This window comes from Cellulomonas sp. P22 (assembly GCF_044392165.1).
The window spans coordinates 1-55404 of sequence record NZ_JBISBW010000016.1 but is presented as its reverse complement, the minus strand read 5'-3'; the positions used below and the strand labels follow the sequence as shown (position 1 = coordinate 55404).

At 71.9% G+C, this 55404-nt stretch carries 57 protein-coding genes and 1 tRNA gene (1 of these 58 only partly in view); 32 read left to right on the top strand and 26 right to left on the bottom strand.

Annotated features, from left to right (window positions below; all coding sequences use genetic code 11):
* The 6 genes in view from ACGIF2_RS16115 to ACGIF2_RS16090 are tightly spaced (at most 9 nt apart) and all read right to left on the bottom strand, a layout consistent with a single transcriptional unit that may run on beyond the window.
* Positions 1-1084, bottom strand: the 5' portion of a protein-coding gene (locus ACGIF2_RS16115; RefSeq protein ID WP_396048057.1) for a serine/threonine-protein kinase. The gene continues 263 nt to the left of window position 1, outside the view; only the first 1084 of its 1347 coding nucleotides appear in the window; the start codon lies at positions 1082-1084; its stop codon lies off the left edge, out of view.
* Complete coding sequence (locus tag ACGIF2_RS16110) at positions 1081-2544, bottom strand: peptidoglycan D,D-transpeptidase FtsI family protein (protein ID WP_396048055.1); 1464 nt, start codon at positions 2542-2544, stop codon at positions 1081-1083. Before ACGIF2_RS16110 ends, ACGIF2_RS16115 begins: the two co-directional genes overlap by 4 nt.
* Complete coding sequence (locus tag ACGIF2_RS16105; RefSeq protein WP_396048053.1) at positions 2541-4067, bottom strand: FtsW/RodA/SpoVE family cell cycle protein; 1527 nt, start codon at positions 4065-4067, stop codon at positions 2541-2543. Before ACGIF2_RS16105 ends, ACGIF2_RS16110 begins: the two co-directional genes overlap by 4 nt.
* Positions 4067-5389 (bottom strand): Stp1/IreP family PP2C-type Ser/Thr phosphatase, encoded by a 1323-nt coding sequence (locus ACGIF2_RS16100; RefSeq protein WP_396048051.1) that lies wholly within the window; start codon positions 5387-5389, stop codon positions 4067-4069. Before ACGIF2_RS16100 ends, ACGIF2_RS16105 begins: the two co-directional genes overlap by 1 nt.
* Positions 5390-5395: 6 nt before the next feature.
* Positions 5396-5902 (bottom strand): FHA domain-containing protein, encoded by a 507-nt coding sequence (locus ACGIF2_RS16095; RefSeq protein ID WP_396048049.1) that lies wholly within the window; start codon positions 5900-5902, stop codon positions 5396-5398.
* 9 nt (positions 5903-5911) lie between these two features.
* Positions 5912-6625: an FhaA domain-containing protein gene (locus ACGIF2_RS16090; protein ID WP_396048047.1), complete on the bottom strand. Its 714-nt coding sequence runs from the start codon at positions 6623-6625 to the stop codon at positions 5912-5914.
* Between the two features lie 255 nt (positions 6626-6880).
* On the opposite strand from ACGIF2_RS16090, the gene ACGIF2_RS16085 reads away from it, so the two are divergent.
* The 6 genes from ACGIF2_RS16085 (at position 6881) to ACGIF2_RS16060 (ending at position 12164) form a co-directional block, all read left to right on the top strand.
* Positions 6881-6963, top strand: a tRNA-Leu gene (locus ACGIF2_RS16085).
* A gap of 1232 nt (positions 6964-8195) precedes the next feature.
* The gene (locus ACGIF2_RS16080; RefSeq protein ID WP_396048045.1) at positions 8196-8567 is read left to right on the top strand and encodes a hypothetical protein; all 372 of its coding nucleotides are present in this window, start codon (positions 8196-8198) and stop codon (positions 8565-8567) included.
* A 236-nt stretch (positions 8568-8803) separates the two neighbouring features.
* Positions 8804-9229: a hypothetical protein gene (locus ACGIF2_RS16075; protein WP_396048043.1), complete on the top strand. Its 426-nt coding sequence runs from the start codon at positions 8804-8806 to the stop codon at positions 9227-9229.
* Between the two features lie 242 nt (positions 9230-9471).
* Entirely contained in the window at positions 9472-10317 is an 846-nt protein-coding gene (locus ACGIF2_RS16070; RefSeq protein ID WP_396048041.1) for an SDR family oxidoreductase, read from the top strand.
* Positions 10318-10653: 336 nt separating this feature from the next.
* Positions 10654-11208 (top strand): RNA polymerase sigma factor, encoded by a 555-nt coding sequence (locus ACGIF2_RS16065; protein ID WP_396048039.1) that lies wholly within the window; start codon positions 10654-10656, stop codon positions 11206-11208.
* Between the two features lie 2 nt (positions 11209-11210).
* Positions 11211-12164, top strand: a complete 954-nt coding sequence (locus ACGIF2_RS16060) for a CU044_5270 family protein (protein ID WP_396048037.1) — start codon at positions 11211-11213, stop codon at positions 12162-12164.
* Positions 12165-12351: 187 nt separating this feature from the next.
* Here ACGIF2_RS16060 and ACGIF2_RS16055 read toward each other — a convergent pair whose 3' ends face one another.
* The gene (locus ACGIF2_RS16055; RefSeq protein WP_396048035.1) at positions 12352-12585 is read right to left on the bottom strand and encodes a hypothetical protein; all 234 of its coding nucleotides are present in this window, start codon (positions 12583-12585) and stop codon (positions 12352-12354) included.
* 519 nt (positions 12586-13104) lie between these two features.
* On the opposite strand from ACGIF2_RS16055, the gene ACGIF2_RS16050 reads away from it, so the two are divergent.
* Positions 13105-13614, top strand: coding sequence for a GNAT family N-acetyltransferase (locus ACGIF2_RS16050; protein WP_396048033.1), 510 nt, complete (start codon positions 13105-13107; stop codon positions 13612-13614).
* On the opposite strand, the gene ACGIF2_RS16045 is transcribed toward ACGIF2_RS16050, so the two are convergent.
* Positions 13589-14425, bottom strand: coding sequence for an SAM-dependent methyltransferase (locus ACGIF2_RS16045; protein ID WP_396048031.1), 837 nt, complete (start codon positions 14423-14425; stop codon positions 13589-13591). The genes ACGIF2_RS16050 and ACGIF2_RS16045 overlap by 26 nt on opposite strands.
* A 408-nt stretch (positions 14426-14833) precedes the next feature.
* Here ACGIF2_RS16045 and ACGIF2_RS16040 point away from each other — a divergent pair, with 408 nt between their 5' ends.
* The 3 genes from ACGIF2_RS16040 to ACGIF2_RS16030 are packed head-to-tail and all read left to right on the top strand — an operon-like array spanning position 14834 to position 17190.
* Complete coding sequence (locus tag ACGIF2_RS16040) at positions 14834-15763, top strand: NAD(P)-dependent oxidoreductase (protein ID WP_396048029.1); 930 nt, start codon at positions 14834-14836, stop codon at positions 15761-15763.
* A 12-nt stretch (positions 15764-15775) separates the two neighbouring features.
* Entirely contained in the window at positions 15776-16297 is a 522-nt protein-coding gene (locus tag ACGIF2_RS16035) for a GNAT family N-acetyltransferase (RefSeq protein ID WP_396048027.1), read from the top strand.
* 8 nt (positions 16298-16305) lie between these two features.
* Positions 16306-17190: a substrate-binding periplasmic protein gene (locus ACGIF2_RS16030; protein ID WP_396048025.1), complete on the top strand. Its 885-nt coding sequence runs from the start codon at positions 16306-16308 to the stop codon at positions 17188-17190.
* Here the strand turns inward: ACGIF2_RS16030 and ACGIF2_RS16025 are convergent.
* The 4 genes from ACGIF2_RS16025 to ACGIF2_RS16010 all read right to left on the bottom strand — a co-directional run bounded on the left by ACGIF2_RS16025 (position 17174) and on the right by ACGIF2_RS16010 (position 20731).
* Positions 17174-18235 carry a HEAT repeat domain-containing protein gene (locus tag ACGIF2_RS16025; protein WP_396048022.1) on the bottom strand — a complete coding sequence of 354 codons (1062 nt, stop codon included), beginning with the start codon at positions 18233-18235 and terminating at the stop codon, positions 17174-17176. The genes ACGIF2_RS16030 and ACGIF2_RS16025 overlap by 17 nt on opposite strands.
* 3 nt (positions 18236-18238) lie before the next feature.
* Positions 18239-18880 carry a HEAT repeat domain-containing protein gene (locus tag ACGIF2_RS16020; RefSeq protein ID WP_396048020.1) on the bottom strand — a complete coding sequence of 214 codons (642 nt, stop codon included), beginning with the start codon at positions 18878-18880 and terminating at the stop codon, positions 18239-18241.
* Positions 18881-18928: 48 nt separating this feature from the next.
* Positions 18929-19822: a GNAT family N-acetyltransferase gene (locus tag ACGIF2_RS16015; RefSeq protein WP_396048018.1), complete on the bottom strand. Its 894-nt coding sequence runs from the start codon at positions 19820-19822 to the stop codon at positions 18929-18931.
* Between the two features lie 69 nt (positions 19823-19891).
* A complete protein-coding gene (locus ACGIF2_RS16010) occupies positions 19892-20731 on the bottom strand; it encodes a helix-turn-helix transcriptional regulator (RefSeq protein WP_396048016.1) in 840 nt (279 codons plus the stop codon).
* A 101-nt stretch (positions 20732-20832) separates the two neighbouring features.
* On the opposite strand from ACGIF2_RS16010, the gene ACGIF2_RS16005 reads away from it, so the two are divergent.
* The 5 genes from ACGIF2_RS16005 to ACGIF2_RS15985 all read left to right on the top strand — a co-directional run bounded on the left by ACGIF2_RS16005 (position 20833) and on the right by ACGIF2_RS15985 (position 25885).
* Complete coding sequence (locus ACGIF2_RS16005) at positions 20833-21600, top strand: SDR family oxidoreductase (RefSeq protein WP_396048014.1); 768 nt, start codon at positions 20833-20835, stop codon at positions 21598-21600.
* A 217-nt stretch (positions 21601-21817) separates the two neighbouring features.
* The gene (locus ACGIF2_RS16000) at positions 21818-22813 is read left to right on the top strand and encodes a carbohydrate ABC transporter permease (protein ID WP_396048012.1); all 996 of its coding nucleotides are present in this window, start codon (positions 21818-21820) and stop codon (positions 22811-22813) included.
* The gene (locus ACGIF2_RS15995; protein ID WP_396048010.1) at positions 22810-23706 is read left to right on the top strand and encodes a carbohydrate ABC transporter permease; all 897 of its coding nucleotides are present in this window, start codon (positions 22810-22812) and stop codon (positions 23704-23706) included. The genes ACGIF2_RS16000 and ACGIF2_RS15995 overlap by 4 nt, the downstream gene beginning before the upstream one ends.
* A 62-nt stretch (positions 23707-23768) precedes the next feature.
* Positions 23769-25139 (top strand): ABC transporter substrate-binding protein, encoded by a 1371-nt coding sequence (locus ACGIF2_RS15990; protein ID WP_396048008.1) that lies wholly within the window; start codon positions 23769-23771, stop codon positions 25137-25139.
* The gene (locus tag ACGIF2_RS15985) at positions 25136-25885 is read left to right on the top strand and encodes a glycerophosphodiester phosphodiesterase (RefSeq protein ID WP_396048006.1); all 750 of its coding nucleotides are present in this window, start codon (positions 25136-25138) and stop codon (positions 25883-25885) included. Before ACGIF2_RS15990 ends, ACGIF2_RS15985 begins: the two co-directional genes overlap by 4 nt.
* A gap of 88 nt (positions 25886-25973) precedes the next feature.
* Here the strand turns inward: ACGIF2_RS15985 and ACGIF2_RS15980 are convergent, their stop codons facing one another.
* Positions 25974-26468 (bottom strand): FBP domain-containing protein, encoded by a 495-nt coding sequence (locus ACGIF2_RS15980; protein ID WP_396048004.1) that lies wholly within the window; start codon positions 26466-26468, stop codon positions 25974-25976.
* Positions 26469-27027: 559 nt separating this feature from the next.
* Here ACGIF2_RS15980 and ACGIF2_RS15975 point away from each other — a divergent pair.
* From ACGIF2_RS15975 to ACGIF2_RS15955, 5 genes are all read left to right on the top strand, one after another.
* Complete coding sequence (locus ACGIF2_RS15975) at positions 27028-28329, top strand: extracellular solute-binding protein (protein WP_396048002.1); 1302 nt, start codon at positions 27028-27030, stop codon at positions 28327-28329.
* A gap of 9 nt (positions 28330-28338) precedes the next feature.
* Entirely contained in the window at positions 28339-29367 is a 1029-nt protein-coding gene (locus tag ACGIF2_RS15970; protein WP_396048000.1) for a carbohydrate ABC transporter permease, read from the top strand.
* Positions 29367-30245: a carbohydrate ABC transporter permease gene (locus ACGIF2_RS15965; RefSeq protein ID WP_396047998.1), complete on the top strand. Its 879-nt coding sequence runs from the start codon at positions 29367-29369 to the stop codon at positions 30243-30245. Before ACGIF2_RS15970 ends, ACGIF2_RS15965 begins: the two co-directional genes overlap by 1 nt.
* Before the next feature lie 133 nt (positions 30246-30378).
* Positions 30379-32784 carry a glycoside hydrolase family 3 N-terminal domain-containing protein gene (locus ACGIF2_RS15960; protein ID WP_396047996.1) on the top strand — a complete coding sequence of 802 codons (2406 nt, stop codon included), beginning with the start codon at positions 30379-30381 and terminating at the stop codon, positions 32782-32784.
* Positions 32781-34352 carry a family 43 glycosylhydrolase gene (locus ACGIF2_RS15955; RefSeq protein WP_396047994.1) on the top strand — a complete coding sequence of 524 codons (1572 nt, stop codon included), beginning with the start codon at positions 32781-32783 and terminating at the stop codon, positions 34350-34352. The genes ACGIF2_RS15960 and ACGIF2_RS15955 overlap by 4 nt, the downstream gene beginning before the upstream one ends.
* A 132-nt stretch (positions 34353-34484) precedes the next feature.
* Here the strand turns inward: ACGIF2_RS15955 and ACGIF2_RS15950 are convergent, their stop codons facing one another.
* Entirely contained in the window at positions 34485-35036 is a 552-nt protein-coding gene (locus ACGIF2_RS15950) for a hypothetical protein (protein ID WP_396047992.1), read from the bottom strand.
* A gap of 166 nt (positions 35037-35202) precedes the next feature.
* Between ACGIF2_RS15950 and ACGIF2_RS15945 the strand changes: the two genes are divergently transcribed.
* Positions 35203-35838 (top strand): TMEM175 family protein, encoded by a 636-nt coding sequence (locus ACGIF2_RS15945; RefSeq protein ID WP_396047990.1) that lies wholly within the window; start codon positions 35203-35205, stop codon positions 35836-35838.
* Here the strand turns inward: ACGIF2_RS15945 and ACGIF2_RS15940 are convergent.
* The 3 genes from ACGIF2_RS15940 to ACGIF2_RS15930 form a co-directional block, all read right to left on the bottom strand.
* Positions 35797-36792 carry a serine hydrolase domain-containing protein gene (locus tag ACGIF2_RS15940; protein WP_396047988.1) on the bottom strand — a complete coding sequence of 332 codons (996 nt, stop codon included), beginning with the start codon at positions 36790-36792 and terminating at the stop codon, positions 35797-35799. The two genes, ACGIF2_RS15945 and ACGIF2_RS15940, sit on opposite strands and share 42 nt — an antisense overlap.
* Before the next feature lie 150 nt (positions 36793-36942).
* The gene (locus tag ACGIF2_RS15935) at positions 36943-37263 is read right to left on the bottom strand and encodes a type II toxin-antitoxin system PemK/MazF family toxin (RefSeq protein WP_396047986.1); all 321 of its coding nucleotides are present in this window, start codon (positions 37261-37263) and stop codon (positions 36943-36945) included.
* On the bottom strand, positions 37263-37487 hold the full coding sequence (locus ACGIF2_RS15930) for a hypothetical protein (protein WP_396047984.1): 225 nt from the start codon (positions 37485-37487) through the stop codon (positions 37263-37265). The genes ACGIF2_RS15935 and ACGIF2_RS15930 overlap by 1 nt, the downstream gene beginning before the upstream one ends.
* Positions 37488-37612: 125 nt before the next feature.
* On the opposite strand from ACGIF2_RS15930, the gene ACGIF2_RS15925 reads away from it, so the two are divergent.
* Together ACGIF2_RS15925 and ACGIF2_RS15920 are read left to right on the top strand one after the other, a co-directional pair.
* Entirely contained in the window at positions 37613-38920 is a 1308-nt protein-coding gene (locus ACGIF2_RS15925; RefSeq protein ID WP_396047982.1) for an MFS transporter, read from the top strand.
* Positions 38917-40710 (top strand): glycoside hydrolase family 2 protein, encoded by a 1794-nt coding sequence (locus tag ACGIF2_RS15920; protein WP_396047980.1) that lies wholly within the window; start codon positions 38917-38919, stop codon positions 40708-40710. Before ACGIF2_RS15925 ends, ACGIF2_RS15920 begins: the two co-directional genes overlap by 4 nt.
* Positions 40711-40803: 93 nt before the next feature.
* Here ACGIF2_RS15920 and ACGIF2_RS15915 read toward each other — a convergent pair whose 3' ends face one another.
* From ACGIF2_RS15915 to ACGIF2_RS15905, 3 genes are all read right to left on the bottom strand, one after another.
* A complete protein-coding gene (locus ACGIF2_RS15915; RefSeq protein ID WP_396047978.1) occupies positions 40804-41049 on the bottom strand; it encodes a DUF2249 domain-containing protein in 246 nt (81 codons plus the stop codon).
* Positions 41050-41325: 276 nt separating this feature from the next.
* Positions 41326-41961, bottom strand: a complete 636-nt coding sequence (locus tag ACGIF2_RS15910) for an NADPH-dependent F420 reductase (protein WP_396047976.1) — start codon at positions 41959-41961, stop codon at positions 41326-41328.
* Positions 41962-42028: 67 nt separating this feature from the next.
* Positions 42029-42319, bottom strand: a complete 291-nt coding sequence (locus ACGIF2_RS15905) for an SHOCT domain-containing protein (RefSeq protein WP_396047974.1) — start codon at positions 42317-42319, stop codon at positions 42029-42031.
* Between the two features lie 148 nt (positions 42320-42467).
* Between ACGIF2_RS15905 and ACGIF2_RS15900 the strand changes: the two genes are divergently transcribed.
* Together ACGIF2_RS15900 and ACGIF2_RS15895 are read left to right on the top strand one after the other, a co-directional pair.
* The gene (locus ACGIF2_RS15900; protein ID WP_396047972.1) at positions 42468-42926 is read left to right on the top strand and encodes a VOC family protein; all 459 of its coding nucleotides are present in this window, start codon (positions 42468-42470) and stop codon (positions 42924-42926) included.
* A 60-nt stretch (positions 42927-42986) separates the two neighbouring features.
* The gene (locus tag ACGIF2_RS15895) at positions 42987-43268 is read left to right on the top strand and encodes a hypothetical protein (protein ID WP_396047970.1); all 282 of its coding nucleotides are present in this window, start codon (positions 42987-42989) and stop codon (positions 43266-43268) included.
* Between the two features lie 51 nt (positions 43269-43319).
* Here ACGIF2_RS15895 and ACGIF2_RS15890 read toward each other — a convergent pair whose 3' ends face one another.
* Positions 43320-44780 carry a helix-turn-helix domain-containing protein gene (locus tag ACGIF2_RS15890; protein WP_396047968.1) on the bottom strand — a complete coding sequence of 487 codons (1461 nt, stop codon included), beginning with the start codon at positions 44778-44780 and terminating at the stop codon, positions 43320-43322.
* A gap of 137 nt (positions 44781-44917) precedes the next feature.
* Between ACGIF2_RS15890 and aceA the strand changes: the two genes are divergently transcribed.
* The 4 genes from aceA to map all read left to right on the top strand — a co-directional run bounded on the left by aceA (position 44918) and on the right by map (position 49966).
* Complete coding sequence (gene aceA / locus ACGIF2_RS15885) at positions 44918-46243, top strand: isocitrate lyase (RefSeq protein WP_396047966.1); 1326 nt, start codon at positions 44918-44920, stop codon at positions 46241-46243.
* 57 nt (positions 46244-46300) lie between these two features.
* The gene (aceB, locus tag ACGIF2_RS15880; RefSeq protein ID WP_396047964.1) at positions 46301-47938 is read left to right on the top strand and encodes a malate synthase A; all 1638 of its coding nucleotides are present in this window, start codon (positions 46301-46303) and stop codon (positions 47936-47938) included.
* A 66-nt stretch (positions 47939-48004) separates the two neighbouring features.
* Positions 48005-48805: an SDR family oxidoreductase gene (locus tag ACGIF2_RS15875; protein WP_396047962.1), complete on the top strand. Its 801-nt coding sequence runs from the start codon at positions 48005-48007 to the stop codon at positions 48803-48805.
* Between the two features lie 390 nt (positions 48806-49195).
* A complete protein-coding gene (map, locus tag ACGIF2_RS15870) occupies positions 49196-49966 on the top strand; it encodes a type I methionyl aminopeptidase (protein WP_396047960.1) in 771 nt (256 codons plus the stop codon).
* 4 nt (positions 49967-49970) lie between these two features.
* Here the strand turns inward: map and ACGIF2_RS15865 are convergent, their stop codons facing one another.
* On the bottom strand, positions 49971-50312 hold the full coding sequence (locus ACGIF2_RS15865) for a hypothetical protein (RefSeq protein WP_396047958.1): 342 nt from the start codon (positions 50310-50312) through the stop codon (positions 49971-49973).
* A 197-nt stretch (positions 50313-50509) separates the two neighbouring features.
* Here ACGIF2_RS15865 and ACGIF2_RS15860 point away from each other — a divergent pair, with 197 nt between their 5' ends.
* Positions 50510-51415 carry a LysR family transcriptional regulator gene (locus ACGIF2_RS15860; protein WP_396047956.1) on the top strand — a complete coding sequence of 302 codons (906 nt, stop codon included), beginning with the start codon at positions 50510-50512 and terminating at the stop codon, positions 51413-51415.
* A gap of 13 nt (positions 51416-51428) precedes the next feature.
* On the opposite strand, the gene ACGIF2_RS15855 is transcribed toward ACGIF2_RS15860, so the two are convergent.
* The 3 genes from ACGIF2_RS15855 to ACGIF2_RS15845 form a co-directional block, all read right to left on the bottom strand.
* On the bottom strand, positions 51429-51893 hold the full coding sequence (locus tag ACGIF2_RS15855) for a hypothetical protein (RefSeq protein WP_396047954.1): 465 nt from the start codon (positions 51891-51893) through the stop codon (positions 51429-51431).
* Between the two features lie 51 nt (positions 51894-51944).
* Entirely contained in the window at positions 51945-52181 is a 237-nt protein-coding gene (locus ACGIF2_RS15850) for a hypothetical protein (protein ID WP_396047952.1), read from the bottom strand.
* Between the two features lie 77 nt (positions 52182-52258).
* Positions 52259-53143: an SDR family oxidoreductase gene (locus ACGIF2_RS15845; RefSeq protein WP_396047950.1), complete on the bottom strand. Its 885-nt coding sequence runs from the start codon at positions 53141-53143 to the stop codon at positions 52259-52261.
* 119 nt (positions 53144-53262) lie between these two features.
* Here ACGIF2_RS15845 and ACGIF2_RS15840 point away from each other — a divergent pair, with 119 nt between their 5' ends.
* Together ACGIF2_RS15840 and ACGIF2_RS15835 are read left to right on the top strand one after the other, a co-directional pair.
* The gene (locus ACGIF2_RS15840) at positions 53263-53775 is read left to right on the top strand and encodes a low molecular weight protein-tyrosine-phosphatase (protein WP_396048063.1); all 513 of its coding nucleotides are present in this window, start codon (positions 53263-53265) and stop codon (positions 53773-53775) included.
* 48 nt (positions 53776-53823) lie between these two features.
* The gene (locus tag ACGIF2_RS15835) at positions 53824-54984 is read left to right on the top strand and encodes a pyridoxal phosphate-dependent aminotransferase (protein WP_396047948.1); all 1161 of its coding nucleotides are present in this window, start codon (positions 53824-53826) and stop codon (positions 54982-54984) included.
* A 25-nt stretch (positions 54985-55009) separates the two neighbouring features.
* Here the strand turns inward: ACGIF2_RS15835 and ACGIF2_RS15830 are convergent.
* On the bottom strand, positions 55010-55404 hold a 395-nt coding region (locus ACGIF2_RS15830), incomplete at its 5' end, for a PKD domain-containing protein (protein WP_396047946.1).

Sequence of the window (55404 nt, the reverse complement as noted above, 5' to 3'; positions counted from 1 at the left end):
GCCCGATGCGGATGCCGCCCGTCGGGAGCGTGCGGCGCGGACCCTTCGGCGCGGCACGGTGCGAACCCGTGGGTCGGCGGGCGTCGGTGCCGTCGCGCAGCTCGCGGCGCGGCGGGTAGGACGGCGGGGGCGGTTCCTCGCGCGAGGTGCGGGTGGTGTTGCGCGGACGCTCGGCCACCTCGACCTGACGTTCGGCGGCCTTCACGGGCTCGGGGGCACGGCGCTGCACCGGCTCGGGCACCACGAGCGAGACCCCGGTGGGTGGGGTCTGCTCGACCATCGCGTCGAGGGTGCGGGCGAGCGCGGCGGCGGAGCGCGGCCGGTCGGCGGGGTCCTTCGACAGCAGCCGCATGACGATCTCGGCGAGCCGCGTGTCGACCGCCGCGGGCAGCGGCGGCACGGGGGAGTTGACGTGCGCGACGGCGATGTCGACGGCGGTCGGACCCGTGAAGGGCCGGTTCCCCGCGAGCGACTCGTACGCGACGATGCCGAGGGAGTACAGGTCGGACGCGGGTGTCGCTGGCTTGCCGACGGCCTGCTCGGGGGACAGGTACTGCGCGGTGCCCATGACCATGCCGGTCGCGGTCATCGGCACCTGGTTGGTGGCGAGCGAGACGCCGAAGTCGGTGATCTTCACGCGCCCGGCCCGGCCGAGCAGGATGTTGCCGGGCTTGACGTCGCGGTGCACCACCCCGGCCACGTGCGCGGCGTGCAGGGCCCGCGACGTCTGCGCGAGGATCCGCAGCAGCCGCTGCGTGGGCAGCACGGGCTCACGCTCGAGCAGGTCGCTCATGGGTTCACCGAGCACGAGCTCCATGACGAGGAACGCCGAGCCGTCCTGCTCGCCGTAGTCGTACAGCTGGGCGATGTTCTGGTGCGAGAGCGAGGCCGAGTTGCGGGCCTCGGTGCGGAACCGCTTGATGAAGCCCGGGTCGCCCGCGAACTCCTCGCGCAGCACCTTGACGGCGACGTCCCGTGCGAGGGCGTCGTCGTGGCCGACCCACACCTCGCCCATGCCGCCCACCGCGATCTCGCGGACCAGGCGGTAGCGCTCGCCGAGCATCGTCCCCGTGGCGGGTCTCATCGGTTCAGCACCGCCTGCATGACGGCCTTCGCGATGGGCGCGGCGATCTTGCCGCCCGTGGCCTCGCTGCCGACGCTGCCACCGTGCTCGACGATGACCGCGACGGCGACCTGCGGGTCGTTGGCCGGCGCGAAGCCCGTGAACCAGGCGTGCGGTGCGGCCTCGGCCGTCGTCTCGGCGGTGCCCGTCTTGCCGGCGACCTGCACGCCCGAGATCTGCGCGGCCTTGCCCGTGCCGTTCTCGACGACCGAGATCATCATGTCCCGCAGCGTCGAGGCGGTGGACGTGGAGACGGCCGTCGAGAGCACCGACGGCTTGGTCTCGGAGATCACGTCGAGGTCGGCCGTGCGGATGGTCTGCACCGTGTACGGGGTCATGAGCTTGCCGCCGTTGGCGATCGCCGCCGAGACCATGGCCATCTGCATCGGGGTGGCGCGCACGTCCTGCTGGCCGATCGCCGACTTGGCGAGCTTCGCCGCGTCGAGGTCGTCGGACCCGGGGAAGAAGCTCTTCGTGACCGGCATCGGGATCGTCAGGGACGGGTCGTCGAAGCCGAACTTGTCGGCCTGCTCGCGCAGCGCGTCGTCACCCAGGTCGATGCCGAGCTGCGCGAACGCCGTGTTGCAGGAGATGCGCAGGGCGTCGGTGAGCGTCGTCTGGCCGCCCGAGCCGCACGACTCGCCGCCGTAGTTCTTCAGGGTGGTCGACGTCCCGGGCAGGGTGAGCACGTCGGGCGCGGTGAGCACGCTGTCGGCCGTGTACTGCCCGCTCTCGAGCGCCGCCGCGGTCGTGACCAGCTTGAACGTCGACCCCGGCGGGTACGTCTTGCCGTTGATGGCCTTGTTCTCGAGCGGGTCGTTCGGGGCGGCCAGGAGCTCCTGGTAGGCCGCGTTCGCCTCGGTCGAGCTGTGCGTCGCCAGCAGGTTCGGGTCGAAGCCCGGCTTCGAGACGAGCGCGAGGATCGCCCCCGTCTTCGGGTCGATCGCGACGACCGCGCCGACCTGGTCGCCCAGCCCGTCCCACGCGGCCTGCTGCGCGGCGGGGTTGATCGTCAGCTCGACCGAGGACCCCTGCGGCTGCTTGCCCGTGATGAGGTCCTGCAGGCGCGAGAGGAACAGCGAGTCGGACGTGCCCGTGAGCACGTCGTTCTCGTAGCGCTCGATCTCGGTGCGGCCGTTGGCGATCGAGTAGAAGCCCGTGACCGACGAGTAGAGGGCGCCCGGATCGTAGATGCGCTGGTACCCGAACGCGTCGTCGACGGGTTCCGACCAGGCGACCGGGGTGCCCGCCACGATGATCGGCCCACGCGGGTTGCCGAACTCGCGGTACAGGGTGCGCACGTTGCGGGTGTCGTTGTTGAGCGCGTCCGCCTGCACGAACTGCACCCAGGTGGTGCCGACCATGAGCACGAGGAACATCGACACGACGACCAGTGCCAGGCGCCGCAGGGGGGTGTTCACGAGTCGTCACCTCGCCTCTCGTCGATCCGTTCGGTCGGGTGGTCGTCGGTCGCGCCGACCTCGGTGCCCTCGCCGCGACGGGAGGCCGTCGACGGGCGGGCCGGGGCCGAACCCGAGCCACCGCCGACGACGGTCGGCGCGGGCGAACCGTGCGGCGGGGTCGGCAGCAACGGGCCCTGCACCACGCCCGCGGGCCGGCGCGCGTCGTCCGAGATGCGCAGCAGCAGCGCGGCGATGATCCAGTTCGCGAGCAGCGACGAGCCGCCGTACGCGAGGAACGGTGTGGTCAGGCCGGTCAGCGGGATGATGCGGGTGATCCCGCCCACCACCACGAAGCACTGGAACGCGACGACGAACGCGAGGCCGCCCGCGAGCAGCTTGCCGAAGCCGTCACGCACGCCGATCGCTGTGCGCAGCCCCCGCTCGGTGAAGACCAGGTAGATCATGAGGATCGCGAGCAGGCCCGTCAGGCCCAGCTCCTCGCCGAGGGACGCGACGATGAAGTCCGACTCGGCGTACGGGACGAGCTGCGGGCGGCCCGATCCCCAGCCGGCGCCGAACAGCCCACCGCTCGCCAGGCCGAACAGCCCGCGCACGAGCTGGCCCGAGCCGCCCGGGTCCTGCTGGAACACGTCGTTGTCGAGGGCGTGCAGCCACACGTCGAAACGTGCCCCGACGTGCGGGAACGTCGTCGCGACGACCCCCGCACCACCCACGAACAGGACCAGGCCGATGATGACCCAGCTCAGGCGCTCGGTCGCGATGTACAGCATCGCGACGAACAGCCCGAAGAACAGCAGCGACGTGCCCAGGTCCCGCTCGAGCACGAGGACGGCGAGCGACGCGGCCCACACCACGACGATGGGGCCCAGGTCGCGGATGCGCGGCAGCTGCAGGCCCAGCACCTTGGGGCCCGCCAGGGCCAGGGTGTCGCGGTTCGTGACCAGGTACCCCGCGAAGAAGATGGCCAGCGCGATCTTCGCGAGCTCGGCGGGCTGCAGCGAGAACGGCCCGATGCGCATCCAGATGCTCGCGCCGTTGATCTCCGCGCCCAGGCCCGGCACCAGGGGGAGCACGATGAGCACCAGACCGACGATCATCGCGGTGTACGTGTAGCGCCGCAGGGTCCGGTGGTCGCGCAGCAGCACGATCACCGCGCACGCCAGCACCACGGCCACGGCTGTCCACGCGAGTTGGCGGGTCGCGAACGGCGAGTAGTTCTCGCGCGCCGCGCGGGCCAGGTCGATGCGGTAGATCATCGCCAGGCCGATGCCGTTGAGCGCGACCGCCGCCGGCATGATCACCGGGTCCGCGTAGGGCGCCCGCCAGCGCAGCACCGCGTGCAGCCCGAGCCCGATCACCGTCATGCCGGCGCCGTACCCCACCACGTCCGCGGGCAGCTCACCCGTGACGCCGATCCCCACGAGCGCGTAGGCGGCGATCCCGAGGACGAGGGCGAGGGCGAGCAGGCCGAGCTCGATCCCTCTGCCCGGCCGGACGCGGTGCGGCTGGACGGTGGCCATCAGCCGGTCGCCGCCGGGGCTGTCAGCGCGTCGTCCTGGAGCATCCGGACCCGGTCGCGGGCGTCGTCGAGCGACTCGGCGGGGATGGTCTGGTCGAGGCGGGTGCGGACGTAGGCGGGCAGGTCGTCGACGTGCGCGTCGGAGCGCTCGACGACGGTGGACAGCGTGATCGGGCCGATGGTCTGCGGGATGCCGCGGTAGATCGTCACCACGTCGTTCGAGATCCCGACGTAGTACTGCGTCTGGGTCCACCGGTAGCCGAGGTACCCGGCGCCGGCGAGCAGGCCCACGACCAGCACCGTGACCAGGGTGCCGACCACGCGGCGGCGACGGCGGGCGCGCGGGTCCACCGGGTCGTCGAGCTCGTCCAGGTCGTCGACGCCGAGCGCTGCGGCACCGCCGGCGGGGGCCGTCCCGTCCTGCCCCGCATGGGAGTCGGTCCGGGCGGCCGCCGCCGCGGCTGCCGCCTGCTTGCTGAGGGTCGCGGCGCGGGCCGCGGGGCCGTCCGCCGCGGAGGTCGGACGGTGCCGGGTCGAGGCGGCCGACCCGACCACGCTCGCGGCGGTCGACGGGCCCGTGCCGTCGGGCACGTCGTCGAGCTCGACCACGTCCGCGACGATCACCGTCACGTTGTCGCCGCCGCCGGCCCGCAGCGCGAGCTGCACCAGGCGGTCCGCGCACGCGTCGACGTCGGTCAGGGTGCGCATCGTCTCGGCGATCGTCTCGGCGCTGACGAAGCCCGACAGCCCGTCCGAGCAGAGCAGCCAGCGGTCGCCCGGGCGCGCCTCACGGACCGACAGGTCGGGGGCGACGTCCGGCTCGAAGTCACCCAGCACGCGCATCACGACCGATCGCTGCGGGTGGTGCTCGGCCTCCTCGGCCGTGATCTTGCCGGTGTTGACGAGGTGCTGCACGAACGTGTGATCCGTGGTGACCTGCGACAACGCGCCGTCCCGCAGCAGGTAGCCGCGCGAGTCGCCCAGGTGCACCATCGCGAGCTTGTTGCCGGCCCGCAGGATCGCGGTGACGGTGGTGCCCATGCCGCTCAGGTCCGGTTCGGCGTGCGAGCGGGCCACGATCTCGTCGCGCGCCGCCTCGAGGGCCCGCTCGAGCTCGTCGAGCGCGTCGTCGGGCCCGTGCGACTCGCCGTCGAGCGGGGCGAGGGCCGCGATCGCGACCGAGGACGCGACGTCACCGCCCGCGTGGCCACCCATCCCGTCCGCGACCACGAGCAGGTGCGGACCCGCGTACGCGGAGTCCTGGTTGTTGGAACGGACCAGCCCGATGTCGGACCTGGCCGCGTAACGCAGCGCGATGGACACGGGGGGCTACCTCTGCAGCTCGAGCACGCTCTGGCCCACGCGCACCTGCATACCGGGCTGCACGGGTGTCGGACGGTCGACTCGCTGGTCACCGAGGAAGGTGCCGTTGGTCGACCCCAGGTCCTCGACCCACCACTGGTCGGCCTGGGGAAAGATGCGGGCGTGGCGCGACGACGAGTAGTCGTCGTCCAGCACGAGGGTGCACGACGGCGCTCGGCCGATGAGCACGGCCGACGTGCCGAGCGGCAGCGTCGTGCCGCGCAGCGGACCCTCGGTCACGACCAGCCGGGTGGGTGACGTCGAGCCCCGCGGCGCCCGGGCGCCCGACGGCGGCACGCTGCGCGCGGCGTCACCACCGGCCCCCGCGGTCGCGGCCCGCGGGCTGCGCCCCCGACGGTCGACGATCTTGGTCCCGTACAGGTCGCGGCGGAGCACGCCGATGGCCGAGAGCACGAAGACCCACAGCAGGGCCAGGTACCCCAGTCGCAGCAGCGTGACCGTCAGCTCACTCATGCGGACCGATCACTCGTCCTGCTCGTCGGAGGTCTCGCCCGTCCAGAACATGATCCGGGTCCGACCGATCGTCAGGGTGTTCCCGTCCAGCAGCGTCGCCGCCGGGACCTGGTGACCCTCCACGAACAGGCCGTTCGTCGACCCCAGGTCGCTCGCCACCACGCCGTCAGGCGTGACCCTGATCTCCAGGTGACGCCGCGAGACGCCCGGGTCGTCGACGATGATGTCCGCCTCCGAGCCGCGCCCGATGACGGTCACGGGGCCCGTCAGCAGGTAACGCTGCCCGTCGATGTCCACCAGCGGGTGCCGCGGGCTCGGCGCCGACGACGACGTCGCCGGGGCCACCGCGCCGCGCACCGTCGCGCTGCGCACCCGGAACCGACCCGTCTCCAGGTCCTCGTGCTCGAGGAACGTCACCGTCACCGGACCCACGAACGCGTACCGCTGGCCCGACGCGTGCTCCGTGACGTTCGCCGCGAGCTCGTCCGCCAGCGCCTCCGCACCCCACGCCTCGACCTGCTCGTGGTCCACCGGTGACAGCTCGATCGTGAACTCGTTCGGCACCACCGTGCGGTCCCGGTCCACCACCGCGGCCCGGTCGTCCACCTCACGCCGCAGCGCGCTCGCGAGCTCGACGGGCTTGACCTCGGAGCGGAACGCCTTGGCGAAGGCGTTGTTCACCACACGCTCCACGGAGTGCTCGAACTTGTCGAGGATGCCCACGCCTCCACCTCCTTCACGGTGCTCGTCTGCTGGTCGTCGGGCTTGATCGTATCCACGGACTGTACGGACAGCCTTGGTTCAGGCAGCACAGCATGTCCGAGTCGTCGGGCAGATCCCGTACGTGCACGGTGCACGTGCCGTGGAGGTGGTGCGCGCACCCGCTGCCGGGCCGCGCGGACGCCGACACCACCGGCCCGCGGGGGACCAGGATCGCGTGCGAACCTGAGTGCCGACACGTGTTAATGTTCTCAGCGCGCGCGAGTGGCGGAACGGCAGACGCGCTGGCTTCAGGTGCCAGTGTCCGAAAGGGCGTGGGGGTTCAAATCCCCCCTCGCGCACAGTGGCTTGTTCGTCTAGGACAGGCAGAGCAGTTCAGGTAACCCCTGGTCGGAGTGACTCCGGCCGGGGGTTTCCTGTTTGTGGGCCTGACCTGCGGTTGTACTAGCACACTGGCGTGCTCAGGTGCTGACGTGTGGGTCGGATGGCGCTTGCGGGCGCATGTCGATGAGCCCGTTGACCGTGGTGGTCAGCGGGCTGTGCTGGTGGTGCTGTTCAGTTCGTGCGGGTGGTGCCCCCGCCGCTGGTCAGGTCTAGCCGGGCTGGTCGGGCGGAGTATCCGCGGTGGTGTCGCGGTTGGCTGCGGCAGCGTCGGACTCCGCCGGGACGGGGATGTTGATCGCGTCGCGGTGGTGCCTGGCGACGAGCGGGTAGCGGCGTCGGGGTCCGGTACGCCGAGGGATGTCGCCGGTGGTGACGCGCACGTGCAGCGCCTGCTTGCGTGGCGAGGCGGTGCGGCGGGCGTGGATGGCGGAGAAGTCCGGGTCGGTCGTGTCGCCGATGGCGACGTGCGGGTACCGCCTGCGGGATCTTGACAGTCGGGGCCGGGGCAGTGGTCTGTGGCATGGCCGCCGGGGCCCTGTCCGGTGCCGTGAGCAACCTGTGGGCTTCCAAGGTTTCAGCACACCACGAAGTTCTCCGCGAAGTTCCTGGCCCTCGACGCCGGCCTTGGCTTCGCCTCGGGCGCCGCAGGCGCAGTCGTCGGTAGGGGACTCGCGGCTCTAGCACCCAAGCTGAGCGGCGGAGCACCAGCCCTGACAGGGCAACTACGCGCCAAGGTCATCGGCGCGGCGACGGGTGGTGCCAAAGTCGCCGGCGCCGCAACGGGTGGTGCCAAGGCAGCGAGTTCTACTGCGGCGTCCGCTAATGTTGCGGTAAACGCCGGTCTCACGGCTATCGAGGCATCGCCCCGGGTCGCGCCTTGGGCAGGGAACTCGCTCAGTCGTCTGTCCACAGAGGGCGAGACGATGTATCGCGTCTGGGGTGGCGGTGCGGATCAGGCCGGTTCGTGGCTGACCGCCATCAGGCCGGTTTCGTCGGCTGCCGCGCAAGAGGGCCTTGCACTCCCGGCCGAGAACGCGGCGACTTACGTCTCGCGGGTGACCCTCCCGCAAGGCGTTCGCATGCAGGTGGGCACGGCCGCACCAGCCTTCGGTCAGTCGGGCGGTTGGGCGCAAGCCCAGCTTCTGGAACGCATCCCGCTCTCCAGCTTCGGGAAGGGGGGACTCCTCCCATGAGCACCCGTGTCTTCTATTCCGTCAGCGACGGGATCCTCACGGTCTCTCTGGACGATGCGTCGGACGTGTGGGCGGGCCTGCCGGACGGAATGCGCGTTCTCGATCTGCGTATCGCTTCGGATGGTCGTTCAGCCCTTGCGCTGCTCGACCCACCAGCTGGCGGGGGCCGAGTCAGGAACCTCGTGCGAATCACGTCGGCCGCCGAAGTGGCCTGGCGAGGCGAACTCCCGCAGGCTGGCGCGACGGACGCGTTCGTGAGCCTGGACACCGACATCGACGGGGTTGTGCTCGCATCCACGTGGACTGGATACCGCGTCCGACTTGATCCTGCGACGGGGCGCTTGCTCAGCCAGGAGTTCACGAGGTGATCGGCGCGCTGGCTCAGTCTGCCCACCTGAACCGCCCATGGCGCTGGACCGGCGCACTCCTTGCTGCCGTGTTCGCACTCCTGTGGGGGTCACGCGGAGGCAAGCATCCTTGATTACATGAGCACGAACGGAATCCGGCCGCTGACAGTCGGTGCTGGCAGGTCAATCTGTCCTGCGTGTGCCTCACTGCTCGACCGCGCCGGTGTCATTCCCGCGACTGCGCTGAAGGTGCCTCAGTGACCGCGCGTCTCGCCACCGTGGCGCCGGACTTAGTGGAGGTCCTTGGGCGGAAGTCTCCGGCGCAGCTGCGGGCCATCGCGGTGCAGGCCAGCGCGTGGATCGTTGAGGAGGTCGGTCTGGTCGATCCCAGGCTTGATGCGGCCTTCGCCGCCTTGCGGGAGATGAGAGTGGGGCGTTCGCCCGAGCGAGATGCGCTGAAGTTGCTCGTGGACGAGCTCGACGAGCGCGCGTGGGATGTTCAGGACGAGGTTGATGCGGGAAGGGCCCGGCAGGAGGAGTACCTAGTTGCCTTCTCGCTCGCTCGAGCGGCTTCGGCAGTCTGGTTCGCCTTGGACGGTGACACCCTGCAATCCGCCCTGGAAGCCGTCTACGAGGCTCAGGCCGCTACAGGTGATCTCGCCGGCCGAGACCTGCTCGTCTGAGTCTTCGGCGCGTTCGGCTCCGCGGGCGCGACGCAGGAAGTCCGCGAGCTCTCGGTTCAGGTCGGCCATGACGACATCGTGCCGCGCGGGGCGTCCGGCTGCCTGGCCCTGCGCGTCCTACCCACCGGCAACCCAGGCGGGACCGGGCCGGACATGACGCCCCGCGGGCCCTGCTGTCGCCCAAGACTCGAGGAGCACGTACGGGCACCGCGTGCCCGCACCGACAGCCTCAGGAGGGCTCCATGTCCCGCACCCCCACCACCTGGTTCGTCACCGGCACGTCGCGCGGCCTGGGCCTCGCCCTCGTCCGGCACCTGCTGGACCGCGGCGACCGGGTCGCCGCCACCACCCGCTCGACCGACCGGCTGCTGACCGCGCTCGGCGGCGCCGGGACCGATCAGCTGCTGCCGCTCGAGGTCGACCTGACCGACGGTGGCTCCGTCCGCGCCGCCGTCGGGGCGGCCACCGAGCGGTTCGGCGGTATCGACGTCGTGGTGAACAACGCCGGCTACGGCTATCTCGGCGCGGTCGAGGAGACGAGCGACGCCGACGTGCGGCGGATGCTCGACGTCCAGGTCAACGGCACCTGGAACGTGCTGCGCGCCGTCCTGCCCGGCATGCGCACCGCCCGCTCGGGGCACGTCATCACGGTGTCCTCGATCCTGGGCCTGGTGTCGTTCCCCGGCTGGGGGCTGTACTGCGCGGCCAAGTACGCCGTGGAGGGGCTGACCGAGTCCCTGGCCGGCGAGGTCGCCGAGCACGGGATCCGAGTCACCATCGTCGAGCCCGGGTACTTCGACACGAGTTTCCTCACGGCAGACTCCCTGGAGGTCACCACGGGCGCCGGCGACGCCTACCCAGGCATCCGCGCCATGATCGAGGCGCACCGCGCGATGCCCGGCACGCAGCTCGGCGACCCGGCCAAGGCCGCCGCGGCGATCGCCGCCGTGCACGATCGCGGCCAGGGCCCCCTGCGCCAGCAGCTCGGCTCGGACTCCTCGGCCATGGCAGGTGACAAGGCCGCCGCCCTGGCAGCCGACGTCGCGGCGGGCCGGGACCTGGCCCACTCGACCGACCGGGACCGCTGACACCACCGACGCGTGCACGAGGGCGAGTGCCGCTATCCCTGTGGCGCTCGCCCTCCATGGGCGCCCCAACGCTCGCGGCGAAGGTGTCTGACGACGACCCGATGGTCAGCAAGCAGCGAGCCCACCGCCGCCTTGTTGCTGTGCGAGCGCCACCGCCGAGGGCACGATCGAGGACCTGTCGCGCCCGCTCGCCAGGCCCGATGAACCAGCGGTGCCGGACTGCTGGCGATCGCCGTGGTGCCGTGAAGTAGAGCGCCCCCGAAGTCGTCTCGCTCGTGCGATCGTGGCCCAACGTCGTGCTGTCACGCCGACGGGCCGGCGCGCGATAAGAGGGGTATGAACTCGCCACCACCGTCCGACGACGAGGTCCTCTTCCGGCTGCCGCTGCACCCCGACGGCATGGGGCTGCTGTTCCAGCGCCACGCGGGTGCCGTCTACCAGTTCCTGGCCCGACGCGTCGGAACGCAAGTCGCGGAGGACCTTCTCGCCGAGGTGTTCGTCGCCGCCGTCGCGGCCCGCGTCCGGGTCCGCCCGCACGAGTCTGGCTCTGCTCTTCCATGGTTGTACGGCATCGCGCGCAACGTCGCCGCCACGCACTTGCGACGACGGCCCCGACCTGACGGCTGGCCGCCGGACGACGACATCGACTGGGCCGCGGTCGACGAGCGTGTCGACGCCGCAGGTCGCCGGAACGAGTTGCGGCAGGTGCTCGCCGAGCTGACGTCCGACGAACGGGACGTCCTGCTGCTCGTCGCATGGGACGGCTTGTCGCCGTCCGAGTCCGCCGCCGTCCTCGGCATCACAGCCGAAGCCGCGCGTGCGCGACTCTCCCGGGCGCGCCGTCGCGCGCAGTCCGTGCTGGACACCCTCGTCGTGGAACCAAGGAGCTGATCATGGACCTCACCACTCTGCTGCAGGAGACCGCACCCGGGCCCACCTTCCTGTCCGACGACGCTCGAGCGCGGGCAGCCGACCTAGTCGACTCCGAGGTGCTCGCCGCATCTCAGCGCGTGCACGTCGTCCGCCGAGCCAAGCGCCGCCGTCGTGCCGCGCTGGCCTCCTTCGTCTCCGTAGCCGCCGCTGCTGCGTTCGTCATCGCGCCCACCGTCGACCTTGGCGGCGGACGCCCCGACAGCGCGCAGGCTGCGGCCATGCTCGTGTCTGCGGCCGCGGCGGCGGGCGACCAAGCCGGCGGGTGGCCCGATGCCGCCTACTGGCACGTCGTCTCCGCACAGGAGTACGACGGCGTGGCGTACCCGCGCGAGATGTGGCAGGGCCGGGCGGCCGATGGTGCGCTCCAGGACACGGCCTTGTACAACGAGGCAGCTGAACTGAGCGGGCCAGACGGTGTCTACACCGCGGGCCTCGGCCCGGCGCTGTTCGCCGGATACTTCGACTGGGCAGGCCTCTACGCGCTGCCAACCGAACCGACCGAGCTCGAGCGAGTTCTCCGCGAGACAGGCGAAGGCCACGGACCTGATCCGGATAGCCAGCTGTGGTCGGACATCGGCGAACTGCAGCGCGAGACTCCCGCGCCGCCGGCCCTGCGCTCTGCGCTCTGGACGGTCGCGTCGCGAATCCCGGGCGTCGTCCTAGTCGGCGACGCCACGGACTCCACAGGGCGGGTGGGCACCGCCGTCGAGCGGGACGCGACCGCAGACAACTGGTACCGCGAGCGCTACATCATCGACCCCGCGACCGGGGACCTGCTGGAGGAGGTGTCCTATGACCAGCACGGCAAGGTCATCTACCGGATGACGATCCTGTCGCAGGGACCGACCGAGACGGCTCCGGCGATCGACCCGCCTGTCTGCGGTCCGGGGTCGGTACCCGAGCACAGCTGCTGAACGCGATCGACAGTAGCCGCCTCACGAGGCGAGCCGGGGAGATGGGCTCGTCGAGCAACGGCGAGAGAGGGGGGACCCCGGCCGGCTTTCCCCGGCCGAGGTTCCCCCACGCTTCTCGACTTCGAGAACCGACGCCCGTCCGACGATCAACCGGGGCTCCTTGTTGTGCTGCTGGCCTGGAGGTTTGTCAGCTCGGGCGCTCCACGACCCCGCAGTTCGAGACCTGGAACCGAGTGGCGACGTCCCAGAAGCGCTGGGAGACCACAAGCACCGAGCCGGAGTTCAACCAGGCGTCATCGCCGCCGCCCTCGCGGCCGGTCACCGTCATGAGCGACCACGTGCCGATCTGTGTGTCGGGGCGCAGGCCGGCGAACTGCTCGGATGCCACGGCCGGCACCGGCGCGAACGACACCCCACGCACGCCCGGCTTCTTCCAGTGCCGCGCCAAGCCTGGCCGTCACGGCAAACAGCGGATAGGTCTCGATCACGTCGTCGCCGAGCCACCCGTCGAACTCGAGGGACACGTTCGAGAGCCGAGGGGGCCTCACCGATGTGTCCCACACCGTCTCCGGGCCTGCGTGCCCGGGGACCTCCGGTTCCAGCTCGTACACGCTCATGCCACTCCCTGCGGATCTGTGACAGGTGAACATCAGAGTTCACCCGGTTCGGGATGCCCCGCAGTCTCGAACGAGGTGATCTGCGAGCGGGCCACCCGCCCGGGTGCTCTATTAGGACGACGTGCTCGACGCGTGGTGCACCCACATCTTGCCGTGCAGCCGCGGGTGGACGCCGAGGTCGTCGTACCTGGCGTAGCCGGTGATGGGCGGGCGCTCCGCTAGCCTGCGTCTCGCGCAGATCCCACTCGAACGCCCGCAGCCTCGGCCCCCGCGCACCCAGAGGCACGAGCACCCACCGACGGGTGAGGAGGTGACGGTTGATCGTGGCTCTTGAGAACGCTCAGGTGGTGCTGCGCGAGGCTGCCGCCGAGGATCACAGTGCCGTGGCAGAGATATGCCGGGCGAACCGCCGTGCTGTGTGGGGTCCGCAGGCGCTCGTTTCGAAGGTCGACCGTCTGGCCGTCGTGGCGACCGTCGACGGTGAGGTCGTGGGCGTGGCGAAGACGCACCTGTTCGAGGAGCCGGACGGCGACGCACCGGCGGGCCACTACCTCTGCGGCATCGAGGTCGCTCCGCAGTGGCGGCGCCATGGGCTGGGGTCGCGGCTGACGCGATCCCGTCTCGAGTGGATCTGGGAGCGGAGCGACCGCGCCTTCTTCTTCACCAACGAGCACAACAGCGCGTCGATCGGGCTGCACCGAGGGTTCGGGTTCACCCCGATCTCCATCGGCCCGACGGTCCGAGGGGTGTCTGCCGACGACGGCCTCGCGGACCTGATCCTCTACGAGGCCGTCCGACCTGCTCTGGCTAGCTCGGCGCAGTCCGGGAGATGACGGCGAATGTCGGTCCGGTCGGGTCGAACGGGGCGCCGGTGATGTCACCGAACAGCTCCGGCTCGGTCAGACCCGCAGCGACGAGTTCCGCCGTGACCTCGGCCGGTGTCAGGCAGTGCAGCCAGTTGCAGAACTGCCGGACCTCGGTGCCGGTGTCGATCGTGTAGCGGTCGAGCACCAGCCGGAGCTCGGGGTACGTCCACGTCTCGTGGGTCCCGACGTAGGGCGATGGCGCCCAGAACCCGCCCATCAGGTCGTGTTCGCGGACGACGCCCGGGTGTTCGTGGTCGAAGCGCGGAGCTGCGGTCACGTCCATCACGACTGCGCCCCCTTCATTCAGCGCCGCCCGGGTTCTGCGCAGCAGACCTGCTCGCTGGTCGGGGCTGAGCACGCAGAAGTCCTCGTAGACGAAGATCGCGGCGTCGTACCCGTGGCCCAGGTCGTCCTGCAGGTAGTCGGCCCGCCGGAACTCGGCGGGAAGCCCCTCAGCGTCTGCGACCGAGCGCGCATGGGCGATCGACCGGCGGGACACGTCGAGACCCGTGACCGCGATGCCCTGGCGGGCGAGGCGGCAGGCGTACAGCCCGGGGCCGCACCCCAGGTCGAGCACCCGGCTCCCCGGGTGCAGGTCGAGCACGTCGACGAGCCACGCCACCGAGCGGTCGATGACGGCGTGCGGACGGGAGGCCGGGACTGCGTCGGGGTCGAGGTGCAGGGCGAGCATCTGGGCGGAGATGTGCGGGTCGTCCCAGAAGGCGGGCGTGGTGAAGACGCTGAACGGTTCGGGCCGGGACAGGGGTGAGGACGGCATGGGGCTCCTGGTGTGCGAGGGCGTGCGGAGGCGCCGCGCGCGTGTGGCGCGCAGGGTGCCGGTGACATCACCGAACAGCTTCGGCTCCGCCAGGCCGGCAGCGAGCCGCACGGCGACCGGGTGAAAAGGGCCGCTCGATAGTCCGCACTGTCTGGTTGGCGCCGCGTTGTCCGCCGGTGGGCTGCGGCCCCTTGCGGGTGTCACGACTACCTTGGGCCAACGTGGTCGAGCCCTGAGGAGGGCATGTGCGCAGCCCTGTCGTCGCCCTGGCCGTCACCGACCAGTACGTGCACGCGGACGATGACACGCCGGCCGTCGTGTCCGCGCCGGCCGCACACCGGTTCACGCGCGCGCTTCTCGTCGACCTGGTGGTCGGAGCAGGGCGGCCCTGTGCGACGCGCTAGCTCCGTGCCTGACTCGCTCCTGAGGGCGGTGGGCGACCAGCTCTCCGGTCCTCTGATCGTGCAGCTCGGACCGGACATCGACGCCACCACCGAGGCGCTGCTCACTGCGCGCGGCGTGGAGACGACACGCAGCTCGTCGTCCGCCCTCGTCACCGTGACGGGCGATGCCGCAGCCGTCCCGGCGGGGACACGATGGGTGCACACGCCCTCCATGGGCGTCGATCGGCTCCTGGCTCCGGGATGGGACAGCACGCGCCTGCTCACCAGGACCGTGGGGGACATGCCGAGGCGTATCGCGTCGTACACCTCCGCGGTGCTCATGGCAGAACGCTGGCAGCTCGCCCGGTACGTACGGGACCAGGCGGGGGGCCGCTGGGCACCCGCCATGGACCCGGCTCCGCTGGCGCCCGAGCGCTGCCTCGTGATCGGCGTAGGGGAGGTCGGCCAGGCGATCGCTCACCGCCTCGTGCGGGAGGGGCACGACGTGACCGGGACGAGCCTGTCCGGACGCCCGGTGCAGGGCGTCCCGACGGTCGTGCCGTTCGCCGATCTGCCGAAGCACCTCGACGTCTCGGTGCTCGTGATCGCACTGCCCTCGACATCCTCCACCGAGGCGATCATCGACGACTCGTTCATCGGGAGGCTCGTCGGCGCCCATCTGGTCAACGTGGGACGCGGAGCCACGGTGGACGCCGATGCGGTGCTCCGTGGCCTCGACACCGGTCATCTACGGCACGCGACGCTCGATGTCCTGTCGCAGGAACCGCCGCCGCATGCGTCACCGCTGTGGTCCCACCCGCGCGTCGTGATCACGCCGCACATCGCAGGCCGGACCGCGCCCCTGGACACGGTCACGAGCCTGATGGGTGCTTGGGTCGCCTTGCGCGATGGCAACCGGCCCTCGACGCTCGTCGACCCCGTCCTCGGATACTGAGATGAAGGCACCGTGCTGATCCTCCGTGAGCTACCCGTCGAGCAGTGCGCGGAGGTCGTCGCCTGGGTGACGGATCCGCTCGTCCAGTTCTGGTGGACCGCGAACACCTTCGACTCGCCTGTGCGGTCCCACGATCTGGCCGGTCACGTCACGGCAGCGGAGGCGAAGGGCGGGCGTGCCTGTCTCGGGGCGTACGAGGACGGGACCGAGCTCGTCGCCTACCTGGAGATCGGTTCGATCGACGAGGCCAACCGGTCGGGACGCCTCGAGCGCATGATCGTCGCACCCGCAGCACGGGGTCGCGGCGTGGGCCGCACGGTGGTCAGGGCCGCGCAGGACAGGTTCTTCCAGGACGGCCACATGCATCGGCTGGAGCTCGTCGTCGCCTCGGACAACGTGGCGGCTCAACGCTGCTATCGGGCTGCCGCCTTCACGGCCGAGGGTGTGCTGCGCGAGTCCCGCCTCGACGGGACCCGGTGGCGGTCGGTCGACGTCATGGGAATCTTGCGCGCGGAGTGGGAGCGTGCGCGGTGAACGAGGCCGTGACGTGGTTGACGACGATCGTGTCCACCGTCGCCGCCGTCGTGGGTGTCGTGCTCGCGTGGCCCGCGTTCGCTGACTGGCGTCGGGACCGGACCGCAACGGCAGTGGCCGCAGCGCCCACGCCCGACGTGAGCGTGCTCGAGTCGATCCGCGAACGGCGCGTGATCCGGGTGGGCTGCATACCGTTCCCGCCGCTCATGAGCTGCTCCCCGGGAACTGGGTCGGCCGACGGCCTGTACGCGCTCGTGCTCGAAGACGTGGCGGCACGGCTCGGGTTCGCGGTCGAGTACGTCCCGCTCCGGAACGACACGGCCATGGACCGCCTCCTGGACGGGAAGGTCGACCTCGTCGCCTGCCTCCTGGAAACGCCGGAGCGCGTGAAGCTCGCGTCGTTCACCTCGCGGATCCACCAGATGGCCATCTGCGGCGTGGTCCGGCGCGACTCGACCCGGATCTCGTCGCAGACCGACCTGCGGAAGCCGGACGTGCGCGCCGTCGTCGCCGAGGGTGAGATCGGTGCAGAAGTCGCCCGCAGGCACTTCGGGATGTCGACTGACAACGGCCGCCTGCACGAGATCGTGACGAGCGACGTCTCCTCGATCTTCGGCCAGGTGTTGTCCCGGCACGCCGACGTCGCGATCACCGACGGACTGACCTGCCTCGACTACCTCGACGCGAACCCGGACATGTCCGAGCTGCTCATGATCCGCTTCACCGAGGAGCCGTTGTGGCTCGTGCCGTGCGGACTCATGATCCGCCAGGGGCAGGACGACCTCGCGGCGCTGCTCGAGGACGAGGTGCGCCGGTCGCTGTCCGACCCCCGGATCGAGGCCGCGAACGCTGCCATCACGACACGCTCACGGAATGTCATCCGCGAGATGTGACGTCGACCGCGACGTGGCCGACCGGAACTTCTGACATGGAGTCGCCGGCACGTGTCCGCCAGATCGCCGAGGCGGTGAGCGCGACGGCCCGATCAGGGTCGCGGGTGAGGTCGGCGAGCACGCGTGTGGCACCGGCGCCGGGCAGTTCGGCCAGCGCCTGCGCCACGCGCAACCGCACCGCAGCGTCCGCGGCATGGGTGGCGAGCGCGCCGACGAGGGCGTCGAGCACCCGCGATGCCTCCTCGGCCCGGTGCCGGGCCACGGCTCCGAGCGCTTCGGACGCCTCGACGTCCTTCGATCCTGTCATCACCATGTCGACGAGGATCGGTACGGCGGCGGGTTCGCCGCGCCCGCCCAGGGTGAGGGCGGCGTGCCCGCGAACCATCGCATCCGGGTCCTCGAGCGCACGCGCGAGCGCCGCCGTCACCTCGTCGCCCGGGGTGCGGGCGAGGGCGAAGACCGCACGGCGACGCACCGCGACGTCGTCGGATGCCAGACCGGCGACCACCACCGCCATCCCCTCGCCGCCCGCGCGGGCGAGGGCCCACCGCAGCGCCCCGGCGACGTTCTCGTCCGACTCGGTGAGCATCGCCTCGGCGAGCACCTGGGCGGGAGCCGGCTCGGCGTCGGCCGATGCCAGCGCCGTCTGCTGCCGGCGTGCGGGGTTGGGCGAGGCGAGGCCGTGCAGGAGCTCGACGATGCGACGGACGTCGTCCCACACGGCGGGTCCTGAGGAGTCGACCGCGCGCAGTCGGTCGAGGAGCTCCTGCTCGCGCTGCAGACGATCCCGCGAGCGTCGGACGAGATCGGCGACCAGCGCGGTCGGGGTGAACTCGGGGTCGTCGAGCGCGCGCCCGATCTGCCGCAACGACAGCCCGAGCGACCGCAGGCACTCGACGTGGAAGATCCGCCGCAGGTCGTCGGGCGAGTATTCGCGGTAGCCACCCACCGTCCGACCCGTCGGGCAGACCAGCCCGAGCGCGTCGTAGTGCCGCAGCATGCGGGCGCTGACCCCCGAGTCGCGTGCCGCCTCACCGATGAGCATGCGTCAGCCCGTCCGGTCGGGGCCGAGCGCGACGACCCGCCTCGCCTGGTCGACCGCGAGGTCGAAGCTCGCATCGGGGTCGTCGAGCAGGTTCTCGGTCGCGCGCGCGTGGGCGCGGACGTCGGGGTCCGGGTGCGTCAGCGCCGCCTCGACGACGGGGCGGGCAGCGTCTCCGAGGTCGACGAGGGCGCGGCTGAGGCTGAGCCGCACGTCGCGGTCGCCGCGACCCAGCTGCGCCACGAGGTCGGCCGCGAGAGCCTCCTCCGAGCCAGCGGGCACGAGCACGACGGCGGCGCGCCAGGCGGTCCGGGCGACCTCGTTGTCGGGGTCGTGGAGCAAGGACCGTGTCACGGACGGCCACGCGCTCGTGTCCCCGATCTTGGAGAGCGTGTGCAGCGACTGGCTCCTCGCCTGCGGCCGGTCGGACCCGAGCTGGGCGCGCAGCACCGGCACCGTGAGCTCGGCGGGCAGCCGGGTGAGCGCCCACGTGAGCATCTCGCGCACGGAGAAGTCCGGCTCGATCGCGCTGCGTTCCACGAGCACCCCGACAAGGCCCGCGTCGGGATACGTCCCTGCGGCCAGTGCCGCCCTCAGCCGGGCCGACGCGTCGCCGGCCGCCAGCGCCTCGATCAGCTGCGTGCTCATCGCGATCACCTCCTGCAGCCCAGCCAAGACCTTGTCACAGTGGCAAGGTCAAGGCCGTGCGGGCGCCGCCCACCATGTCGCCGAGTACCGCGGGGCGAACCCGAGGGCGTAGTAGAACTGCTGGTCCGACCCGACCAGGGCGCTCTGTGCGCCACGTGCCGCGCAGCGGGTCATCGCCTCGAGCACCGCAGCCCGGGCGCAGCCGCGGCGGCGGTGGTCGGGGTCGGCGCACACCGGTTCGACGTGGGCTGTCCGGTCGCCGTCGCGGTACCAGGCACCGCAGTACGCGGCATAGCTGCCGTCGTCCGCCTCGACCACGATCGACAGCGCCCGGTCGCCCGACGGCGCGGAGATCGAATGTTCACGCCACACGAGCCCCTCCGCGGTCACCGTGTGCTCGCCGGGGTGGTGGAATCCCCGGTGCATCAGGCGGTCGAGCTGCTCGAGGTCCACCCCGTCGGCCAGGCTCGAGATCCGATACCCGGCGGGCACCTCGTAGCGCAGGTCACCGGCAAGGTCGAGCACCGCCAACCGGTCATCGGCCTGGGTGGCGACGAGTCCACGGTCACGGGCCAGGTGCTGCAGCTCGGCGTCGGTGTCGTCGATCAGGACCCGGACGCCCTGCGGACCCCGCAGCCGGTCGAGGGCGTGGTCGAGCATCGCGGGGAGCAGCCGACGATGGCCCGGGTCGACGAGCAGGAACGCGTCGCCGAGCCGGTCCTCGTAGGTCGCGACCCCGACGACCTCGCCGTCGTCCTCCCAGACCCCGATCCGGTGCAGCGAGGACCTGTCCAGGCACGGCAGCGCGAACGCCCACTCCCACCTGACCCAGCCGAAGTGCGGCGCCGAGGTGCTGTCCTGGCTGATCCGGCGCAGCAGGTCGCGCACGGCCGTGAAGTCGCCGTCGTGGTCACTGCCCCGGTATGCGCGTCCGGTCGCCATCGCCCACCTCTCAGGGTCGGGCCGAGGCTAGTGCTGTACGCCCTCGTCAGCGACAGATTTCGGCTGGACTCAGTGCTCGAACCGGTGGGCGCCGACCACGCGGAGCAGCTGGAGCTTCTCCCAGCCCTCCGTGCGCTGCGGGGCGGTCAGGACGAGCAGTGCCTGGGTCTGGTCTTCGGTGAACAGGGCTTGGCAGTCGAGCTCGAGAGGCCCGAGCTCGGGGTGCAGGAGGGTCTTGTGGTCCTCGAAGCGGCGTGCCACCTCGTGCATGGCCCACAGCTCGGTGAACTCCGAGCTCGCGCGCTGGAGCGCCGTCACGAGGGTCCCAGCCGGCGACCGGGGCCCGGAACGTCCGTACGCCACCCGGAGCGAGGCGACAAGGGCGCGCCCCTGTCGGGCGTGATCGTCCTCGGGGTAGATCCGGCGGGCCTCCGGCTCGGTGAACCACCGGTAGATGTCACTGCGAGCCAGGCCCGAGCGCGCGGACGGGTCACCGAAGAGCGCCACCGCCATCTGGTTCGCGGCGAGGGGCTCGCACAGCTCGGAGAGGATCATCGCGGGGCTGTCCTCGAGCTGGTCGAGGACCCGGAGCAGCGCGGGCGCCACGTGCGACGTCGCACTGGTGCGGTCGGGCGCCGAATGACCGGCCATCCGGTACAGGTAGTCCCGCCCGTCCTCGGTCAGGCGCAGCGTGCGGGCCAGGGCACTGAGCATCTGCGTGCTGGGTTGGGGCCCGCGCCCCTGCTCGAGGCGCGCGTAGTAGTCGGGTGACATGCCGGTCAGCGCAGCCACCTCCTCGCGGCGCAGGCCGGGGGCCCGCCGACGAGCGCCGGCCGTCAGGCCGACATCACCCGGTTGCAGCTCTTCACGGCGCGCGCGCAGAAAGGTGGCGAGCTCACGGCGGTCCATGACGCCATCATCCGACGTGCACGCCCGCGCAACCAGGCACTGGCGATCCCTGGATCACCAGGTCTCTTACGGTCCCGGCGCAGCGAACCCACAGTGGCCGCATGAACATCTCCGGAAACACCGTCTTCATCCCCGGCGCCACCAGCGGCATCGGTCTCGCGCTCGCCCTGCGCCTGCAGGCCCAGGGCAACACCGTCGTCATCGGCGGGCGGCGCACCGAGCTGCTCGAGCGCATCGCCACCGAGAACCCCGGGATCGGCACGGTGCAGATCGACACCACCGACCCCGCCAGCGTCCTCTCGGCATCGGCCACCGTCATCGCCGACCACCCCGACCTCAACGTGCTCGTCGCGATGGCCGGCATCATGCGCATCGAAGACTGGCACACGCCCGCAGGCTTCCTCGCCGACGCGGAGGAGGTCGTCACGACCAACCTGCTCGGCCCCATCCGGCTGATCGCCGCGTTCACGGAGCACCTGCAGAGCCGACCCGACTCGACCATCCTCACCGTCTCGAGCGGCCTCGCGCACGCCCCGCTGCGTGTGACCCCGACCTACAACGCCACCAAGGCGGCCATCCACATGCTGAGCGAGTCGATCCGGCTGCAGCTGGCCGACACGACCGTCAAGGTGCTCGAGCTCGTCCCGCCCTCGGTGCGCACCGACCTGCTCCCGGGACAGGCCCAGAGCGGGTTCGCGATGCCCCTCGACGACTTCGCCGACGAGGTCGTCGCCCTCATCGCCGCCGAGCCCGACGCCCCCGAGATCCTCGTCGAGAACGTGAAGTTCCTGCGCTTCGGGGCGGTGCGTGGCGACTACCACGAGGTCGTCGCGGCCCTGAACGGCGCCGACCCCCATGCAGCCGCCTGACGCGGTCGAACCTGCACGTCCTCGGTCCACGCTGCGCCGCCCGTCCCGCTGCCGGGTGTCTCCCGGTGAGCGGGCGGGCGAACGACCTGCACGGCGCGTGAACCTTCCGCCAACGGCGCGGCAACTCTCGTTACATCGGTGTCCAACGTCCCAGGCACGCCTCTAGCTTCGTCTCGGCCGAGCTCCTCGGAGCGCCCGACCCACGAAGAGACGTGTCATGTCTGCGACTGTTCTGCACTCCCCGCCCGGGCTGCTCCCGCCCGGGCACCTCACTCCCGCGGCGACCCCGCCCGCGGCGGTCATGACCGCATCATCGCGCCCGTCGCGCCAGACCAGCCGGCGCCGGAGGCGTGACCTGGTGGCCTTCGCGGTGCTGGCCGGGCCCAACGTCGTGCTGATCCTGCTGTTCGTGTACCGGCCGCTGCTCGAGAGCTTCTACCTGTCGACGATGCAGTGGAACCTCGGTTCGCCGGTGGCCCGGTTCGTCGGGCTGGGCAACTACCGCGAGTGGTTCACCGACCCGGGCACGGGGCAGGTGGTGACCACCACGGCTGTGTTCACGATCGCCACGGTGGGCGGGTCGCTGGTGCTGGGGCTCGGGCTGGCGCTGCTGCTGAACCGGAGGATGGTCGGTCGCGGTCTGGCGAGGACGGTGGCCTTCGCGCCGTACGTGCTCTCCGGCTTCGCCGTGGGGATCCTCTGGCTGTTCATGTTCGACCCGCGCTACGGGCTCGTCGGCGCGCTGCTGCGCATGGTGGGCCTGTCCTCCCCGCAGTGGTACACGGCCGAGCCGTGGCCGATGGTCATGATCACCGTGGTCTACCTGTGGAAGCACGTCGGGTACGTCGCGCTCATCTACCTGGCGGGACTGCAGGCGATCCCGCAGGACCTGCGGGACGCGGCGGCGCTCGACGGTGCCTCGCCGACGCGGACGCTGCGCTCGGTGGTGATCCCGCTGCTCACCCCGACCACGTTCTTCTTGCTCGTGACGATGATGCTCAGCTCGCTGCAGTCCTTCGACGTCATCAAGGCCATGACGCAGGGCGGCCCGCTCGGCAGCACCACGACGCTGATGTACCAGATCTACCAGGAGGGGTTCGTCAACGGCCGGGCCGGGTACGCGTCGGCCGGGGCGACGATCCTGTTCCTCGTCCTGCTCGCCGTCACCGCGGTCCAGATGCGCTACGTCGAGCGGAAGGTGCACTACGCATGACCGCCCTCGCTCCCCGACCGGTCGCAGAAGACGTCGTCGTGCGACCCACGCCGCCGGGCCGGCGCGCCTCGGGCCCCTGGCTGCTCGACGCCGGTGGCTACCTGACGATGATCGCCGCCGCGGTGGTGCTCGGCGCCCCGCTGCTGTGGATGGTGCTCGCCAGCCTCAAGACGCCCGAAGAGCTCTACCGCGTGCCGTTGCAGTGGATGCCCGGGTCGGTCGACCTGGCGAACTACGCGCAGGCCGCCCAGACGATCCCGTTGGGCCGGCTGCTGATCAACAGCATCGGCCTGACGATCGTCGGCGCCGGGCTCAAGGTGCTCCTCGGCCTGTGCTGCGCGTACGCGCTGGTCTTCCTCGACGTCCCGTTCCGCCGAGCCGTGTTCCTGCTGGTGCTGGCGACGCTGATGATCCCGCCGCAGATCACGATCATCCCCAACTACACGTTCGTCGCGAGCCTGGGCTGGCTCAACACCTACCAGGGGATCCTCGTGCCGGGCCTGGCCAGCGCGTTCGGGACCTTCCTGTTCCGGCAGCACTTCCTGACGCTGCCCGCGTCCGTGCTGGAGGCCGCCCAGCTCGACGGGGCCGGGCACCTCCGGCGGCTGTGGCAGCTGGTGATCCCGATGTCCACACCCACCCTGGCGGCCGTCGGACTGGTGTCCGTGGTCACCGAGTGGAACGACTACCTGTGGCCGTTCCTCGTGGTCGACGACGCGCAGAAGATGACGCTGCCCGTCGGCCTGACGCTGCTGCAGAACATCGACGGGATGAGCAACTGGGGCGTGCTGCTGGCGGCCACCGTCGTGGTGACGCTGCCCGTCCTGGTGCTCTTCCTCGTCCTGCAGCGGCGGCTCGTGGCCGGCCTCACCGCGGGCGCCGTCACCGGCTGACCCCTCCCACGTCCGGGCTGCGACCGCAGCACCGTGCGAGCTCCCTACCCTAGGAGAATCCTGTGTCCGAACCCCTCGCGAGCCGGCGTCGTCGGCCTGCTCTCATCCTCGGTGCCCTGGCAGCAGTCGGCGCCCTGACGCTGACCGCAGCCTGCTCCACGCCGACCGTGGGCGCCGAGGCGAAGCCGGCCGGCGCGACCTCGACCCCCGGGGTCGACTGGTCCAGCGTGACCCCCGCCTCCGAGATCACCTGGTGGAGCAACCACCCCGGGTCGTCGCAGAAGGTCGAGGAGGAGCTCATCCGCCGGTTCGAGGCGGAGAACCCCGACATCAAGGTCAAGCTCGTCACCGCGGGCGCCAACTACGACGAGGTGGCGCAGCGCTTCCAGGCCGCCTCGCAGACCGACGAGCTGCCTGACCTGGTGATCTCCTCCGACGTGTGGTGGTTCCGATACCACCTGAACGACCAGATCATGGCGCTCGACGACGTGTTCGAGCACCTCGACGCCGACACGGCCGACTTCGTGCCGACGCTGTACGGCGACTACGAGTACGACGGCTCCCACTGGGCTGCGCCGTACGCGCGCTCCACCCCGCTCTTCTACTACAACAAGGCCATGTGGGCGGCCGCCGGGCTCCCGGACCGCGGCCCGAAGACGTGGGCCGAGCTCGAGGAGTGGAGCCCAGCGCTGCGCGGGCAGATCCCCGCGGACAGCGCGCCGCTGGGGATGCAGACCGGCACCTCGTGGGCCGCGTGGTGGTTCGAGAACATGATCTGGGGTCACGGCGGCCAGTACTCCGACAGCTGGGACACGACCCTGACCTCGCCGGAGGCTCTCGAGGCCGGGGAGTTCCTGCGCGACCTGTTCCACGGGAGCAAGGTCGCCACCGTCTCGACGGACTCCAACGCCGACTTCGCCGGGGGCCTGGTCGCCGCGACGATCGGCTCGACGGGCAGCCTCAAGGGCATCCTCGACGCGGCGTCCTTCGAGGTCGGCACCGCGTACCTGCCTGACGGCCCGGACGGTGGCGGCACGCCCACCGGTGGCACCGGCCTGGCGATCCCGTCCTCCCGCCCGGTGGAGAACCAGCTCGCCGCCGCGATGTTCCTCGAGTTCCTGACCTCGACCGACTCGACCGCGTACTTCTCGCAGAACACCGGGTACATGCCGGTGCGGACGTCGGCGGTCGAGTCCGACGAGATGAAGAAGGTGTACGCCTCGACCCCGCAGTTCCGCACCGCTGTGGACCAGCTCGCCGACCGTGCCCGGTCGCAGGACTGGATCCGCGTCTTCGTCCCGGGTGCCGACAAGATCCTCACCGAGGCGATCGAGCAGATCGTGCTCAAGGGCGAGGACCCGAAGGCCGCCTTCGAGGCCATCACGCCACAGCTGGAGAGGGCGTACAGCGAGAACGTCGAGCCGTACCTGTGACCGTCGTGATCGGGCACCGGGGGAACTCCTCGGTGGCACCGCAGAACACGATCGTCGCCTTCGAGGCGGCGTGGCGGGCCGGCGCGCACGGCATCGAGATCGACGTGCAGCTGACCGCCGACGGTGAGGTCGTGGTGATCCACGACGACACGGTCGACGCGACGACCGACGGCTCGGGGGAGGTGCGGGCGATGACCGTCGCCGAGGTGCGCGACCTCGACGCCGGTTCCTGGTTCTCGCCGACCTTCGCGGGCGAGCGGGTCCCGACCTTCGACGAGGTGCTGGACCTCCTGCTCACCCGGCCCGATCTCGACCTGCTGCTCGAAGTCAAGGGTGAGTGGACGGTCGAGCAGGTGCGCCCGCTGACGCAGGCCGTGGACTCCGCGGGCCTCGGCTCGCGGGTCATCGCGCAGAGCTTCTGGCCTGGCACCGTGGCGGCGCTGCAGGAGGCCGCGCCTGCGCTCCGGCGGGGGCTGCTCGTCGCGGCGGTCCATGACGACCTGATCGGCCTGTGCCGGACGCTCGACGTGGTCACCTGCAACCCGCACGGGCAGCTGCTGCTCGATCACCCGGGCCTCGTGGACGAGCTCCACGCGGCGGGGCTCGCCGTCATGGTGTGGACGCTCGACGAGCCCGAGCAGTGGGCGGCCGCGACGCAGGCCGGTGTCGACGCGATCATCACCGACCGCCCGGACCGGCTCGTGGGATGGCTCGCGGGACGGTCCGTCGGCGCGATGGTGGCGTGAGCCCGTCGTGGTCGGGTCCGTGACCTGACCGACCTGAACGACCCGACCGGCGCGGTCTGGGCACCTGCCCAGGCCGCGCCGGTCGGGCTCACCCGTCCTGCAGCACCTCGCGGACGAACCGCTGCGACCGCTCGCGCAGCCCCTCGATGCGCCGCTGGACGACGCCCTCGGGGTCCTGACCGGCCTCGATGATCGTGGGCCGGCGCCGGACGTTGCGCGAGCACCCGAAGCGCGTGCAGATGAGCGTGCCGATCGAGTTGAGGTTGCGCCCCGCGGCGCCGGCCCGCCGGGCGACGTACAGCGACACGTCGTCCTTCGAGTAGACGTCCTCGCACCACGCGCAGACGGCGCGCCGCCGCTTGGTGCCACCCTCGGGCGAGCGGAGCATCACGCCGACGAGGGTGTCGTCGACGGGCAGCACGACGCACGCGCGCTGGGGGGCCTTGCGGTCGATCCAGCCGAGGTGGTCGAGCCGGTCCCAGGCCAGGTCGGCCAGATCGGCGGGGAGGTTGAGGCGCGAGGCCTCGCCGCGGGAGCAGTTCACGAAGGACGCGCGGATCTGCTGCTCGGTCAGGGGGTCCATGTTCTCAGCTCTCGGGTGACGGGGATCCGTCAGGGCCCGGCGTCGAGCGGCTCGTGGAGCGAGGTCGACGGCACGGCGGGGCGGCGGGCGTGTGACGGCACGGATGGCGGGTCCCGTCGGTCGTCGACGGGAGGGCACGCGCCGCTGAGCACTGCCGATCACCCCGGATCAGCGTGATCCGGGGGTGCGCGCCCTGCGGGCGTCAGGCGTGCTGAGCGGGCGTCCAGGCCTCCGCTGAGCAGGCCAGAACGGCCGCCACGCTTCCTCGCTGCATCGTGATGCGCGCTCCGTCGTCGGGTGGTCGGGGGCTCGTCCCCCGGCACGGCTCGTCGTCGATCGTACCCACCGCCGGGTTCGGCGGAGCCGACGGGGCCGCAGTGTCGCGGCCCGAAAACCCTGTCATATGCCGCGGATACTATCAGTTGTGGTCATACGAACCACCAGGTCAGAGCGTCGATAACGATATCGACAACGTTTGACATCGCGGGGGGGCACCAGTAACACTGACCGGGCGGCAGGCATCTGTCGAGACGTCAAAGATGACAAAAGGGATTCCACGATGACGAGGAAGTTTCGCGGTGCGGTGAGCACCGTCGCGCTCGGCGCGACAGTCGCGCTCCTGGCTGCCGGCTGCGCCGGTGGCGAGAGCAGTGGCTCGGACGATGGTTCGGCCCACCTGACCTTCTGGCACAACTCCACGACCGGTGAGGGCAAGGCCTACTGGGAGGCCACCGTCGCCGACTTCGAGGCGGCCAACCCGGGTGTGACGGTCGAGATCCAGGCGATCCAGAACGAGGACATGGACGGCAAGCTCCAGACCGCCCTCAACTCGGGTGACGCCCCGGACATCTTCCTGGCCCGTGGTGGCGGCAAGCTGGCCGACGTGGTCGAGGCCGGTCAGGCCATGGACATCTCCGACTCCATCGACGAGGCGACCAAGACCGCCCTCGGTGGCGAGGGTGCGTTCAGCGCGTTCACGGTCGACGGCAAGATCTACGGCATGCCGACGTCGGTGCTGCCGGGCGGCATCTACTACAGCAAGGACCTGTTCGCCCAGGCCGGGATCACGTCGGTCCCGAAGACGCTGGACGAGCTCGACGCCGCGGTGACGGCGCTCAAGGCGGCGGGCATCGACCCGATCGCTCTCGGCGCCAAGGACGCGTGGCCCGCCGCGCACTGGTACTACTTCTTCGCGCTGCGCGCCTGCTCGCAGGACACCATCGTCGAGGCCGGCTCCACCAAGACCTTCGACGACCCGTGCTGGACCAAGGCCGGCGAGGACCTCGAGGCGTTCGCCGGGACCGAGCCGTTCAACAACGGCTTCCTCACGACGTCCGCGCAGCAGGGTGCCGGCTCGTCGGCAGGCCTGATCGCCAACCACAAGGCCGCCATGGAGCTCATGGGCGCCTGGAACCCGGGTGTCATCGCGTCCCTCACGCCGGACGAGCAGCCGCTCGCCGACCTGGGCTGGTTCCCGTTCCCTGAGGTCAGCGGTGGCGCAGGCAGCGCCGGCGCGATGATGGGCGGCGTCGACGGTTTCACCTGCTCGGCCACCGCGCCGAAGAAGGAGTGCACCGCGTTCCTCAACTTCTTCATGCAGAAGAAGTACCAGGAGGGCTACGCGGAGGCGTTCCACACGCTGCCCGCCAGCAAGGAAGCCCAGAGCGTCGTGACGGAGCCCGTCCTCAAGTCGATCCTCGAGGCGTACAACAGCGCCCCGTACGTCGAGATCTGGATGGACACCACGTTCGGTCAGAACGTCGGCAACGCGCTGAACGCCGGCGTGGTCGACATGCTCGCGGGCAAGGGCGATGCGGCAAGCATCATCAAGTCCGTGAACGACGCCGCAGCCAAGGAGTAGCAGCAGCTCATGAGTGACACCCAGGGCGAGAGCTCGCTAGCCACCAAGACTCCGCCCCGGGGTCGCTCGACGGCGGGGGACGGCGCTGTCACGGCGCCGTCCCCGGCCCGCCGGACCCGGAAGCGCGGGGGTGCCGACTGGCGCAAGCGCGCCGAGATCGCGATCCTCTCGGGGCCCGCGATCATCATGTTCGTCGCGTTCGTGATCTTCCCCGTGGTGATGGCCGCGTACTACGGCTTCTTCAAGTGGAAGGGCTTCGGGGTCCCGACCGACTTCGTCGGGCTCGAGAACTACCTGGTGATCTTCAAGGACGCCGGGTTCCACGAAGCACTGATGCACAACGGCTTCATCGTCGTGATGTCCCTGGTCATCCAGGGACCCGCGGCGGTGGCGCTCGCGCTGCTGCTCAACCAGAAGATGCGCGGACGCTCGCTCATCCGCGTGCTCATCTTCGTCCCGTACGTGATCTCCGAGGTCATCGTCGGCACCGGCTGGGGCCTCATGCTCCAGACCAGCGGCGCGGTCAACGACCTGCTGACCAAGATCGGCGTGCCGAGCTGGGCCGTCGACTGGCTCTCCGACCCCAGCGTGGCCATCTGGTCCCTGATGATCATCATCAGCTGGAAGTACGTCGGCTTCGCTGTGATCCTCTTCCTCGCGGGCCTGCAGTCGATCCCCGAGGAGCTCTACGAGGCCGCGTCGATCGACGGCGCCACGTACTGGCAGATGCAGCGGCGCATCACCCTGCCGCTGCTCGGGCCGACGGTGCGCATCTGGGCGTTCCTGTCGATCATCGGATCGATGCAGCTCTTCGACCTCGTCTACATCATCTGGGGCCAGTACGTGTCCTCGACGGCCGGCACCTCGACGATGGCGACGTACATGGTCGCCAACGGCCGGAACGCCGGCAACTACGGCTACGGCAACGCGGTCGCCGTCGTGCTCTTCCTGATCTCGCTCGTCATCGCGCTGGTCTACCAGCGGTACGTGCTCCGGCGAGACACCGAGGGTGCGCTCACCGAAGGGAAGAAGAAGTGATGACGGCGATGACCGCACCGCTCACCGCGACCGCACCCCGGGCGCGCAAGAACAAGACCAGGATCGGCCGCGCCGGCCCGATGACCTACGTCATCGCCTACGCGTTCGTCGGCATCTGCATCGCCCCGGTGCTCTACATCATCATCGGCGGCTTCCGGACGAACGCGCAGATCACGTCCGACCCGTCCGGGCTCCCGAGCCCGTGGAAGGTCAGCAACTACGTCGACGTGCTGAGCAGCTCGATGTTCTGGCAGCAGATCGGCAACTCGGCGATCTCCGCGATCTGCACGACGCTCGGCGTCGTCGTCCTCGGGGTGATGGCCAGCTACGTGCTCGCCCGCTACGAGTTCGTGGGCCGCAGCGCGATGTACTCGCTGTTCGCCGCGGGGCTGATGTTCCCGATGACGGTGGCGATCACGCCGCTGTACATCCTCATCAAGAACCTCGGCCTGACGAACAGCCTCGCGGGCATCATCCTGCCGCAGATCGCCTTCGCCCTGCCGACCACGATCATCATCCTGGTGCCGTTCCTGCGGGCCATCCCCAAGGAGATCGAGGAGGCCGCGTCGATCGACGGCACGAGCCGGCTCGGGTTCTTCTTCCGGATGGTCGTGCCGCTGTCGATCCCGGGCGTCGTGACGACGGGGATCCTGGCATTCATCTCCGCCTGGAACAGCTACATGCTGCCGCTGTTCGTCCTCAACAACGAGTCGTCGTACACGCTGCCGCTGGGCGTCCAGTCGTTCGCCTCGCAGTACTCGGTCGACACGGCTCGGGTGCTCGCGTTCACGGCGCTGTCGATGATCCCCGCGCTGATCTTCTTCTCGCTCTTCGAGCGCCGGATCGTCGGCGGCCTGACGGGCGCCGTCAAGGGCTGACGTCCGCACCCCCACCCTCGGTGGCCCCGCCGCACCCGCCGCGGCGGGGCCACCTCACTTTCACCTCAGTTGTTTCGCTAGGAGAGTTCCCGTGTCCGTCGTTCCCGAAGTCGTCCCCGAAGCAGTCGCCGCGATGCCCGAGGTGTCGGAGCGCGTGCGCGCCCTGCACGCGCAGATGACCCTCGAGGAGAAGCTCGCCCAGATCGTGGGCTACTGGCTCGACCAGGGTGGCAAGGTGGTCGCCCCGATGCAGGGGGAGATGGCTGCCGGGCAGAAGGGTTCGGACGAGGTCGCCGAGGTCACCCGGAACGGGCTGGGGCACTTCACGCGGGTGTACGGGACGCGCCCGGTCGAGCCCGTCGATCGCGCGGCGTGGCTGTGGGACGAGCAGCGACGGCTCAAGCGCGAGACGCGCCTGGGCATCCCCGCCCTGGTCCACGAGGAGTGCCTGACGGGCCTCGCGGCGTGGAAGGCCGCGACCTTCCCGACGCCGCTCGCGTGGGGTGCGGCGTTCGACCCCGAGCTCGTCTACGAGATGGGCGCGGTGATCGGCGAGTCGATGCGCCAGCTCGGCGTCCACCAGGGCCTGGCCCCGGTGCTCGACGTGGTCCGCGACCCGCGCTGGGGTCGGGTCGAGGAGTGCATCGGCGAGGACCCGTACCTGGTCGGCACGGTGGGTACCGCGTACGTCCGCGGGCTCCAGGACGCCGGGGTGCACGCCACCCTCAAGCACTTCGTCGGCTACTCGGCCTCCAAGGCCGGCCGGAACCACGCGCCCGTGTCCGCCGGGCCTCGTGAGGTCGCCGACGTGCTGCTGCCCCCCTTCGAGATGGCGATCGTCGACGGCGGCGTGAAGTCCGTCATGAACTCGTACTCCGACGTGGACGGCGTGCCCATGGCGTCCAGCGTCGAGTACCTCACGGACGTGCTGCGCGGCCGCCTCGGGTTCGACGGGGTCGTCGTCGCCGACTACTTCGCCGTCGCGTTCCTCGAGGTCATGCAGGCCGTCGCCCACGACCGCGGCGAGGCCGCCGCCCTCGCGCTCGAGGCCGGGATCGACATCGAGCTGCCCACGGGTGACGCCTACCTCGAGCCGCTCGCGCAGCGCATCCGGGCCGGCGAGTTCGACGTGGCCTACGTGGACCGGGCCGTGCTGCGCGCCCTCCGGCAGAAGGAGGAGCTGGGGCTGCTCGACGCCGACGCGTTCGAGGACGAGCCCCCGACGGAGGTCGACCTCGACTCCCCGCGCCACCAGGCGATCGCCCGACGCCTGGCCGAGGAGTCGCTGGTGCTGGTCGCGAACGACGGCGTCCTGCCCCTCAACCGGTGGGACGCGGCCCCGCGGCGCATCGCCGTGGTCGGGCCCAACGCGCACCGCGTCGAGGCGTTGCAGGGCTGCTACTCGTTCGCCAACCACGTGCTCGGGCAGTACCCCGACCACGAGCTCGGCTTCGCCATCCCGACCGTGCTCGAGGCGTTCGGCACCGCGTTCGAGGGTGCCGGCCTGCCGCAGCCCGAGATCACCTTCGCCGAGGGCTGCACGGTCGAGGGCGAGGACACGTCCGGCTTCCAAGAGGCCGTCGACGCCGCGAACACGTCCGACGTCACCGTCGTGGTCGTGGGCGACCAGGCCGGGCTGTTCGGCCGCGGCACGGTGGGCGAGGGCAACGACTGCGAGTCGCTCGAGCTGCCCGGCGCCCAGCGCGAGCTGGTCGAGGCGCTCGTCGCCACCGGCAAGCCCGTGGTGATGGTGCTGATCACCGGTCGCCCCTATGCGATCGGCTGGGCGCTCGACGGCGCCGACCGCCGGCCCGCCGCGGTGCTGCAGGCGTTCTTCCCGGGCGAGGGCGGCGGCCTGGCCATCGCCGACGTGGTGACCGGCGCGGTCAACCCGTCCGGGCGGATGCCCGTCTCGATGCCGCGATCGACCGGGGCGCAGCCGTTCTCCTACCTGCACCCGATCCTCGGTGGCCCGTCCGACGTCACGGCCACGGACTCGACGCCCCTGCGGCCCTTCGGCTTCGGGCTGTCCTACACGTCGTTCCGGTACTCCGACCTCGCGGTCGACGGTGAGGTCAGCTCCGACGGGACGTTCGTCGCCGCGGTGACAGTGACCAACACGGGAGCCGTGGCCGGTTCGGAGACCGTGCAGCTCTACGGCCACGACGTGGTGGGCAGCATCGCCCGCCCGGTGGTCCAGCTGCTCGGCTACACGCGGGTGCCGCTCGCGTCCGGCGAGTCCGCGCGGGTGACGTTCAGCGTGCCCGCGACCCGGTTCGCGTTCACCGGCCGCCAGATGACCAAGATCGTGGAGCCCGGCGACGTCGAGGTGTGGGTGGGCTCGCACGCGTCGGCCTCCTCCGCGGACGTCGCGGTGGACGAGTCGACCGGAGGTGCCATCGTGAGCGAGAAGCGGCTCGAGAAGCGCGAGATCCCCGGCACCGCGACCCCGCGGGCGACCGTCCGGATCAACGGCGACGTGCACCACGTCACCACCGCCGACCCGCGCCTGGTCGAGGTCGAGGTGGCGGCGCTGTGACCGTGGTGAACAACCCGGTGCTGCCGGGGTGCTACCCCGACCCGTCGATCTGCCGGGTCGGCGACGACTTCTACCTGGTGACGTCGACCTTCGAGTACGTCCCCGGGCTGCCCGTGTTCCGCAGCAAGGACCTGGCGCACTGGGAGCAGATCGGCCACGTCGTCGACCGCCCCGGTCAGCTCGACTACGACGGCATCGAGTCCTCGGGCGGTCTGTACGCCCCGACCCTGCGCCACCACGACGGCGTGTTCTGGCTGGTGTGCACCCTGGTGGACCAGCAGGACGAGTCGCGCGGCGGCAACTTCCTGATGACGGCCACCGACCCCGCCGGGCCGTGGTCCGACCCGGTGTGGCTCGGCGAATCCGGCATCGACCCGTCGATCTTCTTCGACGACGACGGCCGGGTGTGGGTGCACGGCACCCGCCTGGCCGAGGACGCCGAGTGGTTCCACCAGACCGAGGTGTGGCTGCGCGAGCTCGACACCGAGACCATGCGGCTGACCGGTCCCGAGCACGTGCTGTGGACCGGCGCGGTGCGCGGAGCCGTGTGGGCCGAGGGCCCGCACCTGTACAAGGTCGACGGGACGTACTACCTGCTCGCCGCCGAGGGTGGCACCGAGATCCATCACGCCATCTCCGTCGCGCGTGCCGACACCGTCACCGGCCCCTACGTCGGCAACAAGGGCAACCCCGTCCTCACGCACCGGCACCTGGGGCGCGGGGTCGACGTCGTCGGCGTCGGGCACGCCGACCTGGTCCAGGACCAGGACGGCGCCTGGTGGGCCGTGATGCTCGCGATGCGCCCCTACGGCGGGTACCACTACAACCTCGGGCGCGAGACCTTCCTCGTGCCCGTGACCTGGGAAGACGGCTGGCCGGTGTTCGCCCCCGGCCAGGGACGCGTCCCCGCGCAGGTCGAGGTCCCGACCCGCGGCGTCGCCACGCCCGGCATCGCGCAGGGACACGAGAGCGGCGTCATCCGCCCCGACGACCTGCGCTGGACATCGCTGCGTCGCCTCCCGTCCGAGCTCGCCACCCCCAGCGGCGACGGGTGGACCCTGCCGATGCGGCCCACCACCCTCGCCGAGGCCGACGCCCCCGCGTTCCTCGGGGTGCGGCAGCAGCACGTGGACGTCGACGTGCGCGTCACGCTCCACGCCGACGTCGCTGCGGGCGAGGACGTGGGCCTCGTCGTGCGTCAGTCCGAGAAGGACCACGTCCGGCTGTTCCTCACCGGGTCCGACGAAGGCGCCGCCAGTGCGCGCCGGTTCGTGGCTGTCCACCGCCACGACGGCGTCGACACGGTGCTCGGCGAGGCCGTGCTGCCCGGCGACGTCGCGGACCCGGTCACCCTGACCGTCAGTGCGCGCGGGCAGGACTACTCCCTGCTCGTCGAGGCTCCCGGTGCGGAGCCGGTCCTCGCCGCGGTGGCCGACGGCCGCACCCTCGACAGCGTCGCCACCGGCGGGTTCCTCGGGCTGTGGATCGGTGTCTACGCGACCAGCAACGGCCGCCCGACGACCACCACGGCGCACTTCGAGCGGTTCGAGTACGTGCCGGTGGCCTGAGCACCAGCCACCAGAGAGACGAAACCGCTGCCCGGCGCCCGTCCGCGGGTGGCCGGGCAGCCGTCCGTCCAGGTCAGCGGCCCGTCCCGGTCAGCGATGCTGCCGGGACCTGGCCTGGCCAGCGCCGACGGCCTAGCCCCAGTCGCAGGCGATGGATCCCTCGGTGACCCCCGCCACCGGCTCGCTCCACAGCGTGGCGAACGCGTCGGCGTCCTCGGCCGAGCGGAAGAACAGGGGCCTGCCCCAGTGGTCGACCGTCGGGTCCAGGCCGAGCTGCTCCACCGACCCGTCCAAGCAGGCGACACGGAGCGGGGAGGGGTCGTAACCCCGGTCCGCGAGCTCAGCCTCGACGGGGAGCGGAGGGGTCGACCCGTCGTCCGGCCAGACGTCCAGCCACACGGCCGAGACGCTGCCGAGGGAGGCCATGAGGTCCGCCTCGGTGACGGCGGTGGGCCAGGCGGGAGACTGGGAGGCGTCGGCCTGGGAGGCGTCGGCCGACGAGGCGGAGGCGCCGGTCGTCGGTGAGACGCTCGACGTCGGGGCGGGTGTGGCAGCGGCATCGTCGGCCGACCGCTGCTGGGCGAGGGCCACGGCGCCGGCGAGCACCGCGACGAGCACCACGGCTCCCGTGCCGGCGAGGAGCGCGGTGCGTCGGGCCGGGCGGCGGGACTCGTACGCGGGCATGGCGACAGTGTGCCCGAATCCCCACACCGCGCGGGGCGCTTCGGAGCGCCCGCCTCGACGAGCGCCGTGGTCTAGATCGTCGCTGTCGGTGGCGAGGTGGCCGAGCAGGAGCCCTCGCCGGACGGCCGAGCGGTTCCTAGGCTGGAGCCGACGCAGGGGGGTGCCGATGGCAGTGATCCGCACGGACCGAGGCCTGGACCGGCTCGTCAACTTCACCGACGCGGCGGTCGCGATCGCGATCACGCTGCTCGTGCTGCCGCTCGTCGACCTGGTCACGGACGACGAGGAGCACTCGGTCTCCTCGCTCCTGGCGAACGGCGACACGTTGCTCGCTTTCGCCATCAGCTACGTCGTCATCGCGAGCTTCTGGCAGGGGCACCACCGGGTCTTCGAGTACCTGCGTGACTACTCCCCGGCGATGCTGTGGGCCAACTTCCTGTGGCTCGCGAGCATCGTGCTCATCCCGTTCACCACGCAGCTCCTGGCCGACCAGGGCACGAACGACCCCGCGGTCAACGCCCTGTACATCTCCACGATGGTCGTCACCACCGGCAGCCTGCTGCTCATCGAGTGGCTGGCCGTGCGCGACCCCCAGCTCCAGCGCGCCGAGGTCCGCGGCACGCTCACCGTCCGCGGGGCCGCCGTGGCGCTCGGGCTGCTGCTGATCGCGCTCGTGCTCGCCGTCGTCGCACCCGCCGTGGGGATGTTCTGGCTGCTCCTGCTCTTCCTCTCCGAGCCGCTCGAGCGGCTCGGCCGGCGGTCACGACACCGCGAGACGACGCATGGTCGCTCCGACGGGTGAGTCGGCCTGCGAGACGCCCGGGTCGGCGTTGATCATCACGACGACCGTCTTCCCGGTGCGCGGGTCGATGCGTGCCTGGCACTGGAAGCCGACGCCCCACCCCTGGGTCATCACCCACGGTGCCGCGAGGTCACCGACCAGGAACACGCCGAGCCCGACACCCGGCTCGTCGGAGGTGAGCATCTGGGCGGCCGTGCCCGGCGCGAGCAGCATGGAGGCGCCCCGCCCCGACCATGCGCGTCCGAGGTCGGCGAGCAGGTGCGCCAGGTCAGCGGCCGAGGCCCACAGGCCCGAAGCCGCCAGTCCGCCGTAGTGCACGCGCCCACCCGTCACGCGCGTCCCGGCGGAGTGGTGGCCGGACACCGGGTCCGCGATCGGGCAGGGCGCGTCACCGGCCCAGAACGCGGTGTCCCGCAGCCCGAGCGGCCGGATGACGAGGTCGTCCATGACCCTGGCGAACGGGCGTCCCGTGACCGTCTCGACGGCTGCCTCCAGGAGGCAGTAGCCGGCGTCGGAGTACTCGAACGTCTGCCCCGGGGCACGGGAGACCCGGATCGGCCCGTCATGGTCAGGGCTCCTGCCTGCCACGATGTCGGCGACTGGGCTCGCGGGATCCGGTCGTGGGCTGAAGGAGCCCGGCGGGTCCACCACACCACCGCGGTGCGCCAGCAGCTGACGGATCGTCGGGCTGGGGAAGCCCGACGTCGCCAGGGTGACGACGGTGCCGATCTCGTCGTCGAGATCGAGCAGCCCGTCCTGGGCGAGCCTGAGCACCCCGACGGCCGTCACGGTCTTGGCGATCGAGCAGGCGTGGAAGACCGATCGCTCGGTGACCGGGGAGCCGGTCACGGCGTCACCGTGACCACGCACCGTGAGAGCGGTGCCGTCGTCGTCCACGACAGCGGTCGCCAGACCCGGGGCACCGTTCGCGCCGATCGGAGGGAGTGACGTCATCGCCACATCGTTCCGCCCTTCGCGCGCCCCGGGCAGGACCAGGGTCCTTCGCCCGGGTCGGGCATCGGGGCGGTGACCGAACACGTCTGTGTACAGAAGCTCATTGGCAGCCGTGCCCAGCAGGCTGGGTGTGACGGTCCGGTCGCCCGGTCAGCCGAGGTCGAGCAGCCCGGCGAGGGCCACGTCGATCTGCTCCATCTGCGCGAGCGGCAGGAAGCCGACGTGCTCACCGAGCCGGGTCTGCGGGTCGACGGCGGTGAGGGCGTCGCACAGCGCGACGGTCGGCCCGTGCCCGGGGATGTCGATCCACGGCCGGAAGACGTACGGGTTGGCGCGCGTCGATGTCGGGACGACGAGCCAGGTGCTCAGGTGCTCGAGTCGCGAGGCCAGGACGACCACCGCGAACCGGGGGCCCGCCTGCTCCTGACCTCGCGTCTGCCCTGCTCGGAGCCGGTGGACGTCGCCGCGCATCAGCCGAGCAGGTCGCGCAGCACCGAGGCGACCTCGGCGCGGTCGGCGGGGTCGGCGGCGGCCGTGCGTGCGTCGATCTCGGCCTGGCGACGCCATTCCTCGCGGCGCAGCAGGGCGATCCCGTCTCGGATGACGGCTTCGACGGTGGTGTCGCGCTCGGCGCTGAGCCGGTTGAGCTCGTCGCGCGTGGTGGTGTGCACCCGCACCGTCGTGGATTCGGCCATGCCGCAGTCTACAACCGGTCTACAGTTCGCCGCGAGGGTGCGGGGTCCGGGCATGGCGTGTGCCGCGACGGGCTGCCGACGGCTACTGTCGCGCTGATCCACCGCTCCCCGACGATGAGGACCCCATGACCAGCGAGGTCACCACCCCGACGAGCGCCTCGGCGCGGGTCGGGCCCCGCACCTGGACCGCCCTGGTGGTGCTGGGGCTCGTGGGCCAGCTCGCCTGGACGGTCGAGAACATGTACCTCAACGTGTTCGTCTACGACACGATCACCGACGACCCGACCGTGCTCGCTGGCATGGTCGCGGCGAGCGCGATCGTCGCGACGGTCACGACGCTGCTGGTGGGCTCGTTCTCCGACCGGGTCGGCAACCGCCGGGGGTTCATCGCGGTCGGGTACGTGCTGTGGGGGCTGTCGACCGCCGCGTTCGGGTTCGTCACGGTGGACGGCGTGGAGGGGGCCGCCGCCGCGGGCAGCGCGGTGACCGCGGCCGTCGTCGCGGTCGTGCTGCTCGACTGCCTGATGACCCTGTTCGGCTCGGGCGCCAACGACGCGGCGTTCAACGCCTGGGTCACCGACACGACGGTCCCGGCCAACCGGGGGCGCGTCGACTCGGTGCTGGCGATCATGCCGCTGCTGGCGATGCTGCTCGTGTTCGGGGCCCTCGACCCGCTCACCCAGGACGGCCGCTGGCGCGTGTTCTTCGGCGTCGTCGGCCTGATCACCGCCCTGATCGGCGTGTACGCGTGGTTCGCGGTGCGCGACGCGCCGACCCGGCAGGTGCAGAGCGACGGCTACCTGCGTGCCGTGCTGCACGGGCTGCGCCCCGCCGTGGTGCGGGCCAGCCCGCAGCTGTACGCGTTGCTGCTGGTGTGGGTCGTGGTGGCCACCTGCATCCAGGTGTTCCTGCCCTACCTGATCATCTACATCCAGCGGTACCTGCAGATCGACGGGTACGCGATCGTGCTGGCGGTGGTGCTCACGGTCGCGTCGGTGCTGAGCGTGCTCGGTGGGCGGGTCATGGACCGGGTCGGCAAGCTGCGGTTCCTGCCGTGGGCCGTGGGGGTGCTCGCAGCCGGGCTCGTCCTGATGTTCTTCGCGCGTGGCATGGCCGGCGTGATCCTCGCGGGGATCGTCATGATGGCGGGCTTCTTGCTGTCGGTCGCGACGATCTCTGCGCTGGTGCGCGACGAGACGCCGGAGGGTCGTGCGGGCAACGTGCAGGGTCTGCGGATGATCGCGGCCGTCCTGGTGCCGATGGTCGTCGGGCCGTTCCTGGGGGCCGCGGTGATCCGGGGGGCCGACGAGACGTACGTGGACCTGGGTCTGGTCAAGCAGGTGCCGACGCCATGGATCTTCCTGGCCGCCGCCGCGGTGCTGGTGCTCGTGGTGCCGGCCGTGCGCCTCGTGCGGAAGCACGCGGTCCGATGAGCCTGCTGACCCCCTGGGGTGAGGACTTCGACCGCCAGCACCCGTTGCCGGAGTACCCGCGCCCCCAGCTCGCGCGCGACTCGTACCTCAACCTCAACGGCCCGTGGGAGCACGCGATCGTGCCCGCGCCGGGCGCAGGATTCGGCGAGGTCCCTGACGACTGGGACGGCGAGATCGTCGTGCCGTTCTCGCCCGAGTCGGAGCTCTCCGGGGTCGGGCGTCAGCTCCGGCCCGAGGAGGTCCTCTGGTACCGCCGCGATCTCACGCTGCCCGACGGCTTCGTGCGCGACCGGGTCCTGCTGCACGTCGGAGCCGCGGACCAGACCTGCTGGGTCTTCGTCGACGGTCGGCTGGTCGGTGAGCACGAGGGTGGCTACCTGCCGTTCACGATCGACGTGACCGACGCGCTGGGCGGGCGCTCGACGGCCGAGCTGACAGTCGCTGTGCGCGACGTCTCGGACACGTCGTGGCACGCGCGCGGCAAGCAGAAGCTCGACCGGGGCGGCATCTGGTACACCGCTCATTCGGGCATCTGGCAGACCGTCTGGGTCGAGTCGGTGCCCGAGGTGCACGTCGGACGCCTGGTGCTGACCCCCGACCTGGGCGGCGGCGCGGTCGAGGTCACGGTCGACGCCCCGAGCGGGGGTGCGGCGCCCGCGGAGGTCGATATCAGCGCGGACGGCGTCGTCGTCGGGCACGCCATCGCCCGGCCCGGCGAGCCCGTGCGGGTGCCGCTCGACGTGGTGCGGGAGTGGTCGCCCGAGGACCCGTTCCTCTACGACGTGCGGGTCCGCCTGGGTGAGGACGTGGTGACCTCGTACGTCGGGCTGCGCTCGTTCGGCGTGGGGCCCGACGCCCACGGCGTCCCCCGGCTGCTGCTCAACGGCCGCCCGTACTTCCACGCGGGCGTGCTGGACCAGGGCTACTGGCCCGACGGGCTGTGCACGCCGCCGTCCGACGCGGCGATGGTGAACGACATCCAGACCATGAAGGACCTCGGCTTCACGATGCTGCGCAAGCACATCAAGGTCGAGCCGCTCCGCTGGTACCACCACTGCGACCGCCTGGGGATCCTCGTCTGGCAGGACATGGTCAACGGTGGCCGCACCTACAACCCGGCGGTGGTCACGGTGCCCGCGGTGGCCCCGGTGCGCCTGCCCGACCGCTGGTACCGGGCGTTCGGGCGGCAGGACCCCGACGGGCGCGCCGCCTTCCGCCGGGAGACGCGCGAGACCGTCGAGCTGCTGCGCAACGTCACGAGCCTGGCCGTGTGGGTGCCCTTCAACGAGGGCTGGGGACAGTTCGACGCGCGCGAGGTGGCCGACGAGGTCGCCGCGCTCGACCCCACGCGCACCGTCGACCACGCGAGCGGCTGGCACGACCAGGGCGGCGGCCACCTCATGAGCCTGCACGTGTACTTCCGGCGGTTCCGGATGGCCCGGCGCAGGCGGCGCGACCCGCGGGCGGTCGTGCTCTCCGAGTACGGCGGCTACAACCTGCGGGTCGACGGCCACACGTTCGGCGCCCGGGACTTCGGCTACAAGCGGTTCCGCAGCCCGGCCGACCTCGCCCGAGCGTTCACGCGCCTGCACGACGAGCAGATCCGGCCCGCCGTGAACCAGGGTCTCGCCGCGACCGTCTACACGCAGCTCTCGGACGTCGAGGACGAGCTCAACGGGCTCGTGACGTACGACCGTCGGGTCGAGAAGATCCCCGCCGACGTGGTGCGTGCCGTCAACGCGCGGCTGCGAAGCGCCGGAGCGGTGCTGCCGGCGACACCCCGACAGTGACCCCGTCGCCGCCGCCGGGCGTCAGGGGGCGCGGTGGCCCGTCCACCGCACGCCGGCATGCCGTCCCAGCATTCCTGGCCACCCTGCGAGGGGTCAGGAGTACTGCGGCAGCCGGCGGGTGACCCGGACGCGCCAGGCGCCGGGGGTCTCGTCGAGGGGCTCGACGTCGAGCGCACCCTGCGCGTCGGTGCGCAGCTTGGTGAGCAGCGAGGTCGGGTCGCCCGAGGTGATCAGCAGGATGCTGGAGTCCACGGGGACGGAGCTGAACACCCCGAGGGCGGTCGAGGCGCGGATGCCGAGCGGCACGTTGCGCACGTCGAGGACCGTCTCGTCAGACACCTGGTCGGTGTCGACCTGCGTCGCGGGGCGCTCCCCGCACCCGCAGCCACCGTTGCGTCGGCCGCCACCGCCTCCGCCGCAGCCGCCTCCGGTACGGGCAGGCTCGCCGGGGCGCGTCAGGGGGACGATCGGCAGGGACAAGGGCTGGGGGGACATCTGCTGCTCCGGGTTGTCTTCGACCGGCCCGCGGTGCGGGCACTCCCCCCAGCATCGTCGGGTTCCCTGTGCGACAGGTGGGACCTAGGACCAGGCCCGTGCCGGTGCGCAGCCGGGGGGTCAGCGGACCGCCTGGGCGAGCGCCGCCCGCAGCTCGTCGACGTCGAGCCGATCGAGGTACGCGGGTGTGTCGCGTTCGTAGCGCCAGCCCTCGGCGAGCGGTCCGGCGTCGACCACGTCGAAGCCGAAACTGTTCACCAGTGCCGCGACCTGCGCCTTCGCGTCGGCGTCGTCGCCCGCGACGGCCAACGCGCGCCGGTCGGGGGTACCCGCGGGCATGCCCTGCTCGGCGAGGTCCGTGGACCGGATCTGGTTGAACGTCTTGACGACCCTCGAGGTGGGCAGGTGCTCCTGGAGCAGCCCGGCCGAGGTCGCCTCGTGCGCGTCGATCGCCGGGAACGCCCCGTCGCGCTGCGGGTAGTAGTTGTTCGTGTCGATCACGACCTTGCCCGCGAGGGCGTCGACCGGCACCTGCGCGTACCGACCGAACGGGATCGACACCACGACCAGGTCGCCCTCGGTCGCGGCCTCGTCGGCGGTGCCGGCCCGTGCACGGTCACCCAGCTCGTCGACCAGGCCGACCAGCGTCTCGGGTCCGCGCGAGTTGCTCACGACCACGTCGTACCCCTGGTCGACGGCGAGCCGCGCGAGCGTCCCGCCGATGTGCCCGCTGCCGATGAACCCGATGGTCGTCATCTCCGCACAACAGAGGGACGGGGCGCGCTGTTCCGGCACCCCCGTCACCCGGTCGCCGGGCCGGTGCTCAGCCCGCGAGGATGCGAGCCTTCTCGGCTGCGAACTCGGCCTCGGTCAGCACGCCCGACGCCCGCAGCTCACCGAGGGCCTGGAGCTGCGCGATGCGGTCTCCGGAGCCGCTCGGGGCCGGGGCCTCCGGCGGTGCCGGGGCGACAGGGGCGACAGGGGCGGCGGCCTGCGCCCGCTGATCGGCGGCGGCGGCCTGCCGCTCCCGCTCGCGGGCGCTCACGGCCGTGGCCGTCTTCGCGACGACCGCTGTCCGGGCGACGGTGCCGAACAAAGAACGGCGACGCACCATGGGGATCTCCTCGGGTCGGTGTGGACCGTCCGGCGGGCGCCGGCCCTCGCGGGTCGCGTCGGACCTTCCTCAGGATCATCCTCCGGACGGCCGCTCCAGACCAGCCCGGAACGCGACAAAGCGGACCGGTCCGGTGCACCCTGTGTGCATGACCGCAGACGAGAACGCAGACGAGAACGAGACCCCGGAGCCCTCGCGTCGGGCTGCCCCCGGGGTGTGGCCCACCCTCACGTACCGCGACGCCGACGCGGCACTCGGCTATCTGGTCGACGTGGTCGGCTTCGTCGTCAGCGAGGTGCACCGCGGGGACAGCGGGCGTCCGGTCGAGCACGCCGAGCTCCTGTGGCCCTACGGCGGCGGCCTCATGCTCGGCTCGGACCAGCCCGGGAACCGGTGGTCGGGCGAGATCGGGCAGCCCGGCACGTCGACCGCGTACCTCGCGGCCCCGGTCGCGACCGTCGCGGACGTCGCGGGGCGGGTCGCGGGGGCCGGGTGGACCATCAGCCAGCCGCTCGCGGACACGGGCTACGGCGCGGTGGGCTTCACGTTCCTCGACCCAGAGGGCAACGCGTGGAACCTCGGCACGTACCGGGGCGCAGGCTTCTGACCGTGCGGCTCGCGCCGGTCGCGGGGCAGGTCGCGGCGCCCGACGTGGCACGCTGGGCGCATGCCCCCTGCGACGCCGCACACCGGCCCGTCCTCCGAGCCCTCGACCCCTGACACGGACGGCCCGACCGGCCCGGCCTCGCTGCGCGACCGCTGGTGGTGGACGGGGACCTACCGCGGCGTGCTCGGTGCGGTGGTCGTCGGCTTCCAGGTGCCCCTGATCACGGCGGGCGACGCGACGGCCGCGAACTGGCTGATCGGAGCCGTGGGTGCGGCCGTGGCCGTGTGGGGAGCCGTCATCGTGGCGCAGGCGTACCGCGCGCGCCACAGCGCCCAGGACTGACCGACCTCGCCCGACGAGTCGGCCCGGGAGCCGCGTGTCTGGGCGGTCCGGTCACGCCGGGGCGTGCCGGTCGAGGAACTGGTACACCTCGGTCGAGTCGACCCCGGGGAACACCCCCGAGGGCAGCGCCGCGAGCATGCTCGCGTGCGGGCGGGCCGCCGGCCAGGACCGATCGGCCCACCGCTCGGCCAGCTCGCTCGGGGGAGTGCGGCAGCACGCCGGGTCGGGGCAGCGTGAGACCGCCCGCTCGGTCGTCTCCCGCCCACGGAACCAGCGCACGTGCGCGAACGGCACCCCGACCGACACCGAGTGCTCGCCCTCGGGCGAACCCTGCACGCGCGAGGTGCACCAGTACGTGCCCGACGACGTGTCGGTGTACTGGTAGTAGGGGCTGAACCGGTCCGGGATGCCGAACACCGCCCACGCGGTCCACTTCTTGCACACCGGCTGGCCCTCGATCGCGCCCAGCGGGTCGGACGGGAAGCGCACCCCGTCGTTCTCGTAGGCCTTGTAGAGGGTGCCGCCCTCGTGCACCTTCATGAAGTGCACGGGCACGTCGAGGTGCCGGGTCGCGAGGTTGGTGAAGCGGTGCGCGGCCGTCTCGTACGTCACCGCGAACGCGTCGCGCAGGTCCTCGACCGAGAGTCGGCGTTCGGCCTTGGCCTCGCGCAGCAGGGCCACGGCGCCGTCCTCGGGGAGCATGAGCGCGGCCGCGAGGTAGTTGGTCTCGACGCGCTGGCGCAGGAAGTCGCCGTAGTCGCGCGGCTCGGCGTGGCCCAGCACGTGGCTCGCGAGGGCCTGCAGCAGCGGTGAGCGTGGGTCGCTCGAGGACGTCAGCCCGTGCGGCAGGTAGATGCGGCCGTGGGCCAGGTCCGTGACGGACCGGGTCGAGTGCGGCAGGTCGTGCACGTGGTGCAGCGTGAATCCGAGGTGTGCGGCGATGTCGGCCGTGCCGCGCTGCGACAGCGGGCCGCCGGGGTGCTCGATCGCCCCGAGCAGGCGCCGGGCATGGTCCTCGAGGTCGGGGAAGTAGTTGTCCTGCGCGCGCATGGTGGCGCGCAGCTCGGCGTTCGCGCGGCGGGCCTCCTCGGGGGTCGCCGCCTTCTCGGTGAGCAGCCGCTGCACCTCGGCCTGGAGGCGGACCAGCGCCTCGAGCGCGTCGCTGGGCAGCGACCGGCCGACCTTGACCGTGGGCACGTGCAGCGAGGCGAACAGCGGTCCGCGCTGGGCCCGCTCGAGCTCGACCTCGAGAGCCGCGCGCCGGGTGGGCGGCTCGTCGCGCAGCAGCTCGGAGAGGGGGACGCCGAGCGCGGTGGCGACCTGCTGCAGCAGCGACAGCTTGGGCTCGCGGTGGCCGTTCTCGAGCATCGACACCTGCGAGGCGGCGCGCCCGATCGCGGCGCCCAGCTCGTCGAGCGTGAGCCCGCGCGTGGTCCGCAGGTGCCGGATGCGGCGGCCGAGCACGAGCGTGTCGAGACCGTCCACGGGTTCGCCCTGCTGCGTCGTCGCCATGGTTCACGGTCCCAGCGGGGCTCGCTTCTGTCACGCAGAAAGATCCCGATTCTTCTCCTCTTGTGGCGGGTGAAGAGGGGTTGTCCTTCCCGGACAGTGGAGGGACACCAGCACCACGACCACAACGGAGGGGCATCGTGAGCACCGAGACGACGACGACACGGACCGCACCCGGCGACCAGACCCAGACCGCCGCCGAGCTGGCCGAGCAGTGGGCCACCGACCCGCGGTGGGCCGGCATCCGCCGCGACCACACGGCGCAGGACGTCATCACCCTGCGCGGCTCGGTGCGTGAGGAGCACACGCTCGCCCGCCGGGGGGCCGAGCGGCTGTGGGACCTGCTGCACTCCCGCGAGTGGGTGCCCGCGCTCGGCGCGCTCACCGGCAACCAGGCCGTCCAGCAGGTCAAGGCCGGGCTCGAGGCCATCTACCTCTCGGGCTGGCAGGTCGCCGCCGACGCGAACCTCTCGGGCCAGACGTACCCCGACCAGAGCCTCTACCCGGTCAACTCGGTGCCCGCCGTCGTGCGCCGCATCAACAACGCGCTGCTGCGCGCCGACCAGGTCGAGTCCTCCGAGAACGGCGGCCGGCGCACCCAGGAGTGGCTCGCGCCGATCGTCGCCGACGCCGAGGCCGGGTTCGGCGGACCGCTCAACGCCTACGAGCTCATGGCCTCGATGATCGCCTCGGGCGCGGCGGGCGTGCACTGGGAGGACCAGCTCGCGGCCGAGAAGAAGTGCGGCCACCTGGGCGGCAAGGTGCTCGTCCCCACGAGCCAGCACGTGCGGACGCTGTCCGCCGCGCGCCTCGCGGCCGACGTCGCCGGGGTCCCCACGATCGTCGTGGCCCGCACCGATGCGCTCGCGGCCGACCTCGTCACCTCGGACGCCGACCCGCGCGACGCCGAGTTCCTCACGGGCGAGCGCACCGTCGAGGGCTACCACCGGGTGCGCCCCGGCCTCGACGCCGTGGTCGCCCGAGCGACGGCCTATGCCGAGTGCGCCGACCTCCTGTGGGTCGAGACCTCGACGCCCGACATCGCGCTCGCGACCGAGTTCGCCGAGCGGATCCACGAGCGGTTCCCCGGCAAGATGCTCGCCTACAACTGCTCGCCGTCCTTCAACTGGCGGGCGCACCTGGACGACGCGCAGATCGCCCGGTTCCAGAAGGAGCTCGCGGGTCTGGGCTACGTGTTCCAGTTCATCACCCTGGCCGGCTTCCACGCCCTCAACCACTCGATGTTCACGCTCGCCCGCGGCTACGCGCAGCGCGGCATGAGCGCGTACGTCGAGCTCCAGGAGGCCGAGCTCGCGTCCGAGGCCGACGGGTACACCGCCACCCGTCACCAGCGCGAGGTCGGCACCGGCTACTTCGACAAGGTGGCGACGGCGCTCAACCCCGACAGCGCGACGCTCGCGCTCGCCGGCTCGACCGAGGCCGCGCAGTTCCGCCCCCAGCACTGAGTCGCACCCCGCACCCGCACCCCGCACCGTCCGAGCACGTCCCGAGAGGAGCACGTCATGACCATCCTGGCCCCGGCCGCGAACCCGACGCTCGAGATCACCGGCCCCGCCGTCGTCGGTGGCGAGCAGGTCCTCACGCCGGGGGCCCTCGACTTCGTCGCCGCGCTGCACGCCCGGTTCGCCGGACCGCGCCACGACCTGCTGCTGGCCCGCCAGCGTCGCCGTGAGCGGTTCGCGAACGGCCTCGACCCCGACTTCCGGCCCGAGACCGCGCACGTGCGCGCCGACCCCACGTGGCGCGTCGCCGGTCCCGGGCCGGGGCTCGAGGACCGTCGCGTCGAGATCACCGGCCCCACCGACCGGAAGATGTCCGTCAACGCGCTCAACTCGGGTGCCAAGGTCTGGCTCGCGGACCTCGAGGACGCCACGGCGCCCACCTGGGAGAACGTCGTGGGCGGTCAGCAGAACCTGCGGGACGCGATCCGTGGGCGCGTCGACTTCACCGCCGAGGACGGCCGCGAGTACAGCGTCGGGCCCACCACGCCGACGATCGTCATGCGTCCGCGCGGCTGGCACCTGGCCGAACGGCACCTGCAGCTCAGGGACGGCACCGGCCAGCGCTCGTCGGCGTCAGCGAGCCTGGTCGACGCGGGGCTGTACCTGTTCCACAACGCGCAGGCCCTGATCGACGCGGGCCGCGGGCCGTACCTGTACCTGCCGAAGCTCGAGGGGTACCTCGAGGCGCGGCTGTGGAACGAGGTCTTCCTGTTCACCGAGGACCGGCTCGGCCTCCCGCGCGGCACGATCCGGGCCACCGTGCTCATCGAGACGATCACGGCGGCGTTCGAGATGGAGGAGATCCTCTACGAGCTGCGCGAGCACTGCGCGGGCCTCAACGCGGGCCGCTGGGACTACATCTTCAGCATCATCAAGAACTTCCGTTCGCGCGGCACCCGGTTCGTGCTGCCCGACCGTGCGTCGGTCACGATGACGGTGCCGTTCATGCGGGCGTACACCGAGCTGCTCGTCGCGACGTGCCACCGGCGCGGGGCGCACGCCATCGGCGGCATGTCCGCGTTCATCCCCAACCGGCGCGACCCCGAGGTCACCGAACGGGCGCTCGCGCAGGTCCGGGCCGACAAGCAGCGCGAGGCGGGCCAGGGGTACGACGGCACGTGGGTGGCCCACCCCGACCTGGTGCCCGTCGCGCGCGCGGTCTTCGACGCGGCGCTGGGGGAGCGCACCGACCAGCGGCACCGGCTGCGCGAGGACGTGCGCGTCACGGCCGCCGAGCTGCTCGACATCGCCTCTGCCGGAGGTGGCGAGCCGGGCGCGGTGACCGACGCGGGGGTGCGCGGCAACGTCTCGGTGGGCCTGCGCTACCTCGAGGCGTGGCTGCGCGGGTCGGGGGCCGTCGCGATCGACAACCTCATGGAGGACGCCGCCACGGCCGAGATCTCGCGCTCGCAGATCTGGCAGTGGGTGCAGCACGGGATCGTCACGGCCGAGGGCACGCCCCTGACCCGGGCCCACGTCGAGGGTGTCCTGTCCGAGGTGCTCGGCAGCCTCCCGCGCACCGCGGGCGACCGGTACGACGACGCCGTCGACCTGTTCCGCCAGGTCGCGCTCGAGGACACGTACCCCACGTTCCTCACCGTCCCGGCGTACACGCAGTTCCTCGTCGACCGCGCCTGACGAGGTCGCGCGTGGGGTGGCCCGGCCCGGGATGCCGAGGCGGGGCCACCCCGCCAGGATGGCCCCATGCTGGATGCCACCCCGCCCGACGTGCGCCCGGTCCTGGTCACCGGCGGCACCGGCACCCTCGGCCGGTCCGTGGTCCGCACGCTGCTCGACGCGGGACGCACCCCGCGGGTGCTCAGCCGCCACGCCCGGACCCCGCACGTCCCCCAGCCCGTCGAGTGGGTGACGGGCGACCTGACCAGCGGGGACGGGCTCGCTGAGGCGCTCGACGGCGCCCCGACCGTGGTCCACTGCGCCACCTCGCCCCGGCACCGCCACGACGACATCGACGCCGCCGCGCGCCTGCTGCTCGCCGCGCGGGCCGCGGGCACGGAGCACATCGTCTACATCTCGATCGTCGGCGTGGACCGGGTGCCGTTCCCGTACTACGAGACGAAGCTGGCCGTCGAGCACCTGGTCGAGGCGGGCGGTGTGCCGTGGACGATCCAGCGCGCGACGCAGTTCCACGAGCTCGTGGCGACCTTCCTCGGGGCGATCACCCTGGGCCCGCTCACGCTGGTGCCGTCCGGGTTGCACGACCAGCCCGTCGACGTGCGGGAGGTCGCCGCCCGGCTCGTCGCGCTCGTCGAGGCCGGGCCCTCGGGTCGCGCGCCCGACCTGGGTGGGCCTCAGGTTCTCGGCCTGGCCGAGCTCGCCCTGCAGTACCAGGCCGCCCGGGGCCGGCGCGGCGTCGTGCGGTCGTTCGGCCTGCCCCCCGGGGCCACGACGACGGCGTTCCGCGCGGGCGCCCATCTGACGCCCGAGCACGCGGACGGCCGCGTGACGTTCGCCGAGCACCTCGCCCGGCGGCCGCCCCGCTGACCTCTCTCCTCGGCGGCAGCGGGCATCGGGCGAGAAAAACCCCTTGGCTCCCCGCCGAGCCGGACGTACGGTCGAAGCACATGGGAGAGGAGGTGGTCCAGGACATGAAGAACCTGGGGACGCATGAGGTGACTGCCCGCTAGTCGCCCGATCACTCGGACGGACTGTCCGGTCCGCCTGCTGACCTGCCGGATCCCCGGCCCGGCGGCGAGCGAATCTCCGGCAGTCACCGCAGCCCGTGGGAGCCGCGAAGTCGTCCCTCGCGGCAGGGCCCCGTCAGGGGTTCCGCCCACGGGCTGTTCCCTGCCCGGGGCACGGCATCCGGTGACGTCGGACACCCGGAGCCCGCACGGGGTCCCCGCAGCGCCCGCCGCGCGCGAGGATGGGTGCATGACGCAGCTCAAGACCCCCGCCGAGATCACCGCGATGCGCCCCGCCGGGGCGTTCGTCGCCCGCGTGCTGACATCGCTGCGCGACGCGGCGACGGCGGGTGTGAGCCTGCGGGACCTCGACGCGCACGCGCACCGCCTGATCGACGAGGCGGGGGCGCACTCGGTCTACCTGGGCTACCACCCGTCGTTCGGCGCGATCCCGTACCCCGGGGTGCTGTGCACGTCGGTCAACGACGCGGCGCTGCACGGGCTGCCCTCGGACTACGTGCTGGCCGACGGGGACGTGCTGAGCATCGACTTCGCGGCCCAGGTGCAGGGCTGGGTCGCCGACTCGGCGATCACCTTCCAGATCGGCACCCCTGACCCGGCGGCCACGCGACTCATCGAGACGACCGAGCAGGCGCTCGCGGCCGGCATCGCCGCGGCCCGGCCGGGCAACCGGATGGGTGACATCTCGGCGGCGATCGGCGAGGTGGGGCGCCGTGCGGGCTACGGCATCAACGCCGACTTCGGGGGCCACGGCGTGGGGCGCACCATGCACGAGGACCCGCACGTGCCGAACCTGGGTCGTGCGGGCAGCGGGATGCGGCTCAAGCCGGGCCTCGTGATCGCGATCGAGCCGTGGTTCATGGCGGGTGGCGACGAGTACCTGATCGACGCCGACGGCTGGACCATCCGGACCGCCGACGGGTCGCTCGCGGCGCACGCCGAGCACACGGTGGCCATCACCAAGGACGGCCCGGTCGTCCTGACGGCGCGCTCGTCCTGAGCTGTCAGGCGACGAGGGTGACGCTGCCCGGCCGCAGGGTCGGCGCGTCGGCCTCGATCGCCCGGTGCTCGCCCACCGCGCCGACCGTCGGTGCGTCGGGCGACCGACGCGAGCGCACCATCATCGCGAACGCGTGGGCGCCGATCACGGCCCACACGACGTTCGCCGCGACCGAGGGCCACACCTGGGAGCGGGCCGCCACGACGCTGAGCATGAGCGCGCCGGCGATGTTGAGCGCCTGGTAGCGGCGCGAGGAGGCCGACCACGTGCCGGTCGAGACGAGGCCGTAGGCGACGACGCAGGTGAAGGCGCCGGCCCAGCCCAGCAGGGTGATGAACGTGTGCACGAGCTTGCTCCAGGTACGACGGCGGGAGGTGACGGCCGTCAGTACGGGGCGGTGCTCGTTGCGGCTCGGTGCCAATTCTGACCGGCTGATCGGTTCAGCACAAGTGAACTATTGTCGAACCCGTGGTAAGCAGAACTGAACCCAACGAAGCCTGTCCGATGTGTCTCAGCGCCGGGCTTCTGGCCTAGGAGCGCCGCATGCCGACCGACCCCCGCCGCCTCGCCGTCCTGCTGGCCGTGCACCGTGCCGGTGGCGTGCACGCCGCCGCCGACGTGCTGCACGTGACGCCCTCGGCCGTCTCGCAGCAGATCGCCCGGCTCGAGACCGAGGAGGGCGTGCAGGTGCTCGACCGCGGACCGCGCGGCGTCACGCTGACCCCCGCCGGACGCGTCCTCGCGGAGTCCGCCGAGCGCATCGAGGCCGAGCTGGTCGAAGCCCGCAAGGCCATCGCGACGCTCGGCGGCGAGGTCTCGGGGCGCGTCACGATCGCGGCGTTCCGCACCGCGATCCGCGCGGTGGTGGGACCCGCCGCGGTCGTCATCGCCGAGCGGCACCCCGGCGTCGACCTCGTCATCGAAGAACGCGAACCTGTTGACTCGTTGCGCCGGCTGCGTGAGGGGGACGCCGACATCGTGCTGCTCGAGCGCGACGAGGACGCCGACGCGAGCGTGCCGCGCGGCGCCCGGGACGTGGTGCTGCTCGAGGAGCCCTGGCGTCTCGTGCTGCCCGCGGCCGTCGCCGCACCGACCCAGCTCGACGACCTGCGCGACGCGATGTGGGTCGGGGCCGAGCCGGGCACCGCCGCCGACCGCGCGCTGGGCCGGGTCGCCGCGACGCTCGGCGGCCACGTGCGCACCCGCCACCAGTACTACGACTTCGACGTCGCCCTCTCGCTCGTCGCCGCGGGTCAGGGCGTCGCGATGCTGCCCGCTCTCGCACTCCAGGGGGAGGTGCCCCACGGTGTGAGCGTCGTGACGGTGCCCGGTCTCGGATCACGGCGGCTCGTCGCGCGGCACCGGGCGACCCGGCGTGAGCCCGGTCCGGCGACCGTCGCGGTGCTCGACCTCCTCCTCGGCGTGGCCGGGGCGCTCGAGCTCGGCTGACCCGCGGCGCGACCTACGAGCCGGCGCCCGGGGTCGTCGACAGCACCGGACCACCCCGTGCCCGGCGCCGCGCGACGGCCGCCGCGACACCGGCGACCACGGCCGCACCGACGAACGTGCCGATCAGGACGAGGAGCGCGCCGACGGGCCACAGCCCGTCGTTCAGGTCGGCCGGGTCGGTCGCCGCGTCGTACGACCAGCACAGCGTCAGCACCACCGTCATCGTGAGCGTCGCGACCCAGGTCCGGCGGTGCCATCCGGCCACGGCGGCGGTCCCGGCCAGCACGAGCACGAGCACGACGACCTGCCACGCCTCGTACGGCCCGGTCGCCGATCCGTCCGGGGTGACGGTCTTCACCTGGTCCCAGCCGAGGAGCGCGAGATACGCGACGGCCGTGACGGCTCCCGTGAGCAGCGCGGTCCGGCCGCGGCTCGCACGGGCGGCCGGGGCGGGCGGACGTGCGGCGGTGCCTGGCATGAGGTCCCCTCCGGGCGGGTGCAGGGAAGACATCGTGCCAGGTCGTGGGCCTCAGGGGGTGTAGAGCGAGGGGCCCGGCCCCGTTCGTTCGGCGGACGTCGAGTACGAGTGCCGCTCGAGCAGCGACCCGTCGGAGTCGCGCACCTCGTGCGTGCCCTGCAGCTCGATGGCGGTCGCCCGACCGGCGGCGATGGCTGCGGCGAGGCTCGTGTACGCGGATCCCTGCTGGAGCCCGTCGACCATGTTGCGCCACGTCGGAGCCTCGTAGACGGTGCGTACCTGGATCACGTGTCGGCCCCCTCGCGCGCGCGGACGGAACGCTTTGCCCCGTTTTGATCCATCCTCGCCCAGGAGCGTGCGGGGCGCTACCGGGGCAGGTCGCGCAGCCGCGCCCACGCGTCGGGGTTGTCGCTCAGCCACTCGGCGAAGGTCTGTGCCGCGTGCCCCGTCAAACGCTTGACCGCCGACGACACCACCTCGAGGTCGCCGCTCGCGATCGCGGTGTACGACGTCACCCACCCGTCGACCTCGAACTCGGGGGCGCCGAAGCCCTCGCGCGACGCGTACGCCTCCTCGATCGTCTCGGGCACGTAGACGATCGACCTGCCGCTCACGCGCGACAGCTGCGCCGCTGCCTCGGCCATCGAGATGGCCTCTGGGCCGGTCAGGTCGTACGCCGGCAGGGCGTCGATCTCGGGGATCTCGTCGAGCAGCACCGCCGTCGCGGCGTCGGCCACGTCGTCGTGCGCCACGCTCGCCACCCGCCCGTCGCCCGCCGGTCCACGGATCACGCCGTCGTCGCCCACCAGCCGCGGGAACATCAGGTGGTAGAAGCTGTCGCGCACGAAGGTGCTGCGCACACCGGTGGCGAGGATGTGCTGCTCGGTGTCCCAGTGGTCGCGCCCGAACGTGAACGTCGCATCGGGCGCGGCGCCCAGGAACGAGACGTACACGATCCGGCTCACCCCCACCTCGACCGCGGCGTCGACGGCCGCGACGTGCTGCGCGACCCGGTCGGGCGCCTCCCGCCCCGAGACGAGGAACAGCGTGTCGACGCCCGTCAGCGCGGCGCGCATGCCCGCGGCGTCGTCGTACCCCTCGACCCGGGCGACCTGCGCGCCCGGCAGGTCGGGTGCGCGCGCCGGGTCCCGGACCAGCAGCCGCTGCTCCGCGCCCTCCGCCGCCAACCGCTCCGCGACGCGCCCGCCCAGCAGACCCGTCGCGCCTGTGACCCCGAAGACGGTCGTCATGCGTCGAAACTACGCGCGCAGCACTGCCCCGGCGAGCGCTCGTCGCCGGGGCGCGACGCAGCGCGGGCTCGAACGCCCGGCGTCGGCGATGATGAGGTGTGAGCACCCCGTTCCGGATCATGACGGTCTGCACCGGCAACATCTGCCGGTCGCCGATGGCGGAGGTCGTGCTCCGCCAGCGCTTCGAGGACGCCGGGCTCGGCGACAAGGTGGTCGTCGACTCGACAGGCATCAGCGACGAGGAGCACGGCAACCCGATCGACCGGCGCGCACAGGCCGTGCTCCGCGCGCACGGCTACGACGTCCCGACCCACCACGCCCGTCCCGTCCGAGTGCCCGACCTGGGCGAACGCGACCTCGTGCTCGCGATGACCTCGGTGCACGAACGGTCGCTGCGGCGCCTGGCCGGGGCCAGCGAGGTCGCCCGCCGGATCCGCCGGTACCGCGAGTTCGACCCGACCGTCCCGCCCACCGCACCCGACCACGAGCTCGACGTGGCCGACCCCTGGTACGGCGACATGCAGGACTTCGAGGAGTGCCTCGCGATGATCGAGGCCGCCGCCGACACGATCGTCTCGCACGTGCGCGACGAGGTGGGCGAACGGGCCGGGAGCGTCGGACGCCCCGACTGACCCGGCGCCCACCCACCGGGGTGAGCCGCCGAGCGGCAGGATGAGGCCATGAAGGTCTCGCGCCGGTCCCAGGTCCCCGCGTTCGCCGTGATGGAGATCATCGCGGCAGCGAACGCCCGACGAGCCGCCGGGCGACCCGTGCTCAACCTGTGCGCGGGCGAACCCTCCACCGGCGCCTCCGACGTCGTGCGCGACCGCGCCGCGCGGATGCTCGCCGAGGGCGACCTCGGCTACACCGAGTCGATGGGCGCCCCGCCGCTGCGCGCCGCGATCGCCGCGCACTACGGCCGCTGGTACGACCTCGACATCGAGGCCCGGCAGGTCGCCGTCACCACCGGGTCGTCGGGCGGCTTCGTCGTCGCGTTCCTCGCAGCGTTCGACGTCGGCGACCGCGTGGCCCTCGCCCGCCCCGGGTACCCCGCCTACAAGAACATCCTCACGGCGCTCGGTTGCGAGGTCGTCGAGCTGCCCTGCGGCCCCGAGACCCGCTACCAGCCGACCGTCGCCCAGCTCGAGGCGCTCGACACCCCCGTCGCCGGGCTGGTCGTCGCCAGCCCCGCGAACCCCACCGGGACCATGATCGAGGCCGCCGCCCTCGCCGAGCTCGTCGCGTGGTGCTCCGCGCACGGCGTGCGGCTGATCAGCGACGAGATCTACCACGGCATCACCTACGACGACGCGCGCGTCGCCACCGCCGCCCGGTACCTCGACCAGGGGGCCGTCGTCGTCAACTCGTTCTCCAAGTACTGGGCCATGACCGGCTGGCGCCTCGGCTGGCTCGTGCTGCCCGACGACCTGCTCGCCCCCGTCGACGCCCTCGCCTCGAACGTCTCCCTGTGCCCGCCCGCCCTGGCCCAGCACGCCGGGATCGCCGCGTTCAGCCCCGCCGGGTACGCCGCCGCGCAGGCCAACGTCGACCGCTACGCCGCCGCCCGCGCGCTGCTGCTCTCGCGGCTGCCCGAGTTCGGCTGGACCCGGGTGGCCCCCGCCGACGGCGCGTTCTACCTGTACGCCGACATCTCCGCCTCGGGCCTCGACTCCGTCACCTGGTGCGCGCGCCTGCTCGACGAGGCCGACGTGGCGCTGACCCCGGGCACCGACTTCGACGGGGTCGACGGGCACGACTGGGTTCGGCTGTCGTTCGCGTCGTCCGTCGAGGTCGTGGCCGAGGCCGTCGACCGGATCGTCGCCTGGCAGCAGACCCTCTGACCGCTCGTGTCAGCAGCCGGGGTTCTCAGCAGCCGGGCCCGGTGGGGTTCTGGTGGCAGTTCTCGGCGACGAGGTGGGTGCGTGATTCGAGGACGGTCACGGGGGTGTGGGTCGTGGTGGTGGTTGCGGTGCCGGTGACGGGCAGCCAGGTGATGGTGCCTGCGACCTGGTACTGACCGGCCCAGGTGGTGGTCAGGGTGATGGTGAAGGTGCCCAGGTGGGGGTAGGAGTAGCCGATGACGCCGTCGGGGTAGCGGCCGGCGTCCACGCGCCCGTCGGCGGGGAACGGGGCCCCGGGGTCGGTGGTGGTCAGTGGGGTGGAGCCGTCGCCGAAGTCCCAGGTGTACTGGGTGGGGGTGGCGCGCACGGTGATCGGGAAGTCGAGCAGGGTGGTGGTCAGCTCCTGAGGCTGGTCACCGG

Bases quoted from the DNA above. Each gene is read 5' to 3' on its own strand.
- ACGIF2_RS16105 (WP_396048053.1), bottom strand. From the start codon at position 4,067: ATGGCCACCGTCCAGCCGCACCGCGTCCGGCCGGGCAGAGGGATCGAG.
- ACGIF2_RS16095 (WP_396048049.1), bottom strand. From the start codon at position 5,902: ATGAGTGAGCTGACGGTCACGCTGCTGCGACTGGGGTACCTGGCCCTG.
- ACGIF2_RS16080 (WP_396048045.1), top strand. From the start codon at position 8,196: ATGAGCACCCGTGTCTTCTATTCCGTCAGCGACGGGATCCTCACGGTC.
- ACGIF2_RS16070 (WP_396048041.1), top strand. From the start codon at position 9,472: ATGTCCCGCACCCCCACCACCTGGTTCGTCACCGGCACGTCGCGCGGC.
- ACGIF2_RS16065 (WP_396048039.1), top strand. From the start codon at position 10,654: ATGAACTCGCCACCACCGTCCGACGACGAGGTCCTCTTCCGGCTGCCG.
- ACGIF2_RS16060 (WP_396048037.1), top strand. From the start codon at position 11,211: ATGGACCTCACCACTCTGCTGCAGGAGACCGCACCCGGGCCCACCTTC.
- ACGIF2_RS16045 (WP_396048031.1), bottom strand. From the start codon at position 14,425: ATGCCGTCCTCACCCCTGTCCCGGCCCGAACCGTTCAGCGTCTTCACC.
- ACGIF2_RS16025 (WP_396048022.1), bottom strand. From the start codon at position 18,235: ATGCTCATCGGTGAGGCGGCACGCGACTCGGGGGTCAGCGCCCGCATG.
- ACGIF2_RS16020 (WP_396048020.1), bottom strand. From the start codon at position 18,880: ATGAGCACGCAGCTGATCGAGGCGCTGGCGGCCGGCGACGCGTCGGCC.
- ACGIF2_RS16015 (WP_396048018.1), bottom strand. From the start codon at position 19,822: ATGGCGACCGGACGCGCATACCGGGGCAGTGACCACGACGGCGACTTC.
- ACGIF2_RS16010 (WP_396048016.1), bottom strand. From the start codon at position 20,731: ATGGACCGCCGTGAGCTCGCCACCTTTCTGCGCGCGCGCCGTGAAGAG.
- ACGIF2_RS16005 (WP_396048014.1), top strand. From the start codon at position 20,833: ATGAACATCTCCGGAAACACCGTCTTCATCCCCGGCGCCACCAGCGGC.
- ACGIF2_RS16000 (WP_396048012.1), top strand. From the start codon at position 21,818: ATGTCTGCGACTGTTCTGCACTCCCCGCCCGGGCTGCTCCCGCCCGGG.
- ACGIF2_RS15995 (WP_396048010.1), top strand. From the start codon at position 22,810: ATGACCGCCCTCGCTCCCCGACCGGTCGCAGAAGACGTCGTCGTGCGA.
- ACGIF2_RS15980 (WP_396048004.1), bottom strand. From the start codon at position 26,468: ATGGACCCCCTGACCGAGCAGCAGATCCGCGCGTCCTTCGTGAACTGC.
- ACGIF2_RS15975 (WP_396048002.1), top strand. From the start codon at position 27,028: ATGACGAGGAAGTTTCGCGGTGCGGTGAGCACCGTCGCGCTCGGCGCG.
- ACGIF2_RS15970 (WP_396048000.1), top strand. From the start codon at position 28,339: ATGAGTGACACCCAGGGCGAGAGCTCGCTAGCCACCAAGACTCCGCCC.
- ACGIF2_RS15965 (WP_396047998.1), top strand. From the start codon at position 29,367: ATGACGGCGATGACCGCACCGCTCACCGCGACCGCACCCCGGGCGCGC.
- ACGIF2_RS15960 (WP_396047996.1), top strand. From the start codon at position 30,379: ATGCCCGAGGTGTCGGAGCGCGTGCGCGCCCTGCACGCGCAGATGACC.
- ACGIF2_RS15950 (WP_396047992.1), bottom strand. From the start codon at position 35,036: ATGCCCGCGTACGAGTCCCGCCGCCCGGCCCGACGCACCGCGCTCCTC.
- ACGIF2_RS15945 (WP_396047990.1), top strand. From the start codon at position 35,203: ATGGCAGTGATCCGCACGGACCGAGGCCTGGACCGGCTCGTCAACTTC.
- ACGIF2_RS15940 (WP_396047988.1), bottom strand. From the start codon at position 36,792: ATGACGTCACTCCCTCCGATCGGCGCGAACGGTGCCCCGGGTCTGGCG.
- ACGIF2_RS15935 (WP_396047986.1), bottom strand. From the start codon at position 37,263: ATGCGCGGCGACGTCCACCGGCTCCGAGCAGGGCAGACGCGAGGTCAG.
- ACGIF2_RS15930 (WP_396047984.1), bottom strand. From the start codon at position 37,487: ATGGCCGAATCCACGACGGTGCGGGTGCACACCACCACGCGCGACGAG.
- ACGIF2_RS15925 (WP_396047982.1), top strand. From the start codon at position 37,613: ATGACCAGCGAGGTCACCACCCCGACGAGCGCCTCGGCGCGGGTCGGG.
- ACGIF2_RS15920 (WP_396047980.1), top strand. From the start codon at position 38,917: ATGAGCCTGCTGACCCCCTGGGGTGAGGACTTCGACCGCCAGCACCCG.
- ACGIF2_RS15910 (WP_396047976.1), bottom strand. From the start codon at position 41,961: ATGACGACCATCGGGTTCATCGGCAGCGGGCACATCGGCGGGACGCTC.
- ACGIF2_RS15905 (WP_396047974.1), bottom strand. From the start codon at position 42,319: ATGGTGCGTCGCCGTTCTTTGTTCGGCACCGTCGCCCGGACAGCGGTC.
- ACGIF2_RS15900 (WP_396047972.1), top strand. From the start codon at position 42,468: ATGACCGCAGACGAGAACGCAGACGAGAACGAGACCCCGGAGCCCTCG.
- ACGIF2_RS15895 (WP_396047970.1), top strand. From the start codon at position 42,987: ATGCCCCCTGCGACGCCGCACACCGGCCCGTCCTCCGAGCCCTCGACC.
- ACGIF2_RS15890 (WP_396047968.1), bottom strand. From the start codon at position 44,780: ATGGCGACGACGCAGCAGGGCGAACCCGTGGACGGTCTCGACACGCTC.
- aceB (WP_396047964.1), top strand. From the start codon at position 46,301: ATGACCATCCTGGCCCCGGCCGCGAACCCGACGCTCGAGATCACCGGC.
- ACGIF2_RS15875 (WP_396047962.1), top strand. From the start codon at position 48,005: ATGCTGGATGCCACCCCGCCCGACGTGCGCCCGGTCCTGGTCACCGGC.
- map (WP_396047960.1), top strand. From the start codon at position 49,196: ATGACGCAGCTCAAGACCCCCGCCGAGATCACCGCGATGCGCCCCGCC.
- ACGIF2_RS15860 (WP_396047956.1), top strand. From the start codon at position 50,510: ATGCCGACCGACCCCCGCCGCCTCGCCGTCCTGCTGGCCGTGCACCGT.
- ACGIF2_RS15855 (WP_396047954.1), bottom strand. From the start codon at position 51,893: ATGCCAGGCACCGCCGCACGTCCGCCCGCCCCGGCCGCCCGTGCGAGC.
- ACGIF2_RS15845 (WP_396047950.1), bottom strand. From the start codon at position 53,143: ATGACGACCGTCTTCGGGGTCACAGGCGCGACGGGTCTGCTGGGCGGG.
- ACGIF2_RS15840 (WP_396048063.1), top strand. From the start codon at position 53,263: ATGACGGTCTGCACCGGCAACATCTGCCGGTCGCCGATGGCGGAGGTC.
- ACGIF2_RS15835 (WP_396047948.1), top strand. From the start codon at position 53,824: ATGAAGGTCTCGCGCCGGTCCCAGGTCCCCGCGTTCGCCGTGATGGAG.